Genomic DNA, 57472 nt, shown 5'->3' on the forward strand with positions numbered 1-57472 from the left:
ATTCGAACCCGGCGGCCACCGCCACGTGCGATGCCCGCCGACGCGGCACTTGCGACAGTACCCGCCAGTCAGAGCCAACCAGACCCCAGCAGTGTCCTAAAGGTACGATGCGCCCAACCACGGGCGGGGGCCTGCGTACCAGCAACGGCTTCATCCCTGCTTCATCTTCATGCTTTTCCTCGCCGAACCCATCACGCCCTTCGACTGGCAGCGCCTGCTCTGGACGGCCGACGCGCCGCCCAGCTACCTGCTCGAAGTAGCATTCCGCTGCGTGGCCACCTACGTGCTGATGCTGGCCGCCCTGCGCGTAACGGGCCGACGCGGCGTGCGCCAACTCTCCATTTTTGAGCTCAGCATCATCCTCGGCCTCGGCACGGCGGCCGGCGACACGATGCTCTACCACGACACGCCGTTTCTGCCCGTCATCCTCGTTTTTACGATGGTGAGTCTGCTTTATTGGTTTTTCAACCGCCTCACCGAGTGGTTCCCGCGCTTCAGCGACTGGCTCGAAGGCACGCCCGTACTGCTCGTCGAAGAAGGCCGCATCAATATGAAAAACCTCGACAACCTCAATCTCACCCAAAAGGAATTATTCGGCGAGCTGCGGCAGCAGCAGGTGGAGCACCTCGGCCAGGTGCGCCGCGCCTACATGGAGGCCACCGGCAACCTCAGCGCCTATTTTTACGCGCCGGAGGACGCCGCGCCCGGCCTGCCCATCTGGCCCGAATTATTAGCCAAATCGCAGCACCGCGTGGAAGCCGCTGGCCCGCACGCCTGCTGCAAGTGCGGTGAAGTGCGGGAACTGGCCCGGGGCGAGGCCGCCAGCTGCGCGGTGTGTGAGGGCAAGGAATGGGTGCCGGTGTGCGTGGCCAAAAGGGAGGCATAAGCAACGCACTTACCTTCGCGGCATGAAGCCCACCGCCCTACCGGGTACGACCCCGCCGGTTCTCGCCCTGGCCTCGTTTCCCGGGCCGCTGGCCCGCACGCCCTACTACTGCGACCGCCTGGAAAGCCACGTCGTGCGGTTTCCGCACGTGAACGCGCCGCATGGGCACGACTTCTATTTGCTGCTTTACATCACCGAAGGCGCGGGCACGCACACGGTTGATTTGGTGACGTATGAGCTGCGGTCGGGCAGCCTGTTTTTTCTGGCACCGGGGCAGGTGCACCACTGGCACCTGGCCCCCGACACGCGCGGCTTCGTGGTGTTTTTCAGCGCCGATTTCTACCTTTTCCGCTACCCCGGCAGCGGGCTCTACGACTTCCCGTTTTTCGACAGTACGCACCCGCCGGTGCTCTACCTGCCGCCCACCGAAACGGAGATTCGGCCACTTTTCGAGCGCATTTTTGCCGAATACAAGGCCCCGCAGACCAATCAGGCCGAGGTTTTTCGGTCCTACCTACACCTGTGCCTGGAACTGGCGGCCCGGCATTACGCGGCCCCGGCCACGGCCGAAGGTGGCCTCGCCCAGCAGCAAATCCGGCAGTTTGGGGCGCTGCTCAACCAGCACTACCGCACCCACCGTAGCGTGCGCGACTATGCCGCGCTACTGCACCTCACCGCCAACCACCTCAACGCGCTGTGCCGCCGCGTGCTCAACAAAACGGCCAGCGAGCTCATCCACGAGCGGGTCACGACCGAGGCCCGGCGCCTGCTGAGCCACTCGGCGCTGGGCGTGGCGCAGGTGGCCTACGAGCTGGGCTTTGAAGACGCGTCTTACTTCGTGCGCTACTTCCGCAAGTACACCGGTACCACGCCGGAGGCGTTTCGGCAGCAGCGTTGATTTGTCCTGTAAGCCCCCGCAAACGGGCTGCACAGGCGGGGAAAGCACCCGGTAATTTTGGGGTACCAAAGCGGCAGGTGCCGCACCGGCCACTGGCGCATGGGCGCGGGCCGCATTTTCCCGTATAGATTTCGCTATCCATTATGCCTGTCTCCCCCGCCCCCGTTATGGCCGAAACCACCAACACCTACGAACTCGTCGATTCGACGGCTCTGGCTTTGGCCAAGCTGCGCTGCCCGCGCTGCCACCAGGGCAAGCTGTTCAGCTATTCGGCCCTGAACGTGACCAAATTTGCCCAAATGCCCGCGCAGTGCCCCGTGTGCGGCCAGACGTTTGAGCCCGAGCCGGGTTTCTATTTCGGCTCGATGTATATCACCTTCGGCTTCAACGTGGCGATGTTCCTGGTACTGGGCGTGCTGATTTACTACCTGCTGGGCAACCCCGATACGTGGGTGTACGTGGCCATTATCACCGGGGCCACGGTGCTGCTTACGCCGCTCATCCTGCGCTACTCGCGCGCGCTGATGCTGTATTTATTCGGCGGCGCGCAGTACAACCGAAACCTGGCGCGGCGCGGGTAGACCGATGTAGAGACGCGACACTTCGCGTCTCGGCGGCCGCGCTGCTAGAAGTCGTTTGGAGTGAACTGTTCAACGCTGAGACGCGAAGTGTCGCGTCTCTACATCCCCTGAATAAGAAAAGGCCCGCCTGATAATCCAGACGGGCCTTCTCAGCTTTTAACGTTTAATCTTATTTCAGCACCTGAGCCCGCCACACGTTGTTGGCGGGGTTGGCATCGGGCAGCAGCTTGGTGGGGTTGAGCTGCACGCGGGTGAGGGGCGTGGTGGAGTTGTAGCGGAACGTCCAGGTGCCGCTGCGCTGCCACACTTCCACGGGCAGGCGCACACGGGTGGTTTTGCCGCTGGTTTCGGTCACGTCGGCGATGACGGGCATGGCGGCCTGGCCTTTGTTCTCCACGGTGATGAGGGCACCCTGGGCGGGGTCCTGGTTCACGTAGGCCACGGTGGTCACGGCCTGGTCGAGGGTCCAGTTGTTGTACACCCACTCGCGCCAGAACCAGGTCAAATCCTCGCCGCTGGCCTCGTTCATGGTGCGGAAAAAGTCCTTCGGCTGGGGGTGCTTGAAGGCCCAACGCTTGATGTAGGTGCGGAACGCGTAGTCGAACCGCTCCGGCCCCAGAATCTCGGCGCGCAGCAGAAACAGGCCGTAGCCCATCTTGCTGTAAGCCGCGTAGCCGAGGTAGTTGGAGGGCGTCACGTCGGGCACGGTGTAGGGCGGCACGGTGGCCGGGTCCAGGATGTAGCGGATGTTGCCCTGCACCAGCCGCGCGGTGTCATTCAGCCGCTTGGCGTACTCGCCGTTATTGAAAGCATTGCTCGACAAGATGTTGATAAAGGTGTTGAAACCCTCATCCATCCACGGGTACTTACGCTCGTTCGAGCCCACAATCATCGGGAACCAGTTGTGGCCGAACTCGTGGTCTGTCACGCTCCACAGGCTGGCTTTGCGGGATTTGGCCCCGCAGAATACGATGCCCGGGTACTCCATGCCGCCCACCACGCCGGCCACGTTCGTCGCCACCGGGTAGGTGTACTCGTACCACTGCCTCGAGTTGTATTCGATGCTCTTCTTCACGTATTCCGTCGAGCGGTTCCAGGCCGTATCCTGGGCCGCTTCCACCGGGTACAGCGACTGCGCCAGCGACTTACGCCCGCTGGGCAGATTCATCTTGGCCGCATCCCACACAAAGGCCGACGACGCAGCCCAGGCCACATCGCGCGCCCGCTGGCACTTGAAGTGCCAGGTCAGGCGGCCGTTTCGGCCGCCGGGCCGCGAGCCGGCCTGCGTCACCTCATCGGCCGAGCGCACCATTACCGTCTGGTCGGAGCCGGCGGCTTTGGCCAGGCGGCTTTGCTGGGCGCTGGTCAGCACTTCGGTGGGGTTCACCAGCTCGCCCGAGCCGCCCACGAGGTAGTTGGCGGGCACGTTCACGGTGTAGTCGAAGTTGCCGTATTCAAGGTAAAACTCGGCCGTGAGGTAGGGCAGCGTGTTCCACCCTTCCACGTCGTCGTACACGGCCATGCGCGGGTACCACTGCGCCACTTCGAAGATTTCGCCGTTCTTGGTTTGCAGGCGGCCCAGACGGTCGGAGCCGTATTCGGGAATGGTGAAGCCGTAGGCGATGTCGATTTTCAGCTTGTCGCCCTTCGGTTTCAATGCCTCGGGCAGCATGATTTGCATGCGCGTGTCGGTGACGCGGTAGTTGGCCTTCAGCTTCTTGCCGTGCAGCTCAATGGTCACGGTTTGCAGCGAGTCGCCGCCCCGGAAGCCGCGCGAGTTGTTGCCAAACCGCCCGCCGCCCACGGGCGTGATGGCCGCCCCGCGCGAGTCTTCGCGGTACAGGTTCTGGTCGACCTGCAGCCACACGAAGGGCAGCGCATCAGGCGAGTTGTTGGTGTAGGTGATGGCCACGGTGGCTGTCACGCGGGCCGTTTTCTCGTCGAGGCGGGCGTCTATTTTATAGTCGGCGGCGTTCTGCCAATACTGCGCGCCGGGCTGGCCGCCGGCCGTGCGCGTAGGCGTGCTCAGCTGCTCAATGAACGACGGATTGAACAGCGTGCGCGAATCGTAGGCCGGGCCGGTGTTGGGAGCTTGGGCCAGGGCCGGGCCGGCCGCCAGCAGGGCTGCGCCCAGCAGCGCGCCGGGCAGGAAGGTGATTTTCATGCGGAGTATCAGAGGAGAAGTCAGGGAATTAGAACACAAAAGAACGTCATGCAGAGCGTAGCGAAGCATCTTGCCCGCAGTAGTAATTTCAATCGACTGAATTAGCTGCGCGGTAAAGATGCTTCGCTACGCTCTGCATAACGCTCTTACTGGATTACGGCCTTCTCCCCTGGCTACGCGTTGCTCCTACCGCAGCCGCTGTTGCACCAGCTGCATCAGGCCATTCAAATCGGCCGCGTCCATCTCCGGCGCTTCGATGAAAGGCGTGAGCCCGCCATCGTCGCCCAAGGCGAAAGCGGCTGGCAGCGGGTGCCGCGCCCACTGCGCGTAGTCGCGCACGAACTCGTCGCGGTGCAGGAAATCCACCGGCACGGGCAGCGCCTTGATGAACTCGCGCCACTGCGGAAACATGCTGGTAGCCCCGTAGGTGATGGCACAGAGCGAGCACGGGTAGGTGCCGGGCGAGAGGATTTTATGGAACATATCCTTGAGCCCGGCCAGGCGGCCACCGTCGGCATTGTACACGAAAACGAGGCGCTGGGGCAAAACTGACAAGTGGAAAACAGAAAATTATACGTACTAAACGGCAAAGTAAAGCCGCCAGCCGGTTTTCGGACGGCTATTTCTCTGCCCATTGATAGGGCACGTAGTTTTCCCATTGCCACGGCGTGGCCCGGTCGCCGAGCAGCTGCTCCAGCAGGGCTTTGAAGGTTTTATCGGCGTTGGAGCTGTTGCCCATCAGCAGCAGGCCCACCTTGCGGTCGCCGAAGATGACGCTGTGGTTTTCCCAACCATCGTCGTGCCCTTCCTTGAAGTACACATGGCCGTAGGGCGACTCAAACGTGCCCCAGCCCAGCCCGTAGCCCAGCCGGATGGCGCGGTTGCTGTCCGGCGCGGCCACCGCCGCCAGCGGCCCAAACTGCGCCTTGAAGGGAATACGAACCTGCAGGCGCGTCATCTCCCGCTTGGTGACTGGCGCGAGGCCTTTGCCCTGCATCACGGCCGCCATAAACAGCGCGTAGTCGGCCGGCGTGGTTTCCATCGAGCCAGCCGCGCCGGCTTTGGTGCGCTTGCGCTTTTCCAACGGCTGGCCCTGCTCATCGTAGCCCAAAGCATAATTGGCTTCGAAGGCCGGCTGCCACACGTAGCTGGTGTGGCTCATCTGCAAGGGCCCAAACACCCGCGCTTCGCTGAGCTGCACCAGCGACTGACCGGTGATGGTTTCAACCACCAGCTGCAGCAGTTGCAGGCCTTCGCCGGAGTAGCCGTAGCGCGCGCCGGGCTCAAATTTGAATTTTAACTTCTTGTCGGGCTCTATCCAGCGCCAGTTGGGCAGGCCAGTGGTGTGCGCGAGGGCCATGCGCGCCGTGAGGCGCTGCCACCGAGCGTCGCCGGCCAGGTCGTGGTAAGCCTCGTACTCGGGCAGCGGTTGGGGCAGGTATTCGGCCATTGGCTTGTCGAGGTCGAGACGCTTTTCCTGCACCAGTTGCATCACCAGATAGGCAAACACCGCCTTGCTGAGCGAGGCCCCGTACATGGCCGTCTGGGGCTCCAGGGGCGCTTTGGTGGCCAGGTCGCGGTAGCCGTAAGTGTGCAGATAGCGCACCTGGTTATTCTCCAGCAAAACCACGGCCAGCCCCGGCACTTTGGCCGAATCCATAAGCTGCCGCACAGTTTTGTCAATGTCTGCAGGGCGCAGGGTGCGGCCGTCGAGGGTGTGGAAGACGGTCGCTTTCTGGGCTTGAATTGCCGGAGCAGCCAGCAGACTCAGCCCAAGCAGGCACAGCGTTTTTTTCATGGCTGGTTGATGGTCAGCTTGGAATAGGTGTAAGTGGTACCGGGGTTTTTACCGGTCCACATGCGTTTTTTCAGCAGCAGGGTTGAGTTGGACAGCCAGTGGATTTCGGCCGGCTCCCAGGTGGCCGGGTCAACCGATGGTTCTATCTCCCATACTTGTCGCCAATGATGATTTTCAAGGTGAAAAAATCGAATGGAATTAGAATAAGGGGGAAAGCTTATACCAGCAGAAACAGCAGCAAAGCTCTTGAGGTCAAGCGAATAAATAGGTCCGCCGTAAATCGCTATTTGCCGCCCGCTTTTATCAATCAGAATATTGCTAATCCACTCGCCTTGGCGATGCTCAACTACATGGCATTCCAGTTGAAGGCTATAACCATGGTAGTCATACATTTCCCATTCAGGACTTCCTTCATCAACAGGGTTGTCTTTAAAAATCACATTGCCCATATCCGTTGGAATCACAATGCGCCCCCGCACCTTCTTCAGCGGAAAGGTCAACTTCGGCTTGGTCACAACCGCCTGTTTCCTGGCCGCCAGATACGCCGCCTTAGTCAGCGGACTAAACGCGACGCGCGCTTTCGGCGGCGCGGCGGCCGGTAGTTTCAGCAGCAGCGTGAGCAGCAGGAGTAGTGGCTTCATTTTGCTATTTACCGGCCGAATAATTGCCGCAAAATTTCCTTGCGGTAAGGGTTGGTAGCTGGGTTTGCCGTTGCCAGATATTCCGTATTATCGTCTTCCAGGAAAAAGTAAGGGGTGTACCCTTTCACTGAAACCTGTGATACGTGAGCCGTAGAGTCCAGCATGACCCAAAGCATGGGGTAACGGCCCGCCACCGCCACCGGGCGCGAATAGGTAAAAATGGTATTGCGGTCGTGGGCCCGGAAGTCGCCAATGTCGCAGGCATGCACGGCGGTGTCGGCGGTGGCGCGGCGCAGCAGGGCCACAACATCCATCGTGTCGCTTACCTCTGCGTCGACTACGCCCTCCCTACTGGCGGCGCCATGGCAGGTAGCCATATCGTGCGTACCGCTGCCCTTATACGAGTATATAGAGAGCGGACGCCCAAGAATCGCCATCACCTGAGTGGCACTCATGCCGCACCGCACCCGCTCCACATTTGCTGCCGTGACGCCGGGCGGCACATCGCGCCTAACCCAAAAGACTGAACCAAAACTGGCTATCAGCAGCACGAAAAAAAGCACCATCATGCCACTCAGAATATAAGTGAACCATTTTGTCAGGATTCGAAGCCGCATTGCTTAGCCACAAAGTCATTATTGTCAAATCAGGTGATAATATACCGTACTCCAGCTCAGTGGCAGCTACGCGGCCTTCATGAGCGGGCTGAAAGTGACGTGCACGACCGGCAACCAACTCTCTTCAGGAGTTGCGTGAGCAAGCGCTTCCTAAAATAACTTGGGAAAAGAATGCCGCGCCAAGGTAGCACCGGGCGCATCTTTGCGTTCATGCCCAACGCCGCCGCGCCCCTGCCCTACCTCGTGTTCGATTTCGACAGCACCTTCACCCAGGTCGAAGGGCTGGATGAGTTGGCCGACATTGCCCTGGCCGGCCGCCCCGACGCGGCCGAGCGCGTGGCCCAAATCCGGGCCCTCACCGACCAGGGCATGGCCGGAGAAATTGGCTTTCAGGAGTCGCTGGCGAAGCGGCTGGCGCTGCTCGGGGCCAACGAGCGGCACCTAGCCCCGCTCATTGCCCGCCTCAAAACCAAGGTGAGCGAGAGCATTCGGCGCAACGGCGCGTTCTTCCGGCAGTTTGCCGACCGCATTTACGTGGTGAGCAGCGGCTTTCGCGAATTTATCGAGCCGGTGGTGGCCGAGTTCGGTATTTCGGCCAGCCATGTACTGGCCAACACCTTCACGTTTGATGCCGCCGGCAACATCACCGGCTGCGACCCCGGCAACGTGCTGAGCCGCGACGGCGGCAAAATTCGCCAGCTGGTGCTGCTCGATTTGGACGGGCCGGTGTACGTGCTTGGCGATGGATACACCGACTACCAGATTCGCGAAGCCGGACTGGCCCACCGCTTCTACGCTTATACCGAGAACGTTAGCCGTCCCACCGTGGTGGCCCATGCCGACGAAGTGCTGCCCACCTTCGACGAGTTTTTGTACCAACTAAGACTTCCCATGACTTTATCATACCCCAAAAACCGCATCAAAGTCCTCCTGTTGGAGAATCCCGATGCCCGCGCCGCCGAGCTTTTCCGCCAGGAAGGATACCAGGTGGAGGAAGTGAAAGGCGGCCTCGACGAGGACGAGCTCATCGAGCGCATCGAGGGCGTGAGCCTGCTCGGCATCCGCTCGAAAACGCAGGTGACGCAGCGGGTGCTTGATGCGGCTAATCGCCTGATTGGCATTGGCGCGTTTTGCATCGGCACCAACCAGATTGACCTCACGGCGGCCATGAAAAAGGGCGTGGCCGTGTTCAATGCGCCGTTTTCCAACACTCGCTCGGTGGTGGAACTCACGCTGGCCGAACTGATTGTGCTGGCCCGCCGCATTCCCGAAAAGAACCCCAAAATGCACGGCGGCGAGTGGGACAAATCGGCCAGCGGCTCGTTCGAGATTCGCGGCAAAACCCTCGGCATTGTGGGCTACGGCAACATCGGCTCGCAACTGAGCGTGGTGGCCGAGGCTGTGGGCATGAAGGTGATGTACTACGACATGGCCGAGAAGCTACAGCTCGGCAACGCCGTGAAGGCCCGCACCCTCGATGAGTTGCTGGAGCAGTCCGACGTGGTGACGCTGCACATCGACGGCCGCCCCGAGAACGAGAATTTCTTCGGTGAGAAAGAGTTTGCCCGCATGAAAAAGGGCGCGCTGTTTATCAACAACGCCCGCGGCCACGTGGTAGACGTGCCCGCCCTGGCGGCGGCCCTACGCAGCGGCCACCTCGGCGGCGCGGCCGTGGATGTGTTTCCTTACGAGCCCAAAACCAACCACGAGCGTTTCGAAAGCGAGCTGCGCGGCCTGCCCAACGTGCTGCTCACGCCGCACATCGGCGGCAGCACGGCCGAGGCCCAGCGCAACATTGCCGAGTTTGTGCCGGAGCGCATCATGCAGTACATCAACACCGGCAACACCCAGCAGTCGGTCAATTTCCCCAACATTCAGCTGCCTGCGCAGCAGGCGCACCGCCTCATCCACATCCACGCCAACGTGCCGGGCGTGCTGGCCAAAATCAACAACGTGCTGGCCCAGCACCACGTCAACATCCTGGGCCAGTACTTGAAAACCAACGAGCACATCGGCTACGTGATTACGGACATCGACCGGCAGTACGACCAGGAAGTGATTCAGGCCCTGCGCGAGGTAGAGCACACCATCAAGTTCCGCGTGCTGTACTAAAAAACTGTCATTCCGACGCAGGAGAAATCTGAAAGAAACCGTTTGAATCATTCCTCAGATTTCTCCTGCGTCGGACTGACAGCGTTAAACGAAACCGGCCCCGGCTCTCCTTGTGGAGGCCGGGGCCGGTTGTTTTCAGCCAAAGCCGAGGCTTATTGGCGGGTCACTTTGCGGGTGATGCTGCCGCCGGCCGTGGTGAGGCGCAGGACATAGACACCGGCGGGCAGTTCGGGCAGGCCGGCCAGGGCTTGGGGGGCAGCGCCCAGGGCCAGCTTGGTAGCGAACACCGGGCGGCCGGCCAGCGAGAGCAGCGTTACGGTCGTGGCCTGGGGCTCGATGCTGCCGGGCAGGGCCACCGAAAGCTGGTCGGTGAAAGGGTTGGGGTAGGCATCGGCGGTGGCGGGAGCAGTAGCGGCGGCAGCGGTGCGGCTCAGAGTTACTACCGGCGAGTAGTTGGTGGTGCCGTCCAGGTCCACCTGGCGCAGGCGGTAGTAGCGGCGGCTGGCAGCCAGGGCAGTGGCCGAGGCATCGAGGTACTCGTAGTTGTGGGTGCTGGTGCTGTTGCCGGCGGCAGCCAGCTCGGCTACGGCGGTGAAGGCGGTGCCATCGGCCGAGGCTTCAACCACGAAGGTGGCGCTGTTCAATTCCTGGGCGGTGGTCCAGCTCAGGCGGTTGCCGGCGCTGGTGGCCTGGCCGCCGAAGGCGCTGAGCACGACCGGCAGCGGGGCGGTGATGGAAGGAGCAATAGCCGAAGTATTTTGCTCGTAGCGGTACACGGTACCGTTGCCGTTGCCGATAAAGAGGTCGAGCAGGCCGTCGCCGTCGTAGTCGGTCACGGCCGGGGCAGCGTAGCCGCCGCTGTTGCTGAAGTTGGTACCCGAGTTGCCCATGTTGATAATCGTGGCGGCGGTACCGGCCGTGCTCAGGTTCTGCACAAAGGTAAAGGTGAGGGCGTTGACCGAAGTTTGGGTGTAGAGCTGCACGTTGCCGGCGTAGTTGCCCACCAGCATGTCGAGCTTGCCGTCGCCGTCGTAGTCGGTGATGAGCGGCTTGCTCACGTCGCCGGCATCCAGGGTCGTGCCATTGCCCAGCTTGATGGTAGTGGCGGCGCTGAAGCCGGCCGTGGTGGCGTTGGTGGCGGCAAGCTGCTCGTAGCGGTTCAGGTAGCCGTTGTTGCTGCCCACAATGATGTCAATCAGGCCGTCGTTGTCGATGTCGCCCACCGAAGGACGAGCGTAAGAACCGGCGTTGGGCGTGCCCGACGTCGTAACACCGTAGGGGTTGGCAAACAAGGTAGTGCCGGCGCCCATTTTAAAGGCGTTGGTGCCCGTGCTGGCGTTCTGCTCGTAAATCAGCACTTTGCCGTTTTCTTCGCCCACGATGATTTCCTGCAGGCCGTCGCCGTCGAGGTCGCTCACCGTTGGCTTGGCGTAGAGGCCCACATCCACGGTAGCACCGCCCGAAAACAAGGTAATAACCGTGCCCGTGGTGCTGAAAGGCTGGTTGGTGGCCGTCTGCTCGTAGTCAATCATGGTGCCGTCGCCCTGGCCCACCAGCAGCTCCAGCAGGCCATCCTTGTCGAGGTCGGCGGCTACGGGGGTCGAGAAATTGCCGGCAGCGGTGGCGCTGGTAGCGTTGGTGTTTAGCTGGCCATAGTTGCTGCTGGAGGAAGCCCGGTTCACGCCCAAACGGGCGGCGCTCACGGCAGTGCCGGCGGCGGTAGTCAGCCGCACCCGACCCGTGCCCGCAGCGGCCGGTACAATGAAAGTAGCGGTGGTGGCGGGAAACAGGGCGCTGGCGGTAGCACGCACAGCCTGGCCGTTCAGCAGCACCGAGGTGAAGCCCGTGAGGTTGGTGCCGGTGATGGTGACCGTGGCACCGGGGGCAGCCGTGGCCGGCGTTACGCTGCTGATGGTGGGAGCCTGCGCCATGGCGGCAGCGGGCAGCAGCAAACCCAGCGTGGCCAGGCAAAACAGACGAGCGGCGGGAGTAGCGAGCGTAAACATGATACTGATAATGAAGAGGCGTTGCTTTTGTAAGGGCCAGCTTACTTATGGCCGTTTTGATGATACAAAGCTCCTCATCGGACCCGGGCAGTATTTTTTCCTTCGTCTAAACCCGGCCGTTCCTCGGTGAATAGGGCAAGAATTACCGGCGAATGGAAACTGAACTGTAACCAAACAAAAAGTGCATTTCCAGGCTCCCAAAGCCTATTTTTATTCGGCACGCATACTTTATCGGGTGTAATCGACCAGTCATCGGCTCAAAGTGCCCATTGGTCGGCTCGCACCCACCAAATGGACGGGTGCGCCCCCAATAAGCTCGGCGCTGGCCTTACCTTCCGGCCAACGCCGGGCCCTCGCGGCTGCCTGGAAGGGCGCACCGCTGTCTAGCCATCCCTTTTTAACCATTGCTCCTATGCCCCACCGCTACTTACTAGCCTTGCTGCTGTTGCTTCCCGCTCTGGGCCGTGCCCAGGTCACACCCATTGTCAGCGGCTGGCTGGTGAATACCACCGGCGCTACCGGCTACAACAACATCCCGAGCAACGTGCAGCGCGTGCAGTACTCGGCCGCCAACGTGTACATCACCTGCACGGGCATTCCGAGCTACGCCATCGGCGGCTGGCCCAACAACCCCAACACGGCCACCAACCAGAACTTTGTATTCAAGATAACCCGTACCCCTGCGCCCAACACCGGCACGCCCACGGCCACGCCCCTGGGCCACACCGGCATCTGGAGCAACGGCGTGAGCCTCTTCAACGCCAAGGACGCCATGAGCTACAACAACGCGGGGGTGTGGAACCAGAACGCCATTGTGGTGGAAGGCCCCAGCTTCGACTCCTGCCTGGGCCACCCGGCCGGCAACGGCGAGTACCACCACCACCTCAACCCCCGTTGCCTCTACAACGACCACGACAGCAGCCGCCACGCCCCACTCATCGGCTTCGCCCTTGACGGTTACCCCATTTACGGCGCTTACGGCTACGCCAATGCCAACGGCACCGGCCCCATCAAAAGCATGCGCAGCTCGTACCGCGCCCGCAATATCACGGCCCGCACCACGCTACCCGACGGCAGCACGGCCCCCTCGGCCGGTCCGGCCATCAATGCCGCCAAGCCGCTGGGTTACTATGTGGAGGACTTCGAATACGTGGCCGGCCGCGGCGACCTTGACAGTCACAACGGCCGCTTCTGCGTGACGCCGGAGTACCCGGCCGGCACCTACGCCTACTTCGTCACCATCAACAGCCGGTACGAAGGCGCTTATCCCTACACGCCCGGCCCCACCTATTATGGCGTTGTTCCGGCCGGGGCCATCGGGCCGCAGTCGGGCCACGCTGTGGTGAATGAGCCGGTGACGACTTACGTGGTGACGGCTACGTTCCTGGCCGCCGGCCTGCAAGTAAGCGCCTATCCCAACCCGGCCAGCAGCACACTGACGATAGCCCCCGAAGGTGGCGTGGCCAACGACCTGCGCGCCACGCTGTTCAACGCGCTGGGCCAGCCCGTTACAGCTGCGGTGGTCCTGCACCCGTCGGTGCCGGCCGAACTCGATTTGACCGCTGTGGCTGCCGGGGTTTACTACCTTAAGGTGGAAGGTGCGGACGTTGGCGGCACCCAAAAAATTGTGGTGACGCACTAATGCTGTCCGGCCTTAAGTTGGGTTTTTCCGGATGATGTAAAAGCTCATTTCGTGGCGAGCCACAAAGCCCAGGTGCTCATAGAGGCCGATGGCCCGCGCATTGTCGGCTTTTACGTGCAGGAATGGGATGCCGGCGGCCGCCACGATGCGCTGGGCCTGGCGCTGAATGAGCTGAGCGGCATAGCCACGGCCCAGGTAGTTGGGGTGGGTGCACACCGCGCTGATTTCGGCATACGGGGCCGGATTCATGCGCTGTCCGGCCATTGCCACCAGCTCATTTCCTTCAAAAATGCCTTCGTAATGCCCAAACGCAATGGTATTGGGGAAGAACGGACCGGGATTGGTTAGTTTGGTGAGGGCCAGCATGGCGGGCACGTGCTCCGGCCCCAGCGGCGTGGCCAGCGGCCCCGGCAAAGTACTTACAGCCGGCCGCGCCTGCACCATCTGACCTACCTGCATCTGCTGCACCACCTGCCACGGAGCCGGAATGACTACCGGAACCGGGCTAACCACGCCCAGCACGCGCCCCGTGGGCACAAGAGCGTGGAGCACCTCAAAAGCCTGCGACGTGCAGGTTTCAAACCCCGCGAACGGCGACACGGCTTCCGCAAAATACTTCACCTGCGCGGTGCCGTGCGCCAGGGAATCATTGCCCGAAATCAGCGCGTTCCAGACCGGATTATCAAGTACGTGGACCATGGCGTTGAGCATTCGGCAGGGGTATCGAGTAAGTATATGCCGGGCAGCTGAATTCCAGCATCAAAAATACGGGCTCAGCCATTCACAAGCATACCCGGCCCAGGTTGTTATAGCCGCTCGCGCACCTGGCGCAGCACCCGCTCTACTTCGTTGCGCATGTCGCCGCTGTCCACCACGTGGTTGTTGTTCATGAAGGTGAAGGCCACCAGGCGGCCGCTTTTGGTGCGTAGGTAGCCGCACACATTCAGGTTGTTGCTCAGGGTACCGGTTTTGCCCCACACCCAGGGGCCGGCGGCGTCGTGGTAGCGCTTGCGCAGGGTGCCCTGGCCGCCGCCGGCCGCCAGCAGGCTCAGCAGGCGGCGCTCGGGTAGTTCCTGGTGCAGCCGGAGCAGCAGCGCCGTGAGGGTGCGCGGCGTGACGAGGTTGAGGCGCGAGAGGCCGGAGCCATCAACCCAGAAAATGGGGTCGGGCAGGCCGGTGAGCAGGTTTTTGCGGGCGTAGCGAATCACGCGGCCGGTGCTGAGCGAGTCGTGCCGTCCGATTTTGGTGCTGCACATTAGCAGCAACTGCTCGGCTAGGAAGTTGTCGCTCACGCGCAGCATGCGGCGGTAGAGCGAGTCGACGCGCAGCCCGTTGAGGGTCCGAATGGAGTCCAGCCCCGGCCGGGGGCGCCACACAGCCCCGGTGGTGGCGCGGCGCAGCGTGTCGCCCAGCAGCCGCAGCATCAGCCCGCTGCTGGTAACGAACGGGGTTTCATCGACCCACTTTTTGGTGGTGGGCAGCACGTAGAAGCGGTTTTCGTGCAGGGCGCGAATGACGTGGGTGTCCTTGTCCAGGCCGGGCGTGAGCAAATCGGGCGCGGCCGGCCCCACCAGCGGCGCGAAGAAGCGCGGCAGCACCCGTACCCGCGACTGCGCTGCCAGCCCCGGCCGCACGGCTGCCACCCCGCCGTTGCGCACCGGCGCGGGCGGCGTAGCATAAAAACGCACGGTGTTGCCATATATCGGGAAGGCATCGCGCTCGGGCTGGAAGTAGTAGCCGTAGTCGTCCCAGGTCCAGCTGGGGCCGAAGGGGGCCACGCAGGCAATGGCGCAGTAGGCCAGGCTTTTTTCGGGGCGATGCAGCAGGAAATTGAAGGCGCGGCGGCTGGGCACGTCGCCGTGTAGAAGCGTGGGGTCGCCGGTGCCCTGGAAAAATAGCGTGTCATTGCGGCTGAAGTAGCGCAGGCTGGGCAGCGAGTCGCCGAGCAGGTGCAGGCCGGTGTAGAAGCTGAACAGCTTCATGTTGCTGGCCGGCGTGAAATACTTGGTTTCCTGGTAGCCGTAGAACGGCTTGGCGCTGTCGGCATAGGCCAGGCTCAGGCCCACCTGGTGCTGGGCCAGCACTGGCGAGGCCGCCAGCAGCGAATCGAGCCAGGGTAGGCGCGGGCCGGGCTGCGGCGCGGCGGCCACCGGCGGCTTCTCGGGTGCCTGGGCGCAGGCCGATAATTGGGTGGTACCAATAGTAACTAGCAGCAGGAAATAGAGCGGACGTAGCATGGGCCGCAACTTACGCAGCAAACGGGGCTGGGGTGGCTTTTTTGAGGTAGAAATTATGGCTGGCGCAGCCGGCGTGACGGGCCAAAAAATCAAAACCCCTCCCGCCCTGTTGTTGTCAACTTTTCCGTCATCCGCCACAAGCAACCCTTTATTCATGTCCACCAACGCCCTGTTTGCGCCCTTCGCGCTGAAATCACTGCACCTAAAAAACCGCATTGTGATGGCCCCCATGACCCGCGCCTTCTCGCCCAACGGCGTGCCGGGGGCAGATGTGGCCGCCTACTACCGCCGCCGCGCCGAGGGCCAGGTCGGCCTTATCCTCTCCGAAGGCACCGTGGTGGAGCGCCCGGCCTCGTCGAACGACCCCAACATTCCGCATTTCTACGGAGAAGCCGCGCTGGCCGGCTGGCAGCACGTCATCGACGAAGTGCACACCGCCGGGGGCAAAATGGGCCCGCAGCTCTGGCACATGGGCGTGATGGCCGAGCACCGCTCCGGCTGGAAGCCGTCGGAAGCTTTCGAAGGTCCCTCCGGCCTGCTGAAACCCGGCGAGGCCACCGGCAAAACCATGACCGAAAACGACATCACCGACACCATTGCCGCTTTCGGCCGGGCCGCGGCCGATACCCAGCGCCTGGGCTTCGACTGCCTAGAACTGCACGGGGCCCACGGCTACCTCATCGACCAGTTTTTCTGGGCCGGCCTCAACCAGCGCACCGATGCCTACGGCGGCGACGAGCTGACCCAGCGCAGCCGCCTGGCCGTGGAGCTGGTGCAGGAAGTGCGCCGCCAGGTGGGCGAGGATTTCGTCATCAGCCTGCGCCTCTCGCAGTGGAAGCAGCAGGATTATGCCGCCAGGTTGGCCCACACGCCCCGGGAAATGGAAGCGTGGCTCCAGCCGCTGGCCGAGGCCGGCGTCGACATTTTCCACTGCTCGCAGCGCCGCTTCTGGGAGCCCGAGTTCGAAAGCGAAGGCTCGGATTTGAACTTCGCCGGCTGGGTGAAAAAGCTCACCGGCAAAACCACCATCACCGTGGGCTCGGTGGGCTTGTCGGGCGAGTTCCTGGCCGGCTTCGCGGGCGAAGCTTCCCAGCCGCAGGGCATCGAGGAGCTACTGCGCCGGCTCGACCGCAACGAGTTTGACCTCGTGGCCGTGGGCCGCCAGCTGATTGTTGACCCCGACTGGGTGAAGAAAATCGAGCAGGGCCGCCTTGATGAAATGCACGGTTTCAGCCGCGAGGCGCTGCGCACGCTGGTGTAAGAACTGGATAGCACATGCTTTGGCTTGTACCCGTCGTGGTGGCATCGTTCTGCCGCTGCACAAGCCAAAGCGTGTGCTGCAAAACTACCGCTCGATGTGCTTCACCTTGGCCTCGTCCAAATCGAGCTGGGCTTCCTGTTGGCGCAGCACTTCCTCATCGAAGGAGTCGTGGTGGCGCAGGTGCTCTAGGGTTTCGCGCTCCACTTGCAGCACGTCGAGCAATACGCGGTGGTACTGGCGCAGGGCATCCCGGCCTGATTCGTCAACTTCCAGCGAATTGAGGGTGCGGGTGGTGAGGTTGACCTCGGTTTCCATGCGCTGGTGGAGGCGGGCCACCAGCTCGTTGGCCTGCAGCTCGGCGGAATACTGGCGCTGGAGGTGTTTCACGGCGGCGGTGCGCAAGTGCAGGCGCACACCGGCCTCCTGCTCTTCGAGGGGCGTGCGGTCGTCGCGCTCCGCTATTTTGGTGAAGCGGATAATGGCCGGCAGCGTGAGTCCCTGGAGCACCAGCGTTACCAAAATGACCACGAAGGTGATGAACAGAATCAGGTTGCGCTGCGGAAATGCCTGCCCATTGGCCGCCAGCAGCGGCACCGACAGCGCCGAGGCCAGCGACACCACCCCGCGCATGCCCGCCCACCCCAGCACCAACGTGCCCTGCCAGCCCGGACTGGGTTCGCTGGCGCGGATGCTGCGGCTCAGAAAGCGCGGGATAAAAGCCGCCGGGTACATCCACAGCAGCCGAATCATAATTACCAGCCCGCTCATCAGCAGGCCATAGGTAATGGCTTGCTGCAACGAGTAGTTACCCAGTCCCTCCACCGCAATGGGCAGCTGCAAACCGATGAGAATGAACACCAGCCCGTTCAGCACGAAGCTTACGCTGGCCCACACGCTATACGCCTGCAACCGCGTGTTGGCATCGAACACCCGGTGTGAGAGGTGCGAGAGCAGCAGCCCGCCGCTCACCACCGCCAGCACGCCCGAGAAGTGGAATTCCTCGGCCAGCAGGTACATCACGTAGGGTGCCATGAAGGTGAGCGCCGTGTTGATGCTGGGCGTGGTGGGCAGGTATTTATGGATGAGAAAAAAGCCATACGCCACGCCCAGCCCCACCGCCAGCCCCATGCTGCTCGCCAGCAAAAAGCTGGTGGCCGCCTGCTGCCACACAAACGTACCCGAGAGCACCGCCAGCAGCGCAAACCGAAACACAATCAGGCTACTGGCATCGTTAATCAGGCTCTCGCCCTCCAGAATGGCCGTCACCCGCCGGGGCACCTTGATGCCGCGTAGCACCGAAGTGGCCGCCACGGCATCGGGCGGCGAGATGATGCCGCCCAGCAAAAACCCCAGCGCCAGCGTGAACCCCGGAATGACGGCCCGTGCCACGTAGGCCACGATGAGCGAGGTAAACGCCACCAGCCCAAACGCGAGCAGCCCAATGGCCCGCCGCCAGCGCCAGAAGTCGTTCCAGGAAGTATTCCAGGCCGCTTCGTAGAGCAGCGGCGGCAGGAAAATCAGAAAAATGAGGTCGGGCGCGATGGCTACGCGCGGCAGGCCGGGCACAAAGCTCAGTGCCAGCCCGCCCAGTACCAGGAAAATGGGATAGGAAATGCCCAGTTTCTGCCCCAGCATCACCAGCAGAAACACGGCGAAGAGCAGGCCGAGAATGAGGAGTAGGCTTTCGTGCAGCATGGGGCCAGGTTGGGTTCAACAACCCAAAGAAAAGCCAGGCCGCGCAAGTACGTCGGACAAATAAACCACCATGCAGCGCGCAGCGAAGCATCTCTACCGCGAGCGTAACTGATTGCGGTGCGCGATAAAGATGCTTCGCTGCGCGCTGCATGACGGGCGTGGTACATCAGCCGATGACCACACACCGCTCCGTTCACCCGGCATTGCTCCTACCGGTGCCAGAGCTGCCGGCCCGTCGTCGGGCGCTTGGGTCGGTCGAAGAGCACCACGTAGAGTACCCCGAGCAAGGGTACGAGCAGCAGGGCGAATAGCAGGCGCAGGTGCCAGTAATGCACCGGGGCCAGGCCCCAGGATTGGACGAGGTGATTGATGAAATGTGCCATTAATAAATGTACTCATTTCCAATTGGTTTTGCAATCGTTTGCGGAATCGAACCGGTCTTTTTTCTGCTGGCGGCCCCGCGTTGGCGCTTCGCCGCCGCGCAAATTTTCCGGCCTGCCAAATTCAGATGCCGTACTTTTGACTCCCGTCATGCCCGAACGCTCCAACCCCTCCCCCTCCGCGTCGGCTGCGAAATTTATTTTCGTTACCGGCGGCGTCACTTCTTCACTCGGCAAAGGAATTATTTCCGCCTCGCTGGCCAAGCTTTTGCAGGCCCGCGGGTTCCGAGTCACCATCCAGAAGTTCGACCCCTACATCAACATCGACCCCGGTACGCTCAACCCTTACGAGCACGGCGAGTGCTACGTGACCGACGATGGGGCCGAAACCGACCTCGACCTCGGCCACTACGAGCGGTTCCTGAACACGCCGACCTCGCAGGCCAACAACGTCACCACCGGCCGCATCTACGACCACGTCATCCGCCGCGAGCGCGAAGGCGCGTTCCTGGGTAAAACCGTGCAGGTGGTGCCCCACATCACCGACGAAATCAAGCGGCGTATGCTGTTGCTGGGCCAGAACGGCCAGTTCGACGTGGTTATCACCGAAATCGGCGGCTGCATCGGCGACATCGAGAGCCTGCCTTTTGTGGAGGCCGTGCGCCAGCTCCGCTGGGAGTTGCCCGAGTACGACTCGCTGGTCATTCACCTCACACTGCTGCCCTATCTGAAGGCCGCCGGCGAACTCAAAACCAAGCCCACGCAGCACTCGGTGCGCGATTTGCGCGAGGCCGGCCTGCAGCCCGACATCCTCGTCTGCCGCTCCGAGCACCCGATTCCGGCCGAAATGCGCCGCAAAATCGCGCTGTTCTGCAACGTGAAAATCAATTCGGTTATCGAAAGCCTCGATGCCGACAGCATTTACTCGGTGCCCCTGCTGATGCGCAAAGAGGGCTTGGATGAGCGGGTTATCAAGCGCCTGAAACTGACCGGTGGCACCCCGCAGCCCGACCTAGAAGCCTGGAAAGACTTCCTTGGCAAGCTGAAAAACCCGACTGAGGAAGTGACCATTGCCCTCGTGGGCAAGTACGTGGAGCTGCCCGACGCCTACAAATCCATCAACGAAGCCTTCGTGCACGCCGGTGCCCAGAATGAGTGCAAAGTGACGGTGCGCAGCATTCAATCCGACAACATCACGCCCGAAAACATTGCGGGCCTGCTGCATGGCTGCGATGGCGTGCTGGTGGCGCCCGGCTTCGGCGAGCGCGGCTTCGAGGGCAAAATTGTGGCCGTGAAGTACGTGCGGGAGCACAATATTCCGTTCTTCGGCATCTGCCTGGGCATGCAGGTGGCCGTGGTGGAATACGCCCGCAACGTCCTCGGCCTGCTCGACGCCAACTCCACCGAGATGGATTCCCTCACGCCCAACCCCGTGGTGGCCATGATGGAGGAGCAAAAGAACGTGACGCTGAAAGGTGGCACCATGCGCCTCGGCGCCTACGCCTGCGACCTGCGCCGCGGCTCCAAAGCCGCCAAGGCTTACGCCAAAAACCACATCAGCGAGCGCCACCGCCACCGCTACGAGTTCAACAACCAGTACCTAAAGCAGTTCGAAGAATCGGGTCTGCAAGCCACCGGTACCAACCCGGAAACCGGTCTGGTGGAGGTAATTGAGCTGCCCACGCATCCCTGGTTCGTGGCCGGCCAGTTCCATCCCGAGCTGAAAAGCACCGTGGAGCAGCCTCACCCGCTGTTCGTGCGGTTCGTGCGGGCCGCCATTCAGCACCGCAAGGGGTAATCAGGATGACGTCTGTCATTGCGAGTGGAGCGCAGCGGAACGCGGCAATCCGTCCTGTAAATGCGACTAGCCCTGAGATGTGACACCGCCTTGTAATGCCCGGCTCTGAGATGCGATTCAAACGACGCAACCTCACCAAACGAATCTGCTGCAGATAAAATATGGTGCGCGCCTACTACGTCTACCTGCTCACTAATGCCAACCACACCGTGCTCTACCTCGGCGTTACTAATGACCTTACGCGCAGAGTGGCCGAACACAAAGCCGGCGTGCACGAAGGTTTCACCAAGCAATACAACGTGCACAAGTTGGTGCATTTCGAAACTTACTCTGACATCAATGCCACTATTGCTCGCGAGAAACAGCTCAAGGCTGGCTCGCGAGCAAAGAAGCTGGCCTTGATTAATGCTTATAACCCCGCTTGGGAAGAACTGGCAGGATGAAGGTCTTCATTACATCTCAGGGCTGGTTGCATTTACAGGACGGATTGCCGCGTTGCGCTGCGCTCCACTCGCAATGACAGACGACATTCCTCTCATGACAGACGAGGCCCAATAACCCCGTACCTTTGCCCCTTCGCAACCTTTTTTACTAATGGATAGAAATTCAGCAACCGGCCTGTTCCTTATCTCGGCCTTGCTCCTCGTGTACCTGTTCTTCTTCAGCCCGAAGAAAACGGATGAAAAAGCCGCCGGCAAAACTCCGCCCGCAACCACTGCCGCCGCTCAGACTGGCGCCACGCCCGCCGCTCCCACGGCCCTTGCGCCGGAAGCCGCCCTCGACACCACGGCCGGTGCGGCCAAGGACGTGACCCTCGCCAACGAGAACCTGACCATCACCTTCTCGACCCGCGGCGGCCGCGTGACGGCCGTGCGGATGAACAAGTACAAGACGTTCTTCGGCCAGCCGCTCGATTTGTTCGATGCCAAAAGCGCCCGGATGGACACCAAATTCCGGACGGTGGATGGCAAAACCATTAAGTTTTCGGATTTGAATTTCCAGGCCGTGCCGTCGCAAACGGCCGGTGGTTCGACGCTGACCTTCAGCGCACCGGTAGCCGGCGGCAGCATCGTGCAGACCTACTCGCTGCCCGCTAACAGCTTCGAGCTGAAGTACGACCTGCGCCTGCTGGGCCTGGAGCGCACCGTGGCGCAGGAGCCGCTCACCTTCACTTTCGTGGACCAGGTGCGCCAGACCGAGCAGGACCTCAAGCAGAACCGCAACCACACCACCATCAACCACTACCTGGCCGCCGGCGACCAGGGCGCGCTGGCTGAAGCCAGCGAGAAGCCCGAGGAGTACAAGGCCGCCGGCCCCGTGAAATGGGCCGCCCACAAGCACGATTTCTTCGTGGCCGGCCTCATTGCCGACCAGCAGCCTTTCGCGGGCGGCGCCTTCAACGCCGACGTGAACCTGGCCGATTCCACGACCATCAAAACCCTGAGCTCGACGCTGACCATTCCGGTGGCCGAGGTGGAGCAAGGGCGCGGCCAGTACCGTTTCTTCTTCGGCCCAAACTCCTTCAACCTGCTCAAGGCCGTGACGCCGGAGTTTGACCGCAACGTGTACCTCGGCTGGGGCCTGTTCCGCTGGGTGAACCGGTTTGTGGTACTGCCGGTGTTCCACTTCTTGGAACAGTTCATTTCGTCCTACGGCGTTATTATCGCGCTGCTGGTGCTGCTTATCAAGCTGGTAACCTGGCCGCTCACTTACAAAACCTACGAGAGCCAGGCCCGCATGAAAGTGCTGAAGCCGGAGATTGACGAACTGAAAGCCAAGCACGGCGACGACGCCACCAAGGTGCAGCAGGAAACCATGAAGCTGTACCAGGAATTCGGCGTGAGCCCCCTGAGCGGCTGCGTGCCCACCCTGCTCACGCTGCCGATTCTGTTCGCCATGTTCCAGTTCTTCCCGAACGCCATCGAGCTGCGCCAGCAAAGCTTCTTGTGGGCCAAGGACTTGAGCAGCTACGACGTATTCATCAAGCTGCCCTTCTACGTGAAATGGTACGGCGACCACGTTTCGATGTTCACGCTGATGATGACGGCCTCTACCCTGCTCATGACCTGGCAGAGCAACCAGACCAACACGGCCATGCAGGGCCCGATGAAGACATACAGCTACCTGATGCCCATCATCTTCCTGTTCGTACTGAACAGCTTCGCGGCGGGCCTAACCTGGTACTACTTCGTGTCCAACGTCATCACCTTCGCCCAGCAGGCCATCACGAAGACCTTCGTGGACGACACGAAAATCCGCGCCCAACTCGACGCCAACAAAATCAAAAACAAGGACAAGAAGCCCGGCGGCATCCAGGGCCGCATCGCCGAAGCCATGAAAGCCGCGCAGGAGCGCGAGGCCCAGGCCCGCAAGAAGTCGTAGCTACTACAATCCGTTTGTCATCCTGAGCGGAGCGAAGGACCTTATTACCGATGGGATAAGGTCCTTCGCTCCGCTCAGGATGACAGACCATAAAACGGTCATCCTACAAACCAGGCATGGTTTTCGGATGACCGTTTTTTGTGAGCCTATTTTTACGCTCTCACGCTATTTCCCCAACCGCCATGCGCTACTTCTCGCTCCTGCTGCTGCTCAGTTTCTTTAGTCTCAGCTTCGTGCTGCCCGCCAGCGCCCAACATGCGCCCACCAAAAAAGTAAAGGTTAAGAAGGCCAGCAAAAAGTCCGTTGCTACCACCAAAGCCACCACGTCCACGGCCGCCGGCCCAGTTCTCACCTTCGAGCGCACCCCCTGTTACGGGCGCTGCCCGGCCTACATTATGCAGGTATATGCCGATGGCCGCGTGGCTTACGAAGGCCGTCACTCCGTGCCAATGATGGGCAAACATGAACTCAAGCTGCCTGCCAGCGCCGTGGCCGATATGCTGCGTCAGGCCAAGGAAGCGCACTTTGAAACCTTCGAGAAGGAATACCGGAGCGGCGCAACCGACCTACCGAGCACCATCGTCACCATTCGCCAGCCCGACGGTACCCTCAAAAAAGTAACGGCCGAAAACAACGCCCCGGAGAACGTGAAAAATTATTTCACCTACCTCGGCAACCAGTTTGACCAGCTGGCTCAGCTGAACGGCGTAGAGAAATAACTCCGCTAGCTAGCGTTTTCCTTTTGTCTGCGGCTTAAAAACTGCCCGAAATGCTTTGAGCGCCGCCGGGTGGTAAATCGTGGCGTGCGTTTCCTCCGGCATTGCCTCGTAGTGCCAGTTGCCCAGGCGCGTCGCCTGGGACTGGGCCAGCGCCACTAGGTGGCGGGTGGCGACCGTGTCGCCGTGGATGCTGGTGGCCAGGTACACGGTTGCTGCCGGACGGCTTTTTTGCAATAAGGTGCTGGATTGCGCGGCCAACTGGCCGTTGTTCCACCACAGGCTGGGGTCGAAGGCGAGGTAGGTGTTGAAGAGTTTGGGCTCCAGCAAAAGCGTTTCGACCACGAACAGCCCGGCCAGCGACTCGCCCACGATGGCCGTTTCCGACGTAGTTCGATAGCGCTGCTTCACCTGCGGCATCAACTCCTCGCGGATAAACTGCCGGTACGCGGCCGAGCCGCCGACTTTGGGCGCAATCTTTTTATCCTCGGCATTGGTAGTGGGGCCGGTGAGGTCGCGCCGCCGCTGGGTGTTTTCGATGCCCACCAGGATAAATGGCCGCATGGTGCCATTGCCCGTGAGCACCTGCACGAGGCCCGCCACATGCAGAAAATCCTCGGCAATGCCGCCATCGGGCATGTACAGCACCGGCAGCCGGACCGTGGCCGAGTCGGTGTAAGCCGCCGGCAAATACACGTTGATGCGCCGCGTTTCGCCCAGCGCCTTGGATTCGAGCGTGAAGGTTTGGCCGATGGCCAACGGCGTTGCAGCAGTTGGAGTTGTCGTTTGCGCGTGCGCCGGACCCATTGCGGCAGCCGTTAGGAATGCCGCCAATATCATTCGGGAGTACCGCATCATCTGGTTTGTCTTGGTGAAAAGCTATTCCTTACGCACGCGCTCAAGCAGCAGCTGGTTCATGGGGTTTGGGGTGAGGCCGCGCACGTTGTTCTGCGTAAGACGCACTACCTCATCGTAGTACAGGCTAATAACAGGCGATTCTTCCACCACAATCCGGTCCATGGCCTGGTACAGCTTGGTGCGCTTGACCACGTCCTGGGTACGGCGGGCTTCATCGTAGAGCTTATCGTAGGCCGCGCTTTTGAAGTGGGTTTTGTCGGGTCCGGCGGGACTGAAATTAGGGCTGTAGAACAGCGCCAGGTAATTTTCGGCGTCGGGATAATCGCCCAGCCAGCTTTTGGCAAAGAAGGCCACGCGGCCGTTGTCCACCAAGTCCTGCTGCGCAGCAGATTGGTTGATGTCAATCTGCACCTGCACGCCCACATCGGCCCACTGTTTCTGCAAGTACTCGCCTATCTCCTTGCGTTCCAGCACGGTGCTGAGACGCAGCTTCAGCGGGCGCTGCGGCCCGTAGCCGGCGGCGCGCAGCAGCTGGCGCGCCTTCTGCGGCTGGTAGGTGTAGCCGGGCACCTCTTTTTCGGAAAACGAAGGCAGCGCCGTGGGCACGAAGCCCGAGGTGCCGGCGTGGCCCACCCGGTTTAGCAGGTAGGTCAGCATTTCGGGCTTGTTGAGGGCGTAGTTCAGGGCCTGGCGCACACGTTTGTCGCGCAAGGCCCGGCCCTGCACGGCCTGTTCGCCAATCAGATTGGCCGAATCGAGCTGAATGCCCAGATACTCGGTGTTCAGGTACGGCGCTTTCTGCACCGTGAACTTGCCCTTAAAGTCCTCCCGAATAGTGCCGTCGGGGTGCATAATGAGGTCGCGCGAGCCGGCCCGGATGCCCGACAGGAAATCCAGCTTGCCCTGCATAAAGGTCAGAAACTCGGTTTTGCGGTCGGGCAGGAAGCTCACCGCCACGGCGTCCAGGTACGGCAGTTTGTGGCCCTGCCGGTCGGCGCGCCAGTAGTCGGGGTTGCGCTCATACAGCAACACGTTGCCTTCATCCCACAGTTTGAACCGGAACGGCCCCGTGCCCACTGGATGCTCGCGGAAATCTTTACCATACTTTTCCACGGCCTCGTGCGGCACCACGTAGGCATATGGCATGGTGAGGATGCCCAGAAAGGGAATGAACGGCTCCTTTAAATGAATGCGCAGCGTGGAGTCATTCGCCGCCACAAAAGCCGTGTCGCTGATGCTGCCATCAGGCTTCTCCAGCACCTTGCCCCGGAAAATCCAGCCGCCCGAGCTGGCCGTGGCCGGGTCGAGAATGCGCTTGAAGGAATAGACGAAATCCTGGGCCTTCACCTCCCGGCCCTTACCACCACCGGCAAAAACGTCGCTGTTGTGAAACCGAACGCCCGGCCGTAGCACGAATGTGTACGTTTTACCATCGGGCGAAATCGTGTAGCGCCGGGCCAGTGACGGCACCGGCTGCAAGGTCGAATCAAGTTCCACCAGTCCATTGTAGAGCTGCGACACCGCCCAGGTATTGGCTTGGTTGCGGGCAAAAGCCGGGTCGAGCGATGACAGCGCTTCGGGTTGGTTGTAGCGGAATACGCGGCGCTCGTCGGCTGCCGGGCGGGCCGCGTCGTGGCAGCCGGCCAGCGCCAGCGCACCCAGCCAGAATCCAAAAGGTTTAGCCAATAAGCTAGCCCAACGAGCCAAAAAAGGGGCCATGCGAACAGGGAAAGAATGTATCTTTGTGCAATGCTACGGCAAAAGTTATTAGTTTTTAGTTGGCCGTTGTTTGTTATCAGGTAGTAGCCAGAAGGCCGTAAAAAGCCCACTCACTGATGATGAAGCACTGAACGACTAACAACTGACAACGAACAACTGACAACTAGAGAGACTCATGGGAAAAATCATCGCGGTAGCCAATCAGAAAGGCGGGGTGGGCAAAACCACTACCTCCATTAACCTCGCGGCATCCCTGGCCGCCCTGGACTACCGGACCCTGCTCGTCGACGCCGACCCCCAGGCCAACGCTACTTCGGGCGTGGGCTACGACCCCAAGGACATCCAGAACAGCATCTACGAGTGCATGGTGGACGGCATCAACGCCCAGGACATCATCGTGCCCACCAATATTCTGCCCCACCTCGACCTCATGCCCTCTCACATCGACCTGGTGGGCGCCGAGGTGGAGATGATAAACCTGCCCAACCGCGAGGAGAAAATGAAGGAGGCCCTGCGCCCCCTCGCCGCCGAGTACGATTTCATCATCATTGACTGCTCGCCCTCGCTCGGCCTCATCACGGTCAACGCCCTTACGGCCGCGCACTCGGTCATCATCCCGGTACAGTGCGAGTATTTCGCATTGGAAGGTTTGGGTAAGCTCCTGAATACCATCAAAATCATTCAGAGCCGTCTCAACACCGAGCTCGAAATCGAAGGCATCCTGCTCACGATGTACGACGTGCGCCTGCGCCTCTCCAACCAGGTGGTGGAAGAAGTCCGCATGCACTTCCAGCAGCTGGCCTTCGACACCATCATCCCCCGCAACGTGAAGCTGAGCGAGTCGCCCAGCTTCGGCATCCCCGTCATTCTGCACGACGCCGAGAGCAAAGGCTCCATCAGCTACCTCAATCTGGCCCGCGAAATCGTGGAGAAAAACAGCGTGGAAGCCACCGAAGAAACGGCGGAAGACGAGCGGATTTAGGGCTGTATCTTGCTGGGGTTATGATTTTTGAAACAATCGATAACCTGCCTTTTGATAGCCTGATTTCTCGCGAAGCTCACCGAGTAGATGAGTGGAATCACTTAAAGCAGCAGTTACCTTTAGGTACGGTGCTTACGGGAGAAATTTTCGCCCGAACCGTTTTTGGTGTTTTCTTCAATTCAGGACACGGGTTTCCCGTATTAATGAGAATCCCTGACTTTGGAATAATCAAACCGGGCGGCATGATATTTCCTGATGACTATCCTGATTTGAAAAGCACAATTAGTGGCCAATTCTGCGGTTTTGATGACCGTAATCGACAACTGATTGTGTGTCGGTTGGGCATAGAAGTATTCCATGCTGATGACAATGGCTTCTTACGCTGAACACCTGCCACCAGATTTCAGAGTAAGCTACAGCCTCTTCAGTGTCGAAGAAGGCGGGCGTAAGACGCCCCATTTTCAACATATTCGCTGGGATTTCTCTTACGAAGACGAAAGCATAGCTAAGCGTAATCAGCTCTTCATGATTTGGCCGGAGTTTATCACGGCATCCGGCCAAATGTTGCCCGAAGGAGAGCCCATGCCCCAACACGGGCTAGCTGATATGTTTATCATTAATCCAGCTTATCGCGCCTTTCACTGCCTGCACATCAAACGCGGCGTACGGGGCTACTTGCACGAAGGCAGGAGAATTGGGGTCTGTGAAGTCGTTGAGGTACTTGCGCTTCACCAAAATCCAATGTCGTAAATCTTTGTGCAACTCCAGGATATTGGAGACTGATTTTAACCGCAACCGCCCGCGCCAAACTTATCGGCTTGCCCTTCGCCCAACAATCCGTAATTTTGACATCCGTTGCCGCAGGCCTTTTATGGGCGCGGCCGATGAACTATGCCGCTAGAGAAGAACGAAGAGAAATTGCAAGCTGCCCTGGCCGCCGCCGCCGCAGTGAAACGCAAAGGTGGGCTGGGCCGGGGCCTCAACGCCCTGATTGAAGGCAGCTACGAGAAAAAGGGCGACCGGCCCGGCTCCGGCGACCGGCTCGTGTCGCACCCCGTCAACTCGGTGGGCTTCATCGCCGTCGAGCACATCGAGGCCAACCCTTACCAACCCCGCACTCATTTCGACAAGGAGGCGCTGCAGGAACTGGCCGATAGCATTAAAATTCAGGGCATTATCCAGCCCGTGACCCTGCGCCAGCTCGGCACCAACTCCTACCAGCTGATTTCGGGCGAGCGCCGTTTGCAGGCTTCCAAACTGGCGGGTCTGGAGACGATTCCGGCCTACATCCGCAAGGCCGATGACCAGCAGATGCTGGAAATGGCCCTGATTGAGAACATTCAGCGCGAAAACCTGAATGCCATCGAAATTGCCCTCAGCTACCAGCGCCTGCTGAGCGAGTGCAACCTGCGCCAGGAAGAGCTGGGCGACCGCGTGGGCAAGAACCGCACGACCGTGACCAACTACCTGCGCCTGCTGAAGCTGCCGCCCGATGTGCAGATTGGCCTGCGCGACGCCGAAATCAGCATGGGCCATGCCCGCGCCCTCATCGGCCTCGACGACCCCAAGCTGCAGGTGGAACTGTTCCGCAAAACCGTGGCCGAAGAACTCTCCGTGCGCCGCGTGGAAGAATTGGTGCGCAACGGTTTTGGCCGCAACGGCGCCGAGGCCAAGCCCAAAGCCGAGGGCGATGCTACCCCGGCCCCATCGGCCGTGCCGGTGGCCGAAATCCGCCGCGCCGAGCGCCACCTCACCGACCGGTTTGGCTCGCGTGTGCAGGTGCGCCCTACGTCTAAGGGCAACGGCGAAATCAAAATTGCCTTCGATTCGGTGGAGGACATGCAGCGCATCCTGCACATTCTGCAGCCGTCGTAAGCCCGTTGTCCCGCCGGATGCGCAGCCCGGGCCAATAGAACGCGACGACCGTTTCTCGCCCGTCATTGCCCCATGCGCTAAACGCCGGCGTTTCTCGTTAACAGGCTTGCCATGAAAAATCTGTATTCCTACCTCGCGGGGCTGGCCCTGCTGGCCGGCGGGCTGCTGAGCAGTTATCACGCTCAGGCGCAGGTGTTTGGGCCGCCTTCCACCATCACTCCTGCCACGCCCACGACCATTATACCCGATACCACCGAGCGCCGGGAGGTAGTGGTGTCGCCAGCAGCCAAAAAGCAAAAAGCCGCCGCCGACTCGGCCAAGCGCACCGAGCACATGTTCCGGGCCTTTGGCTTCAAGGGCATCCGCCTCACGCGGCCCGGAAAGGCGGCCATGCTGGCGCTGGTGTTGCCCGGCGCGGGCCAGATTTACAACCACCGCTACTGGAAATTGCCCCTCGTGTACGGCGCGCTGGGCGGGGTAATTTATGGCGAATACTATTACCAGAAGCATTACAGCGATTTCGCTTACGCCTATAATGAGGTGACGGCCGGCCGCAAGAAGCTGCTCGACCCGGACTTTAAAAGCGGTGCTAACCTGGTGCGCAGCGTAGACGGCCTCAACAGCGGCGTAATATTTTACCGCGGCTACCGCGACATTTTCTACCTCTATATCGGACTCGCCTACGGCCTGCAAATCGTGGATGCGCTGGTGGATGCCCACCTGCAGGATTTTGACGTGAGCGACGACCTAAGCCTGCACTGGGAGCCCCGAATGATGACCGCACCCGGCCAGACAAATTTCCTGCCCACGACACCGGGCGTTATGTTTGCGCTGCGCGTGAAATAAGCCCTTGGCGGCAGTTTCGCCTTTCTAACTGCTACTTACTGAACTCCGACTACCCTGAAAATGAGAATTCTCCTTATCGGCTACGGCAAAATGGGCCAGACCATTGGCGCACTGGCCGCCCAACGCGGGCACGAAATCGCGGGCATCGTGGACCTGCACGCCAGCCAGTCCATCATTGCCGATTTTACCCCGGAAACCGTTGATGTCGCCATCGAATTCACCCATCCCGATTCGGCTTTTGCCAACGTGATGACCTGCCTGGGCCAGGGCATTCCCGTGGTGTGCGGTTCTACGGGCTGGCTGCATCATTTTGAGGAAGCCCGCGCCTTAACCACCGAGCTGGGCGGCAGCCTCTTCTATGCCTCCAACTACAGCGTGGGCGTGAACCTGTTCTTCCACTTCAACGAGTACATCGCGGCCAAAATGGCCCAGTTCGGGGGCTACGACGTGGCAATGCGCGAAATCCACCACACCCAGAAAATCGACCAGCCCAGCGGTACCGCCCTCACGGCCGCCGAAGGCATCCTGCGCCACTTCCCCGCCAAAACCACCTGGCGCAACGCCCCCGCCGAGATGCCGGCCGAGCTGGCCATCATCAGCGAGCGCACCGGCGACGCGGTGGGCACGCACATCGTTACTTATACTTCTGATGTAGACACCCTGGAGCTGAAGCACGAGGCCCACAGCCGCGAGGGCTTTGCCCTTGGAGCCCTGCTGGCGGCCGAGTGGCTGCCCGGCCGCCCAGGCGTTTTCGGAATGAAAGAGCTGCTGGATTTGTAGTCCTTCCAGCTTTGGCGAGTGGCCATACGCCGGCCTCGCGTTCTGCTGCGTTTCTTTGCCTGATTTTCATTGCCAAGCCCAAGCTTGCTCCCCCATGTCATTGCTCAAAACCGACCCCACTGCCCCGCCCCAGCCGCCCAAAACGAAAACCCGCGAATGGGCCGATTCGCTGATTTTTGCCATCGTGGCCGCCACGCTCATCCGCTGGGCCACATTTGAGGCGTACACCATTCCCTCGCCTAGCATGGAGTCGTCGCTACTGGTGGGTGACTACTTGTTTGTGAGCAAGTTGCACTACGGCCCCATCACGCCCCAAACGCCTTTGCAGGTGCCCCTCACGCACCAAACCCTCTGGGGTACGGGCCTAAAAAGCTACTCTGACCTCATTCAGCTGCCTACCTACCGGCTGCCGGGCTTCTCCGAAATCAAGCGCAATGATGTGGTGGTATTCCACGTGCCCCACGAAACCCAATACCCGGCCGACCTGCGCACCAACTACATCAAGCGCTGCGTAGCCATCGCCGGCGATACCCTCGAAATTAAAGACGGCCAGGTGTTCCTCAACGGGAAACCCGGTGTGACGCCTCCCGGCCTGCAAACCACTTATTTCATGCAGGTTGATAACCCCAATGATGAGGTGCTGGCCGCCCTACGTAGCCAGGGCGTGGTTGATTACGAAGCCCCCGGGGGCCTGCCCCAGGCCGTGCCCGGCCCCACGCAGGGTACTTATGGCTACACCATCAGCTGCACCCAGGCGGCCGCCGACTACTTCAAAAAGCAGCCCTACGTGAAGGCCATGACGGTGCTCCAGCCGCAGGTGCAGCTCTTCCCGGACGTGGCCGATTTCCACGGTTCGGCGGCCATGAGCGCCACTCCGCGCAACTGGAACCTCGACAACTACGGCCCGCTGCCCATCCCCAAGAAGGGCCAGACCATTGCCCTCTCCCCCGCCAACGCCGCCATCTACTACAAAATCGTGGCCCGCTACGAGCACAACGAAGGCATTACCTGGCAGGACGGCATGATTTACCAAAACGGCAAACAGCTCACCAGCTACACCGTGAAGCAGAATTACTATATGATGATGGGCGACAACCGCCACAATTCAGAAGACTCGCGCTTCTGGGGCTTCGTGCCCGAAGACCATGTGGTGGGCAAAGCCGTCCTCATCTGGCTCTCTACGGACCCCAACGCCGACTTCTGGCACAAAATCCGCTGGAGCCGCCTGTTTAATATTATCCATTAATATAACTGGCCTTAATAGACACAAAAAAGCCCGCTCGATAGCGGGCTTTTTTTGTTGAGCACTCAGTCTCTTACCACTTCACCGGCGTCAGCCCGTGCTCTACCAGCCAGGCATTGGCTTTGCTGAACGGCTTGCTGCCGAAAAACCCTTTATCAGCCGCGTAGGGCGATGGATGCACTGATTTTATAACCAAGTGCTTGCGTTCGTCAATCAGCTCCGATTTCTTGCCCGCGTAAGCGCCCCAGAGGATGAACACGACGTGTTTCTTCTCATTGGAAACCTTGCGGATAACTTCGTCGGTAAACTCCTCCCAGCCTTTTTTCTGGTGCGAGGCGGGCTCGCTGGCGCGCACGGTGAGCGTGGCGTTCAGGAGTAGCACGCCTTGTTCGGCCCAGCGGTCGAGGTTGCCGTTGGTGGGGGGCGGCGTGCCGGGAATATCGGCCTGCAGTTCCTTGAAAATATTGACGAGCGAGGGGGGCGTGCGCTGCCCGTCCTGCACCGAAAACGACAGGCCGTGCGCCTGGTTTTTGCCGTGGTACGGGTCCTGGCCCAGAATCACGACTTTGACTTTGTCGAACGGCGTGGCCTCAAAGGCGTGGAAAATCTGGGAGCCCGCCGGGTAAACCGTGGCGGTGGCATATTCACCCTTCACAAACGCAATGAGGCGCTGAAAATACGGTTTTTCGAACTCGTCGGCCAACACGGGCCGCCAGCTTTCGGCTATCTTTACCATTGAAGTTTTTAAGAAAATAAACGGGGTTTGTGAGGCGTTCTGGAGCCAAATTTGCGTAAAACCAATTTTGGCGGGCGGCTGTTACGCCCGCAGCTACCTCTTAGCTCCGCCGACTATGCCCACCACCACTACGCAAGGCGTCACCGTTTCGGTTACGACCAATTACCTGCCCGACTACTCCAGCCCCGGCCAGGAGCATTTCGTATTCGCCTATAAAATCGACATTCGCAACAACAGCGAGTTCACCGTGAAGCTGTTGCGACGACACTGGCACATTCACGACGCCAACGGCGTAGTGCGCGAAGTGGAAGGCGAAGGCGTGGTAGGCCGCCAGCCGGTGCTGGAGCCCGGCGAGGCTCACCAGTACGTGAGCGGCTGCAACCTGAAATCGGGAGTGGGCAAAATGTGCGGCACCTACCTCATGGAGCGTCTGGCCAACGGCCAGGAATTCACGGTCGAAATCCCGGAATTCACGCTTATGGTGCCATACCGCTTGAATTAACAAGCCTCCTTCTATATCCTAAAAAGCGGACGGCGGTGCGACCTTTGCGGCTCGCATTGTTCGTCCGCTTCTTGTTTCAGCTTCTCGCTTACCTCCGCTTCTGGCTTCGTTCGGGCAATGCCCACGGGCTGCACTCGCCGTTTGTGTTCGGCCTCTACACTTCGGCCGTGCGGCACACGGGCTTCTACCGAGCCTACGCGGCTGTGGAGGCGCGGCGCAAGCAACTACTCAACAGCCCGGCCAGCATCAGCGTGACGGATTTGGGGGCGGGTTCGCACACCGGTGCGGGCCGGCAGCGCCGCGTGGCCGACATTGCCCGCACGGCGGCCAAGCCACCGCACCTGGCGCAGCTCCTGTTCCGGCTGGTTAATTACTTCCGGCCGGCCACCATTCTGGAGCTGGGCACTTCCCTGGGACTTACCACGGCCTACCTGGCTGCGGCCGACTCGCGCCACCACGTCACAACCTTCGAGGGCTGCCCCAATGTGGCCGGCATGGCCCGCGAAACTTTTGCGGCCCTCAGTATCAGCAATGTGCGCATCGTGGAGGGCAACATTGACGACACCCTTGCTCCTACCCTGGCGGCCCTACCCGAGCCGGTCGATTTTGCCTTTTTCGACGGCAACCACCGCTACGAGCCGACGCTACGCTATTTCGAGCAGTGCCTGGCCCACCGCACCGATGAATCGGTGTTTGTTTTTGATGATATCCACTGGTCCGAGGAAATGGAACGGGCCTGGGAAGCCATCAAAATCCACCCCGATGTGACGGTGACGGTGGATTTGTTCTACATCGGGCTAGTCTTTTTTCGGAAGAACCAGCCCAAGCAGCATTTTTGGCTGCGGTCGTAGTTCCGGCAGTCGTTACCAATTGGCAATGGTTTTCTGAACCATTGCCGGCCGCTCGGCAGGCGCGGCGCCCCGCATGGCCAGGATGAATTCGGCAAAACGCATGGCATCAACCTGCACGAAGCCCAGTGAGATATTCAATTCCTGAAAGCCCATGCCCTTGCTCAGGCTGGCCAAATTTTGCTTGAATTTGCCTTTGCGGCGGGAAGGCTCAAAGGTCTCATCGACCACCAGGCAAATGAATGGCTGTCCATTCGTCTCGACCAGGTAAAGGTCCCGGATAATTTCCCAGTTGATGAATTCGTGGTGCGTGGTGCGGTCAAACACCCCAAATTCATTTACGATTATCTGCGGGCGACGGTCGAGCAGCTGGAACATGCTAACCGGAATACCGAGACCGAAAAACACAATACTGGGCCAGGCCACCAACCGCGGAGCATCGGCCTGGCCCAGCATAAAGCAGCCCAGCCCGACAAATGCGGCGCAGCCCAGCAGCAATTTCAGGGCTTTCCAACGGGATTTATACAGCCGAAATTCGGTCATGGCCCGACACGTATAGTACTAAGCTTGCAGGCCTTGCGGGTCGATGCCAGGCATTGGGCGCAGGGCATCGCGCACCCGCGTTAGCTTCACCAGCAGCGCTTCGAGCTGGTCGAGCGGCAGCATGTTGGCACCGTCGGACAGGGCCGTGGCGGGCGTGGGGTGGGTTTCGATGAACAGTCCATCGGCTCCCACGGCAATGGCGGCTTTGGCAATGGTTTCGATGAGGGCGGGCTGGCCGCCGGTAACGCCGCTGGCCTGGTTGGGCTGTTGCAGCGAGTGCGTCACGTCCATCACCACAGGCACTTCGAAGCGGCGCATGGTGGGCAGGTTGCGGAAATCGACCACCAGCTCGGAGTAGCCGAAGGAGTTGCCGCGCTCGGTGAGAATAACGTTGGGATTGCCGGCCTGGCGCACCTTGTCCACAGCCCATTTCATGGCCTCCCCGCTCAGGAACTGGCCTTTTTTGATGTTGACGACTTTGCCGGTTTGGGCGGCGGCTACCAGCAAATCGGTCTGCCGACACAGGAAGGCTGGGATTTGCAGCACGTCCACGTACTCCGCCGCCAGTGCGGCTTCGGTCGATTCATGGATGTCCGTCACCGTGGGCACGCCAATTTCACGCCCCACTTTTTGCAGAATGCGCAGCGCCGTTTCGTCGCCGATACCGGTGAACGAGTCCAGCCGCGAGCGGTTGGCCTTGCGATACGAACCCTTGAAGATGTAGGGAATCTGCAGCTTATCCGTCATGTGCTTGATGCGCTCGGCGATGCGCAGGGCCATGTCCTCGCCTTCGATGACGCAGGGGCCGGCCATGAGGAAAAACTGGCCGGAATTGGTGTGGCGGAAGTGCGGGATGGTGTTGGCGAGGGCTTGAAGCATGGGATAGTAGTTAGAAGGGAATGATAAGTATCAGGAACAGGGCTGGTAAGGGCAACAAGCCGGAAACGAGAGTAGCGCCTACTTCTTATTCTGCAAACAAACGCATCAGCCGTGGAGATTTACGGATGAAATATTGAAACACAACCAGTACAATACTGGCTATTGCCAGGGCAGCGTAGGCCGTTATCGTATCGTCGGTGTACAGATGATTTGCGTCCGGCACGTGGTTTCCCGCTGGCTGGACCTGATTTCTTCTCGTCGCCCACAAATAGCCAAAGAACAACGCAGCCAGCGCCTGAGCCACCATAACTGTATTGGCCAAAAATCCGGCAAGCCTTTGCGAAACCTTAAGCATCCAGCCCCACTTTTCTCTTCAAACAAATGAACAGTTCCCGCCCCTGCCGGGGCTTGAGCGAATTGGTAGCGGTTTCGAAATGCCGAAATTCAAAGTACGGCGCGAAATAGGCTTGGTATTCCTCGCGGCTGCCGCCAAATGGCGGCTCCTGCATGGGACCGAAGTCGGTATCGAACAACAGCCCCATAAGCGTGCCGCCGGGCCGCAGCAGGTGGGCGCATTGCCGGGCATAAGCCGGGCGCAGCGCGGGATTGAGGGCGCAGAAAAACGTCTGTTCCACAATTAAATCGTAGGCGAGGTCGTTGGGCAGGGCAAAGAAGTCGGCCAGCAGCAGGTGTTCCCGGGGAAAATCGGGGACGCGGGTGGCCAGGGCATCCAGCGCTTCCGGGGCAATATCGGCCACGAACACCTGCCGGAAACCCAGCTGGTGGAGGTACTCGGCCTCGTAGGCGCGGCCGGCCCCGGGGATGAGGATGCGCGGCTGCGCGGCCACGTCGAGCTGGTCGAAATAGGCGCGCAACGGCGGGGTGATGGTGTGGGCATCCCACCCGTCGCGGCCGGTGGCGTAACGTGCTCGCCAGTAGGCCGCATCGAAGTTCGCAGAAACCGTTTCCATAAGGCCGAAGTATAGAATAAACTTGCCAGGGCAATAAAGTCCCCTATTTTTACGCCCAAAGGTACGCGGCGCACTGCGGCACGGACCTTGATTTTTTTCCGCTTCTCTCGCTTAACTATTCCCGCATGGACCCTAACGAAACCCCCGAACCCCGCTCCAATAACAGCCGCGTCCTCCTCTGGGTAGCCCTCGTGCTGGTCCTCCTGGGTATCAATGGCGTTCTGTTTTACCTCAACCAGCAGAAAGGCCAGCAAAACGAAGTGCTGACCACCGAAGTAAAGGCCAAAGACAGCAAGCTCCAGGAGCAAATCAAGCAATACGAAGCTTTAAAGGCTGATTTTGAGCGCCAAAGCCAGGAGCTGCAAGCTCTGGGCCTGAGCAATGACTCGCTCGAAGCCAAAATCGCCGGCGTGAATGCTGACCTGCTCAAGCTGCGCTCCTTCAAGGCCGGCAGCTTCTCCATCGCCCAGCAAAACCTGTTCAAGCAGCGCGCCCAGAACCTGGAAAGCCAACTGCGTAAGAAAGACGACGACATTGCCCAGCTGAAAAAGGACAACGAGTCGCTCTACACCGAAACCACCACGCTGAAGGAGAAACAGAACAAGCTGTCTGATACCATCAGCACGGTGGTGCGCAGCAACAAAGAGCTGTCGGAGAAAGTATCGGTGGCCTCGCGCCTGCAGGCCGATAACATTCACGTGGCCATCATCACCTCCAAAAACAAGGAGAAGGACGACGACAAGGAGGAATTCAAGGCCAAGCGCGTGGAGAAAATCAAAATCACCGCCAACCTGGCCCGCAACGACGTGTCGCCCAAGGAAACCAAAGCCATCTACCTGCGCATCCTGGAGCCCGATGGCGCGGCCCTCTACAACCTGAGCACCGGCGGCGGCACCTTCACCGTGGACGGCCAGGAGGCTTTCTACACCCAGAAACAAGACGTAGTGTACGACAACACCAAGCAGAAGCTGGAATTCGTGTACGCCAAAGGAGCCGAGTACAAGAAGGGCCTGCACACGGTAGAACTCTACGAAAGCGGCCAGCTAATGGGCAAAACGACCTTCACATTGAAATAGCCTGAACGTTTAGTTAGCAGTGTACAAAAAAAGCCGCTCCAACGAGCGGCTTTTTTTGTACACTGCTAACTAAAGTAGCTTCCCTACTCCACCGCCAGGCGCTGAGCCGGGCCAGCCCCGCGTAGCAAGTAGAGGCCGGCGGGCAGCCCTTCCAGGTCGAGTGTAGCCTCGGGGCTGACCGGGGCGGGGTAGCAGCGCACGGCCTGGCCCAGCGCATCGGTGAGGGTGAGGGGCGCGGGGGCGGTGCCGGCAGGCAGGCGCAGGGTGGCCGCGCCGTGGGTGGGATTGGGGAAGAGCTGCGTGGGGGCCAGCGTGCGGCCGGGGGTGGTGGCCGTCAGGGTGGGGTCGGTGAGGGCGGCGAGGAAGCCGAGATAAGTGGAGTTCGGGTTGGAGAAGGTGAGAGTGCCAAAGCCCGCTATGGGGCTGCGGACACCTCCAACCATGTAAACGCTGGTACCGCTCATGGCCAGTGCGTTGGCTCCATCGTCGTAAAGACCACCCGCCCTATAAGCCCAAGAGAAGTCGCCCGTGCTGCCTGCGTCGTCGATTTTAGCCAAGAACACGTCGGAAGTGCCGTTAGCGCCCGCACAAGCCAGGGCGGTGGAAGCAAAATTTGCTGTAGGGCTATTAAAACTCCCAGCCACGTACACGCTGTTGCTGCTCACAACTAGCGCCCTAGCTTGGTCTGTGGAACTGCCACCAGCCCCTCGCGCCCATACAAAGCCGCCCGTGGTGCCCGCATCTGTGAGCTTAGCCACAAACACATCGGACGAGCCCGCATTGTCTGAATTGGTTAAGGTGGCAGCACCGAATCCCGCCGTGGAACCGGCGAAAGAACCGGCCACGTACACACTGGGGCCGCTCACCGCCAGCGCGTAGGCAAAATCATCGCCCGGGCCGCCGGCCCGTTGCACCCACGCGAAATTGCTTGTGCTGCCGGTATCGATGAGCTTGGCCACGAACACGTCGTACGCGCCCACACTGACCAGCGTAGTAGCACCGAAACTTGCTGTGGAGCCGGTGTAACCGGCCATGTATACATTGGTGCCGCTCACGGCCAGCGCCGCAGCACCGTCGAAACCTGGGCCGCCGGCCTGTTGCGCCCACACAAAGCTGGCCGTGCTGCCCGTATCCGTCAACCTAGCCACGAACGCATCGGCAAAACCCGTACTGGTATTGGTCAGGGTAATGGAGTCGAAACCCATCGTGGGGCCTGTAAAACTCCCCGCCACGTATACGCTGGTGCCGCTCACTGCCAGTGCCCTCGCTTGGTCGTTGCCAGCAATGCCGCCAGCCTGTTGCGCCCACGCAAAGCTGCTTGTGGTGCCCGCATCGGTAAGCTTGGCCACAAACACATCGGATGAACCTGTATTACCGGAATTGGCCAATGTGGCCGCACCAAATACCGCTGTGGAACCGGTAAAAGACCCGGCTATGTACACATTGATACCGCTTACCGTCAGCGCGTAAGCTAAATCATCGCCCGTGCCACCAGCTCTTTGTGCCCACACGAACTGGTTGGTGTTGGGGTTAAACTTGGCTACAAAAACGTCATAGCCTCCGAGGCTGGTGAGCGAGGTATTGCCCAGCACTACCGTATTCATAAAAGTCCCGGCCAGAAATACATTACCAGCCGCATCAACGGCAGTAGCCGATACTGTCGAGTAAGTGTTTGTGGCCGCCGTAGCCGTGGCCACCGCCCGCGCCGACTGCCAGGCCGGAGCCTGAGCCGTCACCGGCAGGCGCAAGGCCAAGAGGAAAAGGACCAGTAGTATGCGAACCAGCGCCGCAGGAAGACAGAAAGAGTAAAATTTAGGCATTGAGGAAAGGAAGTAGCGCAACACGCTGATTATGGGATAATACAAAAATAGGGTGTGGGAAAAAGTCCCCACACCCTATTTTTCAATGAGCAGTAGTCCTAGCCCCTAGCCCGCCGCGCTCGTCTTTTCGAACTCGTCCAGCTTGGCGATAGTGGCCGAGATATTCTCCGCGAACATGGTGATGACTGCGCCTTGCGGGGCCGTTTTCAGGACGTGGTCGATGGCGTCGGACTCCTTTTCGATGTAGGTGATTTTCAGGTCGGGCTTATCAAGGCGCAGGCCGCGCTCCATGATTTCCTTGAGGAACTCGGCCGACTTGCCGCGCAGGTCGCGGTCCTGACGCAGGATGACTTCGTCGAAAATGCGGCCCGCGATGCGGGCGAAGCCCAGCGTGTCCTCGTCGCGGCGGTCGCCGAGGCCCGACACGATGCCGATTTTGCGAGTGGCCGGCGTGGCCTCCATGAACTCAGCAAACTTGGTAATGCCCGCCGTGTTGTGGGCGTAGTCCACCACCACGGCGAATTTGGGGAATTTGTAAACGTTCATGCGGCCCGGCGTTTTCGTGGCCGAGGGCACGAAGGTGCGGAAGGCGGTTTTGATGTCGTCGCTCTCAAAGCCAGCCAGGTAGCCGGCCAGCCCCGCCGCCAGGCAGTTCTCGATGTTGAAGCCCGCGCGGCCCTCAAACGTCACCGGAAACTCGGCAGCCCGGTCGATGCGCAGCTTGTAGCTGTTGCGGTAAATGGTGACGTAGCCTTCCTCGTACACCGCCGCCACGCCGCCGGCCTCCACATGCTCCAGAATGCGCGGGTTCTTTTCATCCATGCTGAACAGCGCCACGCGGCAGTCTACGGTGCGGGCCATGGCATACACCAAGTCGTCGTCGGCATTGAGGACGGCCCAGCCATTTTTGCGCACCGTGCGGGGCAGCACGCCTTTCACGGCCGCCATTTCCTCCACCGTGTAGATGTCGCGCATGCCGAGGTGGTCGGCCGCCACGTTGGTCACCACCGCAATGTCACAGTTATGAAAGCCCAGGCCCGAGCGCAGCATGCCGCCGCGCGCGGTTTCGAGCACGGCGTAGTTCACGGTCGGGTCTTTCAGCACGAACTCGGCGCTTTGGCCGCCGGTGCAGTCGCCCTTTTGCAGCTGCACGCCTTGTATGTAGATGCCGTCGGTGGTGGTAAAGCCCACTTTGTAGCCCTTGCTGGCCACTAGGTGCGCAATAAGGCGCGTGGTGGTCGTCTTGCCGTTGGTGCCCGTCACGGCGATAATCGGAATGCGGGCCGTGCTACCACGCGGGAAGAGCATGTCCACCACGGGCGCGGCCACGTTGCGCGGCAGGCCCTCGGCGGGCGAAATGTGCATCCGGAAGCCCGGCGCGGCATTCACCTCAATCACGGCACCTCGGCTTTCATTCAGCGGCACGGCAATATCCATGGCCATCAGGTCAATTCCGCAGATATCAAGGCCCACGATGCCGGCCACGCGCTCAGCCAGCAGCACATTGTAGGGGTGCATCTGGTCGGTCACGTCGGTGGCAGTGCCGCCGGTGCTGATGTTGGCCGTGCTTTTCAGGTAGATTTCCTCGCCGGCCGGCAGCACCGATTTCAGGCTGAGCTTGCGGGCTTTGAGAATGTCCAGCGTGTGCTTGTCGGCCTTGATGCTGGTGAGCACCTTTTCGTGGCCGATGCCCCGGCGCGGGTCCTTATTCACCTCATCAATCAGCTTCTGAATGCTGCTTTTACCGTCGCCCGTCACAGCGGCTGGGGTGCGCTTAGCGGCGGCAATGAGCTTGCCATTCACCACCAGCAGGCGGAAATCGAAGCCCTCGATAAACTGCTCCACAATCACGGCCCGCGAGTACACCTGCGCGGCTTTCAGGCCCTCGGCAGCATCCTTCCAGTTCATGATGCGAATGGTGGCGCCCTTGCCGTGGTTGCCGTCGAGCGGCTTGGTCACGATGGGGAAGCCCAGCTCGTCAATGGCATCGCGCAGGCCCGCTTCCGAATACACGGTGGTGCCGCGCGGCACGGGCACGCCCGCGTCATTGAGCATGGCCTTGGTGCGGTTCTTATTGCCGGCCACTTCCACGCCCGCGTGCGAGGTCAGGCTGGTGGTAGTGGCCCAGATGCGGCGCTGGTTCACGCCGTAGCCCAGCTGGATAATGCTGCTATTCTTGAGCTGGATGTAAGGAATATTACGCGAAGCAGCCTCGGCCACAATGCTATACGTACTCGGCCCGAAGAATTCGTCTTCCCGAATTTCGTGCAGCTCGGTGATGATGGGCTTCAAGTCCACCTTTTCCTTTTTGCACACGGCTTCCACGATTTCCACGGCCGCTTCGGCGGCGCGGCGGCCGGCCCGCTCCTCCTGGTAGGCGAATACCACGTACTCCACCCCTTCTTCGTGCGCCGGGTAGCTTTTGCCCCAATACACCGGCATGGCGGCCTGCCGCTGCAATTCCAGCGCCACGTGCTGGATAACGTAGCCCAGCGGCTCGCCGTCGTTCAACGCTTCCAGGGTCAGGGGCTGGTGCTTGGCGGCCTGCTTGCCGCTCATGCCGCCCGGCTGCACGGTTTCAATATTCGGAAACAGCTTCATCAACCGCCCGGCAAAGCCCGGCACGGCATTCGACCACTGGCCGGCAAACTCCTGCAAATCAACTTTGGCAACAATGAGTTTGTGGTGTTTTACAGACCAATAGCTCGGCCCGCGCATGGTGCGGAGGTCAACAATCTTCATAAGGGGATGGGTGGTAAAAGACGAGGTTCAGGCGCAAGTACGGCCAATGGCCCAGCTTGGCTACGAAATGTAGGCATAATGCGCTCAAAACCCGCCGCGCGGCCCGCTGCACACGAAAAAAGCCCCATCGGCCGGGTGGCAAATGGGGCTTTTCGCAACAATAATCAGAGGTGACGGGCGGATTCGAACCGCCGTAGGAGGTTTTGCAGACCTCTACCTAGCCACTCGGTCACGTCACCAGTAGTGGTCTTTTGGGAGCGCAAAGGTAGGCAGCCAGTTTGGCCCGGGCAAGGTTTTGGCACAAAAAAAGCCCCGGCACGAATGCCGGGGCTCCTTTCTGCAACTAGGCTAGGCGGTTAGGCTTTGGCTTCGTCGTCTTTTTTGTCGGCAGCGTCGTCACCGGCAACCAGGCCTTTGGCCTTGTCCACCAGGTCGCCGGCTACTTCCGAAGCTTTGTGGAAAGCCTCCGAGTGCGTCACGGCATCAACAGCGTCCGAAGCGGCGTGCTTCACCGTGTCGATAGCAGCAGCGGCAGCACCCGTGATGCTGGCCAGCAGGCCACCTTCTTCAGCAGCGGGAGCAGCTTCGGCGGCGGGAGCAGCCTCAGCTTTCGGAGCGGCTTCGGCCTTGGGAGCCTTGGCAGCGGCGGCGAGCTTCTGCTCACCAGCCTTACGCTCGTTGCCCATCATCTGGTCGCGCAGGGCGCTCAGCGCGTCGAGGTCACCAAGGGTCGACTTCTCTTCCGTTTTCTTCAAGTCGCTGATTTTGCCTTCGCCCTGGGGTTCGCCAGCTTTAGCGTTGGTTTTCTTCTTGAACTTGTTGTTGCGGCTGTCGTCTTCAGCGGCGGCTTCCTTGTTGAATACAGCCGTGTGCGAGAGCACGATGCGGCGGTCATCCTTCGAGAACTCCGTTACGCGGAAGTCGAGCGACTCACCGTTTTCAGCGGTCGTGCCATCTTCTTTCACCAGCGACTTGGGGTAAGCGAAGCCCTCGATGCCGTAAGGCAATTCGAGAACAGCGCCACGCTCCGACTTCTCGGTGATGGTAGCCTTGTGAACCGAGCCGGGGGTGAACACCGTCTGGAAGGTATCCCAGGGGTTTTCTTCCAGTTGCTTGTGACCCAGGGCCAGGCGACGAGCGCCGAGGTCCAGTTCCAGAACAACTACGTCCAGCTTGTCGCCCACCTTCACCATTTCCGATGGGTGCTTGATTTTCTTGGTCCAGCTCAGGTCGGAAACGTGCACGAGGCCGTCCACACCTTCTTCCAGTTCAACGAACAGGCCGAAGTTGGTCAGGTTGCGCACGAGGCCGCTGTGCTTGGTGCCCACGGCGTACTTGTCGGCGAAATCGCCACGGGTCCACGGGTCTTCGGTCAGTTGCTTGATGCCGAGGCTCATCTTGCGGTCTTCGCGGTCGAGCGTCAGAATCTGCGCTTCTACCGTGTCGCCCTGCTTGATGAAGTCCTGCGGGTTGCGCAGGTGCTGGCTCCAGCTCATTTCCGAAACGTGGATGAGGCCTTCCACACCGGGTACCACTTCCATGAAAGCGCCGTAGTCGGCCACGTTCACGATGCGGCCCGATACTTTGGAGCCCGGCTGCAGGTCGGCCGGCAGCGAATCCCACGGGTGGGGCGTCAGCTGCTTCAAGCCCAGCGAAATACGCTTCTTGGCTTCGTCGAAGTCCAGTACCACGATGTTCAGCTTCTGGTCCAGGGTCAGCACTTCGCTCGGGTGAGCGATGCGGCCCCACGAGATGTCCGTGATGTGCAGCAGACCGTCGACACCGCCGAGGTCGATGAACACGCCGAAGTTGGTCATGTTCTTGATGTTGCCTTCCAGAATCTGACCTTTCTCCAGGTTGTTCAGGATAGCCTCACGCTGCTTCTCGAGGTCTTTCTCGATGAGTACTTTGTGCGAAACCACCACGTTGTCGAAAGCGGAGTTGATTTTCACAACTTTCACTTCCATGCGACGGCCAACATAAATGTCGAAGTCGCGGATGGGCTTCACGTCGATTTGCGAGCCGGGCAGGAAGGCTTCTACGCCGTCGAGCTCCATGATGAGGCCGCCTTTGGTACGACGCTTCACTACACCTTCGAGGATGGTATCCAGCTCGAGGGCATCGTAAATAGCCTTCCAGGCCTGCTTGATTTTAGCTTTCTTACGGCTCAGGATGAGCTGGCCGTTGATGTCTTCCTGGTCTTCGATGAACACCTCCACCTCGTCACCGATTTTCAGGTCGGGCAGGTCGCGGAATTCGGTAATGGACACCAGACCATCTGATTTGAAGCCGATGTTCAGGATTACGTCGCGGTCGGTGATGCCAACTACGGTACCCTTCACTACTTCTTCTTCCTGTACGGTTGTCAGCGTGTCGCCGTACATTTTCTCCATCTCAGCGCGCTGGTCCGAAGAATAGTTACCGCCGAAGCCAGTGGCTCCAACGTTGTCCCAATCAAAATCATCAATCAATTCTGCCATAATAGCTTTTGGGTACCTCTTAGATAAACGAGAAGGCCGGTGCCCGGGCCAATTCGCGGTTCTTATTGAACACCTTGCCGTTGTGCAGCAAGGCCCGCCACCCTGGCGGGGCCGCAAAGGTACGGGTTTTCAGGCGGTTTTGCTAGTTGAATTTGGTTACGCTACTCGCGCGGCCACACTCGTTCGAGCGGAAGGCCCAACTGCCATTCTACATAGTCCTGTGGTGGGGTATCAATGTCAATAATGTGTTCGGCTCGAAATGGAACCTCGGCCCCAAAGCATAGATAAACGTTGTCTTCGAATTCAGAGCAGGCCGGCTGATTATCAAGCACGCCGATAAATTCATCGCCAATCTTTTCGCTTACCAACACCCACATTCTTTCACCGCTGATTTCCAATTCACCATTCTCGTTTTCTACTTCAATATCGAATATCAGACGAACGGCCTGCCCCCGCTCTACATTTTGACGTTCGGCCAGTGGTGGAATCCAGAAATCTTCCGGGCTTTTCAGATGGGATGCTTCAGCCGAGCGCAGTTCCCAGAAGTCAGTCTTGATGGTTGGGAATCTCATTCTTTGATTTGAGTAGGTCGTTTCTTGACAAAGGACGCCTATGTGTCAATTCGTACGTATCGAGAGCCACAATCTTAACACCACGCCGCCAAACCCCGCACAATGCCACGCCCGTAAGGAGAATGTATCAATTCATCCAAAACTCCTTTACCTCATGGCTTACATCAAAGCAGGCAACGACACGGCTGGCAATCCAATCAATATTTTCTATGAAGACTGGGGCCAGGGTGCGCCGGTAGTGCTTATCCACGGCTGGCCGCTCGACCATACCATGTGGGAGCATCAGGCGGTGGCGCTGGCCAAGGCCGGCAAGCGCGTGATTGCCTACGACCGGCGCGGGTTCGGCCGCTCGTCGCGCCCGTGGGGCGGCTATGATTACGACACGCTGGCTTCGGACCTGAATGCACTGCTGACCGAATTGAACCTGACCGGCGTGACGCTGGTGGGCTTCTCGATGGGCGGTGGCGAAATTGCCCGCTACATCGGCAACTACGGACAGGCGCGGGTAGCCCGCGTGGCCTTCGTAAGCGCCGTGACGCCCTACATGCTGCAAACCGGCGACAACCCCGACGGCGTGCCGCAAAAGGTGTTCGACCAGATGCACGACGGCATTAAGAAAGACCGGTTTGCCTTCTTGGAAGGCTTTGCCAAAGATTTCTACGGCCAGAGCCTCATCAGCCACCCGGTGAGCCAGGCGGTGCTGAACTGGAACCAGACCGTGACCACGCTGGCCGCCCCCAACGCGACGGACGACTGCGTGACCTCGTTCTCAGGCACCGACTTCCGTGACGACTTGAAAAAAATAACCGTGCCCACGCTGGTGATTCACGGCGACAAGGACCAGACCGTGCCGTTCCCGGTGAGCGGCGATCGCACGGCCAAAATGGTGGCTGGCGCGGAGTTAAAGGTGTACGAAGGTGCACCGCACGGCCTTTTCTTCACTGAGAAGGACAAACTAACGGCTGACCTGCTAGCCTTTATTGGTTAGTATAAGGCTTTCAAAAGCGCGAAAAAGGCCCCGACGCAATTGTATCGGGGCCTTTTTTTGTGCTTCTGTTGTCGTTCAATGACGAGACGCAAATATTGCGTCTCTACGCTGCGCGGCCCATCTGACGGAGGAAGCCGACGTGCGAGGCAATGGCAGTGCGGGTGCGGGCGTAGTTGTTGTACGTTACATCGAACTCGCTGCATACCTGCTGCACAATTTTGCTGATGGCGGGGTAGTGCACGTGCGATATTTTCGGGAACAGGTGATGCTCAATCTGGAAGTTGAGGCCGCCTACCAGCCAGCTAACCAATTTGTTATCGGTAGCAAAGTTGGCGGTGGTGCGTACCTGATGGATGGCCCACTCGTCTTCGAGCTTATGGGTGACGGAGCAAGGCACGGGGAAAGCGGCGTCCTCTACGGTGTGGGCCAGTTGGAACACCATGCTCAACACGAGGCCGGCTACGGCGGTGCTCAGCATAAAGCCGGCGAACCACGGCAGGAAGCCGACCATGTAGATGGGCAGGGCTACGTAGAGCAAGAGGTTCAGCACTTTAAAGCCCCAGAAACTGACGTGCTCGCCGGTGTTCATTGGCTTGAGACCGATGGCGCCAATTTGGCGGGAGAAGTATTTCTGGTAGTCCATGGCAAAAATCCAGGACGTGTAGAGCATGCAGTAAAGCGCCCAGAAGTAGAAGTGCTGGTAGCGGTGCAGCGGGTGCTTGGGCTGGTCAGGCGTCATGCGCATCCAGGGCTGGATGTTGATGTCGTCGTCGTGGCCCTCAATGTTGGTATAGGTATGGTGGATAAGGTTGTGCTTGGAGTTCCACATATAGGGACTGCCACCAAGCACGCCCAGCGTGTAGGCCGCCAGCTTGTTGACCCAGGCGAAGCGCGAGAAGCTGCCGTGGGCACCGTCGTGCATCACGTTGAAGCCAATGGCGGCGATGACGCAGCCCAGCAGCGCGCATTCGAGCAGAGCCCAGCCCCAGGCCGGCGTGAAAAACACCAGATGCACGTAGAGGGCAGCCATCAGGCTCACCAATATCACCCCCTTGAAAATGAGGCTAAAGTCACCTGTCATTCGCTGCCCCGATTCCTCGAAATAGTGATTTATACGGGTTTTGAGCTCGGTATGAAACGAGCGAGTTGCAGCGAACTTGGGGAGGGCCATGGGCAAGATAAGGGGGGAATGAATGTCAAAGGTACCCCTTCCTAACCCTATACGGCTGAACTTAATTCAGGTACGCGTGCCAGTTCTGGTCGATGGTGCCCGCCGAGAGGCGGAGGAAGCCCGCGAGGGTAGGCTTTTTGGGCTGTTGACGAATGACCAAACCCGCTTCATTGGGCGTGTGGTGGCCTTTTGCGTGGTTGCAGCGGGCACAGGCCGTGAGCAGGTTGGTCCACGAAGATTCTCCGCCGCGCGAGCGGGGCACAACGTGGTCGAGCGTGAGATTCTTGGTCGAGCCGCAGTATTGGCACTCGAAATGGTCACGCTTAAAGATATTGTGGCGGCTCAGGGCAATGCCTTTGTAGGGCACGCGCACATAGCGCTGCAAGCGGATGATGCTCGGCTTGGGGTAGGCTTGCGAAATCGTTCGGAGGGTGCCGTCGGACTTAGCTACCATCTCAGCTTTGTCGAGAAACAGGAGCACAAACGCCTTCTGCACGCTGCACAGGGTGATGGCGGTATAGTCGCCATTCAGCACTAACACTTTTTGGTCCATACACGCATTTGGGCTCGGATAACCCGCCGAAAGCTAGCGGTTTCTGAGCAGATAAACAAGCGTGATGGGGTTAAGTTCAGCCCGCCGGTCATTGCGAGTGAAGCGCAGCGGAACGCGGCAATCCGTCCTACTAGAATGCGACAAACCTCGTGATGTGACAAAGCCTTTTTCACCAACAGAAAGCCCCGGCACTGCGCAGGGCCGGGGCTTTCTGGTATAAGAAAATGTCTGGTTTTGACAGGACGGATTGCCGCGTTCCGCTGCGCTTCACTCGCAATGACCGGCGGCCTCCTCCCCTTCTACTCTGGCAACAGGCGCTTTATCAGGCGTAGTTTGTGGCTGTAGCGCTGCCGGTCGCGGTTGTAGATGCCGTTGTGGTCGAGCGGGTCGAGGCGGACTTCGCCGTGGGCGTGCAGAATCTGGCCCTCGTCCATGACCATGCCCACGTGCACGATGCGGCCTTCGGCATTGTCGAAGAAGGCGAGGTCGCCGAATTTGGCCTGGGCCACGAAATGGACGGGGCGGCCGTGGTCAATCTGCTGGCGGGCATCGCGCGGGAGCTGGATGCCGACCAGGCCGTAGAGCTGCTGGCACAGGCCGGAGCAGTCGAGGCCGAAGATGCTTTTGCCGCCCCACACGTAGGGCGCTTTCAGGTGCAGCAGACCCACTTTGCGCAGCAGCAGGGCTTGGCGGGCCGCGTCGGGCGGGGCAGTGGGATTGGTGGCAGTGCCGTTGTAGAAGTAGTCGCGCTCGCCGATGCGCACATTCATGCCATCAAAGAATGGCAGGCGGCAGCCGAGGGTGAGCGGTATTTTGGTGGTGGCATCGCTCACGGCCTGCACCACGTCGAGGGCGCGTGGGTGGTCCTGGGCGCGCCAGGCGGCGTAATACTCGGGCGTAACGGGTGTGTGCTGCTTGAAATCAATCCAGCCCACGTAGTCGTCGGCAGCGAGTTGGACCTGCAGCCAGCTTTCCTGCTTCACCAGAATGTGGTAGCACTCGCCGAAAAGCAGTTGGGTAACGAGTTCGGCCCGGTCGTTGGGCTCGGCGCGGACGGGGACGGCGCTCAGCGCGCAGATGCCGGGATTCAAAATAATGTGAGAATGTGGGTGATGTGGAAATGTGAAATTAATTTCTGTTCACGCTTTCACAGACTGCAAAGATGCTACTGCTGCCTCAAATGAATCTCTTCAATTATCACATTTCCACATTCTTCATATTTATCACATTCTCTCCATGTCGCGCTTCTGGGCTTTTTCCTTGAGGTCGTTGCGCTTGTCGTAGAGCTTTTTGCCCTGGGCGAGGGCGATTTCGATTTTGGCGAAGCCACGGTCAGTCACGAACAAGCGCAGGGGAATGATGGTGAGGCCCTGGTCCACGCTTTTGCCGGCCAACTGCTTGATCTCGCGCTTGTTGAGCAGGAGCTTGCGGGCGCGCATGGCGTCGTGGTTATTGTAAGTACCCAGGGAATAAGGCGCGATGCGGATGCTGTGAATCCAGAGGTCGCCGCGCTGGTCGAAGGTGCAATAGCCGTCGGTGAGGTTGACGTTGCCTTCGCGGATGCTTTTTATTTCGGTGCCCTGCAGCATCACGCCCGCGTCGTACTTGGCCAGGAAGGTGTATTCGTGGCTGGCGCGGCGGTTTTTGATGTTGATGATGACAGGTTTAGCTTCTTTGGACATGTTGGTAATAAATTGTAGCACCTTACGTAAGCGGGTGCTTTGTTCTGGCGGCACGAGCTAAAGCAGGTGCTACACCGCGAACGGGGCGCGAAGCTACGCCTACGTGAGCTTCAGGCGCGGGTTGGGGCTGGTGAGCTGGTCGGCAAATTCGCCGGCTTCGTATTGGAAATGCGCGGTCATAGCCACCATGGCGGCGTTATCGGTGCAAAACTGAAATTCCGGAATGAACACCTGCCAGCCCTGGGCTACGGCTTCGACCTCCAGCGCGGTGCGCAGGCCGGAGTTGGCGGCCACGCCGCCGGCCAGCGCCACTTGGGTAAGGCCGGTATCGGCGGCGGCGCGGCGGAGCTGGCGCAGCAGCGTGGCCACAATGGTGTGCTGGATGCTGGCGCAGAGGTCGGGCAGGTTTTCCTGCACGAAATCGGGGTTGGCGGCCGCTTCCTTTTTCAGGAAATACATCACCGAGGTTTTCAGGCCGCTGAAAGAGAAATCGTAGCCTGGCATGGCCCCCACCGGGAAGGCAAAGCGTTGCGGATTGCCCTGGCGGGCCAGCTTATCCAGGTGCGGGCCGCCGGGGTACGGCAGGCCGAGGAGTTTGGCGGTTTTGTCGAAGGCTTCGCCGGCGGCGTCGTCGATGGTCTGGCCGATGACGTCCATTTCCAGGGCCGACTTCACCACCACCAGCTGCGTATGGCCGCCACTCACGGTGAGGCAGAGAAAGGGAAATTCGGGCTTGGGGTCGCGCAGGAAATGGGCCAGAATGTGGGCGCGCATGTGGTTCACGGCCAGCAGCGGCTTGTCGAGGGCCAGGGCTAACGTTTTGGCGAACATGCCGCCTACTAATAAGGAGCCGAGCAGGCCCGGGCCCTGGGTCACGGCCACGGCGTCGAGGTCGGCTTTGGTGAGGCCGGCTTCGCGGAGGGCGGCCGTGACGACGGGCAGCAGGTGCTGCTGGTGGGCGCGCGAGGCCAGCTCGGGCACCACGCCGCCGTATTGCTCGTGGACTTTCTGGGTGGCCACAACGTTGCTCAGCAGCTGGCCGCCGGCCAGGACGGCCGCGCCGGTGTCGTCGCACGACGACTCGATGGCGAGGATGATGGGATGGTCAGGCATGAATAAAGTTCGGAGTAGCTGATGACGAAAACGGGCGCGACGCGGCAAAAAACCAACCGCCCCGGTGCAGCTGGTCGGGGTAGCGCGCCCGCAAAGTTCGGCCGAAGGAGTTGAACCCCGACCGGGCATTGGCCGTTCCCTTGGCGTGATAGTTGTCTTTTAGCCGACCTTCGGTTGTCTTCAACGACTAAAAAACCGCAACTTTGCGGATTAATCCGCGATTCTCGCATTCACATCTCTCTGGTCCGGTGCGTCGTTTCTTCGCCATTCTGCTAAAAATACTGCTGGGCCTCGTGCTGCTGGTGGTATTGGCCGTGGTGGGGGCGTTGGTGGCGCTGCGCATTCCGAGCGTGCAAACCCGCATTGCGCACGAGGCGGCCGACGTGCTGACGAAGAAGCTGGGCCAGCAGGTCACCATCGGCTCAGTAGATATCCGGCCGTTTTCGCGGGTGCTGCTCGATGCGGTGAGCGTGAAGGACCGGCGCGGTGGCGAGTTGTTCAGCATTGGGCGGGCCGACGCGGACATTGCGCTGTTTTCGGTGTTTGACCCGCGCCACCTGCACATTGCCACGCTCACGCTGAATGAGCCGCGGTTTGAGCTGAAGAACCTGCCCGGCCAGCCCGATTCGACCACCTTCAGCCAGTTCATGGCTTCGGTGAAACGGCTGATTGGGCCATCGAAGGACACCACCAAGTCGGCTCCGTTCGATTTTCAGATAGCCGCCGTGGCGCTGCGCAATGGCCATTTCGCCATTGAAAAAGGCGACGTGCCCCACGCCAAAACCTACGGCCAGAGCATCGACTACGACCATCTTTTGGTCGATAGCATCTACGCCGATATCTCCAAAATCCGGCTCGAAGACACGCTGCGCATGCGCATCAGCCAGTTGCACGCCGTAGAAACGCCCTCGCGAACGCCGCTCCGCGAAATCACGGCGGACATGACTTACGGGCCGCACTTTTGGGAGTTTAAGGATTTGAGCCTGCGCGTGGGCCGCAGCCAAATCAAGGATTATGTGCGGTTTGAGTTCCGGGTGTTCAGCAATTTCACTGACTATAACGACTCGATGAAGACCATTGCGCGGCTGCGCAATTCGAAAGTCTATTCGGATGACATTGCCAAGTTTGCCCCGCAACTGAGCGAAATGCACGAGTCGGTGGCCATTTCGGGCGATGCCTCGGGCTACGTGCGCGACTTCAAGGTGAACGACCTGGACGTGCGCTACGGTAGCGGCACCCACATTGTGGCCAAGCGCGCCCACGCCGACGGCCTGCCCAACTACAAGGAGAGCTTCATCGACCTGCGCCTGCTGCCGTCGGTGGTGGTGGCCGGCGACCTGAAACACTGGCTACCGGCGGCGGCCAATAAGTTTGTGCAGAAGCTGGGCACCGTGAAGCTGCAGGGCCAGATGCTGGGTTTTTATGATGACTTCGTAGCCAACGCCTCCTTCGACACAGCGCTGGGCTTTGTGGCCACGGACGTAAACCTCAAGACCAAAACCGACCTCACGCATGCTACTTACGAGGGCACGGTGCGGTCCAACGCCTTCCAGCTCGGCAAGTTTCTGGACGACGAAAGCATTATCAGGGACGTGACGCTGAACGGCCACGTGGCGGGCACGGGCTTTTTGCCGGCCTTTGCGCAGGGCAAGGCCAAGCTCACGGTGCCGGCCATCTGGCTCAATGGCTACCGCTACCACAACATCGCGTTTGATGGCGACTTCCGGCCGCTGCATTTCAACGGCCACGCGAGCGTGAACGACCCGGCCGTGCGCCTGGTAGCCGACGGCCACATCGACCTGGAGCGCAAGCACGAAAATGTGGATGTCAAGACCAAAATTGACTACGCCAACCTGCGCACGCTGGGCTTGCTGAGCCAGCCGCTGACCGTGAGCACCACGGCCGACGTGCATTTCAAGGGCGTGCAGCTCGATTCGCTCATCGGCTATGCTTACCTGCGCCACTCACGCTTCACCTTGGAAGGCCGCAAGCTCAACCTCGACACACTGGACGTGGTGAGCACCCGCAACCGCCTCAACCAGCGTCGGGTAACGCTGCGCTCCGAAGCGCTGAACGCCAGCCTGGCCGGCACCTTCAACACCTCCGATGTGGTGCGCGACGTGCAGACGCTCATCACCGAGTACCGGCTCAACTTTGAGAGCAACCCCACGGCCACGGCCGAATACTACCGCCGCAAGCGCCAGCGCACGCTACCGGTGTACCAGGTTGATTTGCTGCTGAATCTGAAAAAGGCCAACCCGGTGCTGACGCTGTTTGTGCCCGATTTGCGGGTGGCCGACGGCAGCCGCATCGACGGCTCGTTCCGGAACGGGGCCACGTCGATTTTCCAGCTTGGCGGCCACCTCGACAGCCTACGCTACGGCCCGGTGCGTACGGTGAACGACAACTTCGACTTCCTCACCTCGAAGCTGCCTTACAAGCCCGATATCCTGGCCCAGGCCAGCATCACGAGCGACCGGCAGGTACTGCCGGGGCTGGGTCGCACCGAAAAGTTCATTGTAGAAGGCGTGTGGGACCAGCAGCGCATCAACTTCTCGACCTCGCTGGCCCAGACGGGTACCACCAATAAGGCCACCATCAACGGCTCGCTGGGCTTTTTGGCCCGGGCGGTGGAAGTGATTTTTCGAAAGTCCGATGTGCACCTGCTGGATAAGGACTGGACCATTGCGGAGAATAACTCGGTCAAGATTTCGAACTACGGCAAGGAATTCGACATCAAAAACCTGACGTTCAGCAACGGGGAGCAGTTTGTGGGCGCGCAGGGATTTATCTCGCCCGATGCCAGCCAGCCGCCGTTGCAGCTGCAAATCAAGGATTTCGAGCTGGCCACGCTCAAAAGCCTGACCGGCCAGAACCTCTCGGGCCGCGTAAATGCCCAGGGCACCGTGAGCGGCGTGTACGGCCCGCTGGCCATCAGCAGCACGCTGGGCGTGGACTCGCTGAAGTATGACGGCACGCTGATTGGCCAGGTGGCCGGGCGCGGCGACTGGGACAATGCCGCCGGCAAGCTGCGCGTGAATATGGACGTGGCCCGCGCCGGCCAGTCGGTGCTGACGGTGCTGGGCGACATCGCCCCGAAAGACCAGACCAACCAGTTCAACCTCACCGGTACGCTCAACGATGCGCCCATTGTGCTGGCGCAACCGTTTCTGGGGTCATTGTTCAAGAACCTGGGCGGCACCGGGCGGGGCGAGCTGCGCCTCACGGGCCTGTTTGACGCGCCCAACCTACTCGGCTACGTGGACGTGACCAATGGCCGCCTCACCTTCGGCTACCTGGGCACGACCTACACGTTTGCAGACCGCATCAGCTTCACCAACAAATCGATAGAGTTTCGCAACATCAAGCTGCGCGACGTGCTGGGCAACACCGGCACCGTAGACGGCATCGTGACGCACCACGGCTTCAAGGACATGAGCCTCGACATTGCGGCCAACTTCCGCAAGATGCAGGTGCTCAACACCACGCGCAAGGACAACGAGTTGTATTTCGGTACGGCCTACGCCACCGGCACCGCCCGCGTAACCGGTCCCACCGACGACCTAGACGTGACCGTGCGGGCCAGCAGCGAGGCCGGCACCCGCGTGAGCCTGCCTCTCGATAACGCCGCCAAAGCGGAGAAGGCCGGCTACATTAAGTTCGTGAACAACAACCCAGTGGGTGATACCGTCATCACGAAAAAGGCTGTGGCAATAGCCGCGCAGGACAAAGTGGATTTGTCGGGCATCAAGCTCAACATGAACCTGACCATCACGCCGGAGGCTTACGTGGAGATTTTGCTCGACGAAAGCACGGGCGATGTGATTCGCGGCTCGGCGGCTGGGCAGTTGCGCATGGCCATCGATACGCGCGGCGAATTCAATATGTACGGGCAGGTGGAGATTGTGCGGGGCGCTTACAACTTCACGCTGCAAGGGCTGATTAATAAGGAGTTTGTAGTACGCCCTGGCGGCATCATTTCCTGGAACGGCGACCCGCTGGCCGGCGAGATGAACGTGACGGCGACTTACACGCAGCGCACCTCGCTGGCCCCGGTGCTGGGCTCGGGCTCGTCGGGCAGCGTGGCCGTGGTGCCCGTGACGGCCGTGATGAACCTGACCGGGCCGCTGCTGCTGCCGGCCATCAAGCTCAACCTGGAATTCAACGACACGCCGGGCACGCTGCAAGGCGATTTGGCCGCCTTCACCACCTCGCTGCGCAACGATGAACAGGAGCTCAACCGCCAAGTTTTCAGCCTGCTGGTATTTAAGCAACTTTCGCCACCGGGCTCGTTTGGCAACACCATTTCCATTCGGGGGCAGGACAATACCGCCTTCAAAAGCCTGGGCCAGGTGCTGAGTACCCAGCTTGGCCTGCTCACCTCGCAAATCGACCAGAACCTGGAAATCGATTTTAATATCAACGGCATCACTGCCGAGCAGCTGCAGGCCCTGCAAGTGCGCCTCAGCTATTCGTTCCTGAACGGGCGTTTGCGTGTGACGCGGGAAGGCGGCTTCACCAGCAACTCCAACCTCGTGAATAGCACCACCGGCTCTACTGTGCCCGTAGGCTCTGGCAACACCGCCGGCCAGGCCTCCCTGCTCGGCGACCTCAGCCTAGAATACTACCTGCGGGCCGATGGCAAGTTCCGGGCAAAGCTGCGCTACGAAACCACCCCGCGCGACCTGGAAACCATCAACCAGCCCCGGGCGGGTCTGTCGCTGCTACACACCGAGCAGTTCAACACTTTTGGCGAGCTGTTCACGCGCAAAAATCCCAAGAAGAAGGAGCGCAACACCCAGAAGGCCCGCGAAGGCAAGGAGGTGATGACCGTGGACGACGACCCGCGCACGAATCTATAGAACGTTCTTTTTCCTTGTCCCTTCCGTTACCTTTGCCGGATATGGCTGCCCCAACCACTTCCCATTCGCGCAAGAAAAAGCTCGGCTCCTACCCTACTTTGCTCGTGGTGTTCAGCATTACGCTGGCCTTGGTGGTGATTGGTTTGTTTGGCCTGCTGCTGGTGCATGCCCAAAAGCTGAGCGACGTGGTGCGCGAAAACCTGGAGGTGCAGGTGTACCTCGACCGCGACCTGCCCGAAACGGAGCTGCTGCGCCTGCAGCAAGACCTGGGCCAGCAGCCCTTCGTGGCCGAGCGCAACGGCAAGCCCCAAATCCGCTTTGTAAGCAAGGAAGAAGGCGCCCGCCAGCTGCTGCAAAGCACCGGCGAGGATTTCCGCCAGTTCCTCGGCGACAACCCGCTGCGCGATGCTTACGTGCTCAAAATCAAGCCCGAATTCACTGACACCACACACTTGGGCCAGCTCAACCGCAGCATTTCGGCCCAGCGCGGCGTGTTTGAGGTGCAGTACCCGCAGGATTTGTTCGCCAGCATCAACAACAACCTGACGCGGGTGAGCCTCGTGCTGTTGGGTTTCGCAGCAGTGCTGGTGCTGGTGGTGGTCATCCTGATTAATAATACGATTAAGCTGGCGCTGTTCTCGCAGCGGTTTCTCATCCGGTCCATGCAACTGGTGGGCGCGACGCGGCTCTTTATCCAGCAGCCGTTTTTGCGGCGGGCTACGTGGCAGGGCCTGGCCAGTGGCCTACTGGCCGCCCTGATTCTGGTGGCGCTGCTGCAATACGCCTACCTCGAAGTAGAGCCGCTGCGCCTGTTGCGCGACGACCTGCGCCTCGGCCTGCTACTGCTCGGCGTCATCGTGCTGGGCGTGGTTATCGGCTTTTTCAGCTCGGCCCGCGCCGTGCATAAGTACCTCAAAATGTCGCTCGACGACTTGTATTAACATCTTCAGAACGTTGTGTTTCGACTCCGCTCAGCATGACTTTCTAACCGACAACGAATAACTGACAACCCTATATGCAACCCACCAAACCCGCCTTCCGCTTCGCCTTTGGTCCCCGCAACTACCGCCTGATGTGGGCGGGCCTGGCCCTGCTGGCCGCTGGCTTCATCACCATGATGTTTGGAGATAAGGCCAACTACGGCGAAGATTTCGTGGGCATCACGCTCGGGCCGTTGCTGCTCATCGCCGGGTTTATTGTGGAATTTACGGCCATCATGGTGCGCGATAAATCGGTGGTAGCAGTGGGTGACGCTCCCGCAGTTACGCCGGCTTTCACCACGGAGGCCCCCGTTGTGGCTGCCCCTACTGCCGCCCCGGCTTATAAGCGCCCTTATTAGCGGTTCACGATTGATAGCTAAGGGCAATATCCTTAATCATCAATCATTAACCACTAATAACTAACCGTTAACCACTACCAATGACCTATTGGCACGCGCTGCTCCTCGCCATTGTGGAGGGCATTACCGAGTTTTTGCCCGTTTCCAGCACCGGGCACATGATTATTGCTTCGGCCCTGCTGGGCATTCCGCCCACGCCGTTCTTCAAGCTTTATCTGGTGGTTATTCAGTTGGGCGCCATTCTGTCGGTGTTTGTGGTGTACTACAAGCGCTTTTTCCAGAGTATTGACTTCTATTTGAAACTATTAGTGGCTTTCCTGCCCATTGTGCTGGTGGGGCTGCTGTTCAAAAAACACATCGACGCGCTGCTCGAATCGGTGACCACCGTGGCCGTGATGCTCGTCATTGGCGGCGTGGTGCTGCTGTTCATCGACCGCTGGTTTCCGCAGGAAGACCCGCAGGAAGGTGGCCACCCCGT

The 57472-nt window shown here is 60.2% G+C and carries 51 protein-coding genes and 1 tRNA gene (1 of these 52 running past the window's edge); 25 read left to right on the forward strand and 27 right to left on the reverse strand.

All coding sequences use genetic code 11. The features are described from left to right. The first annotated feature begins 169 nt into the window (after positions 1–169). The 3 genes from ACYVM5_RS01185 to ACYVM5_RS01195 all read left to right on the forward strand — a co-directional run bounded on the left by ACYVM5_RS01185 (position 170) and on the right by ACYVM5_RS01195 (position 2365). Positions 170–886, forward strand: a complete 717-nt coding sequence (locus tag ACYVM5_RS01185) for a DUF421 domain-containing protein (RefSeq protein ID WP_460616353.1) — start codon at positions 170–172, stop codon at positions 884–886. A gap of 22 nt (positions 887–908) precedes the next feature. Continuing rightward, on the forward strand, positions 909–1784 hold the full coding sequence (locus tag ACYVM5_RS01190; RefSeq protein WP_460616354.1) for a helix-turn-helix domain-containing protein: 876 nt from the start codon (positions 909–911) through the stop codon (positions 1782–1784). 143 nt (positions 1785–1927) lie between these two features. Next, positions 1928–2365 carry a DUF983 domain-containing protein gene (locus tag ACYVM5_RS01195; RefSeq protein WP_460616355.1) on the forward strand — a complete coding sequence of 146 codons (438 nt, stop codon included), beginning with the start codon at positions 1928–1930 and terminating at the stop codon, positions 2363–2365. Between the two features lie 169 nt (positions 2366–2534). Here ACYVM5_RS01195 and ACYVM5_RS01200 read toward each other — a convergent pair whose 3' ends face one another. From ACYVM5_RS01200 to ACYVM5_RS01220, 5 genes are all read right to left on the reverse strand, one after another. Next, complete coding sequence (locus ACYVM5_RS01200; RefSeq protein WP_460616356.1) at positions 2535–4529, reverse strand: M1 family metallopeptidase; 1995 nt, start codon at positions 4527–4529, stop codon at positions 2535–2537. A 186-nt stretch (positions 4530–4715) separates the two neighbouring features. Then, positions 4716–5084 carry a hypothetical protein gene (locus ACYVM5_RS01205; RefSeq protein ID WP_460616357.1) on the reverse strand — a complete coding sequence of 123 codons (369 nt, stop codon included), beginning with the start codon at positions 5082–5084 and terminating at the stop codon, positions 4716–4718. A 64-nt stretch (positions 5085–5148) separates the two neighbouring features. Then, the gene (locus ACYVM5_RS01210) at positions 5149–6327 is read right to left on the reverse strand and encodes a serine hydrolase domain-containing protein (RefSeq protein ID WP_460616358.1); all 1179 of its coding nucleotides are present in this window, start codon (positions 6325–6327) and stop codon (positions 5149–5151) included. After that, positions 6324–6968, reverse strand: a complete 645-nt coding sequence (locus ACYVM5_RS01215; protein ID WP_460616359.1) for a hypothetical protein — start codon at positions 6966–6968, stop codon at positions 6324–6326. The genes ACYVM5_RS01210 and ACYVM5_RS01215 overlap by 4 nt, the downstream gene beginning before the upstream one ends. Positions 6969–6976: 8 nt before the next feature. Then, positions 6977–7585, reverse strand: a complete 609-nt coding sequence (locus tag ACYVM5_RS01220; RefSeq protein ID WP_460616360.1) for a hypothetical protein — start codon at positions 7583–7585, stop codon at positions 6977–6979. A 210-nt stretch (positions 7586–7795) separates the two neighbouring features. Between ACYVM5_RS01220 and serA the strand changes: the two genes are divergently transcribed. Continuing rightward, the gene (gene serA / locus ACYVM5_RS01225; protein WP_460617430.1) at positions 7796–9697 is read left to right on the forward strand and encodes a phosphoglycerate dehydrogenase; all 1902 of its coding nucleotides are present in this window, start codon (positions 7796–7798) and stop codon (positions 9695–9697) included. 152 nt (positions 9698–9849) lie between these two features. On the opposite strand, the gene ACYVM5_RS01230 is transcribed toward serA, so the two are convergent. After that, positions 9850–11703, reverse strand: a complete 1854-nt coding sequence (locus ACYVM5_RS01230) for an FG-GAP-like repeat-containing protein (RefSeq protein WP_460616361.1) — start codon at positions 11701–11703, stop codon at positions 9850–9852. Positions 11704–12115: 412 nt separating this feature from the next. Here ACYVM5_RS01230 and ACYVM5_RS01235 point away from each other — a divergent pair, with 412 nt between their 5' ends. Then, positions 12116–13345 (forward strand): YHYH protein, encoded by a 1230-nt coding sequence (locus ACYVM5_RS01235; protein ID WP_460616362.1) that lies wholly within the window; start codon positions 12116–12118, stop codon positions 13343–13345. A 12-nt stretch (positions 13346–13357) separates the two neighbouring features. Here ACYVM5_RS01235 and ACYVM5_RS01240 read toward each other — a convergent pair whose 3' ends face one another. Both ACYVM5_RS01240 and ACYVM5_RS01245 read right to left on the reverse strand, forming a co-directional pair. Then, positions 13358–14044, reverse strand: coding sequence for a GNAT family N-acetyltransferase (locus ACYVM5_RS01240; protein WP_460616363.1), 687 nt, complete (start codon positions 14042–14044; stop codon positions 13358–13360). Positions 14045–14151: 107 nt separating this feature from the next. Then, entirely contained in the window at positions 14152–15582 is a 1431-nt protein-coding gene (locus ACYVM5_RS01245) for a D-alanyl-D-alanine carboxypeptidase (RefSeq protein WP_460616364.1), read from the reverse strand. Between the two features lie 154 nt (positions 15583–15736). Here ACYVM5_RS01245 and ACYVM5_RS01250 point away from each other — a divergent pair, with 154 nt between their 5' ends. Then, a complete protein-coding gene (locus tag ACYVM5_RS01250; protein WP_460616365.1) occupies positions 15737–16843 on the forward strand; it encodes an NADH:flavin oxidoreductase in 1107 nt (368 codons plus the stop codon). Between the two features lie 84 nt (positions 16844–16927). Here ACYVM5_RS01250 and ACYVM5_RS01255 read toward each other — a convergent pair whose 3' ends face one another. Both ACYVM5_RS01255 and ACYVM5_RS01260 read right to left on the reverse strand, forming a co-directional pair. After that, entirely contained in the window at positions 16928–18538 is a 1611-nt protein-coding gene (locus tag ACYVM5_RS01255; protein WP_460616366.1) for a cation:proton antiporter, read from the reverse strand. A gap of 209 nt (positions 18539–18747) precedes the next feature. After that, positions 18748–18921 carry a hypothetical protein gene (locus ACYVM5_RS01260; protein ID WP_198067945.1) on the reverse strand — a complete coding sequence of 58 codons (174 nt, stop codon included), beginning with the start codon at positions 18919–18921 and terminating at the stop codon, positions 18748–18750. Between the two features lie 148 nt (positions 18922–19069). Here ACYVM5_RS01260 and ACYVM5_RS01265 point away from each other — a divergent pair, with 148 nt between their 5' ends. From ACYVM5_RS01265 to ACYVM5_RS01280, 4 genes are all read left to right on the forward strand, one after another. Continuing rightward, complete coding sequence (locus ACYVM5_RS01265) at positions 19070–20716, forward strand: CTP synthase (RefSeq protein WP_460616367.1); 1647 nt, start codon at positions 19070–19072, stop codon at positions 20714–20716. 161 nt (positions 20717–20877) lie between these two features. After that, positions 20878–21159 (forward strand): GIY-YIG nuclease family protein, encoded by a 282-nt coding sequence (locus ACYVM5_RS01270; RefSeq protein WP_460616368.1) that lies wholly within the window; start codon positions 20878–20880, stop codon positions 21157–21159. A gap of 151 nt (positions 21160–21310) precedes the next feature. Further along, positions 21311–23098 carry a membrane protein insertase YidC gene (yidC, locus tag ACYVM5_RS01275; protein WP_460616369.1) on the forward strand — a complete coding sequence of 596 codons (1788 nt, stop codon included), beginning with the start codon at positions 21311–21313 and terminating at the stop codon, positions 23096–23098. A gap of 182 nt (positions 23099–23280) precedes the next feature. Beyond that, complete coding sequence (locus ACYVM5_RS01280; protein WP_460616370.1) at positions 23281–23817, forward strand: DUF6438 domain-containing protein; 537 nt, start codon at positions 23281–23283, stop codon at positions 23815–23817. A gap of 9 nt (positions 23818–23826) precedes the next feature. Here the strand turns inward: ACYVM5_RS01280 and ACYVM5_RS01285 are convergent, their stop codons facing one another. Together ACYVM5_RS01285 and ACYVM5_RS01290 are read right to left on the reverse strand one after the other, a co-directional pair. Next, positions 23827–24573 (reverse strand): alpha/beta hydrolase, encoded by a 747-nt coding sequence (locus tag ACYVM5_RS01285; protein WP_460616371.1) that lies wholly within the window; start codon positions 24571–24573, stop codon positions 23827–23829. Positions 24574–24693: 120 nt separating this feature from the next. Continuing rightward, complete coding sequence (locus ACYVM5_RS01290) at positions 24694–26358, reverse strand: ABC transporter substrate-binding protein (protein ID WP_460616372.1); 1665 nt, start codon at positions 26356–26358, stop codon at positions 24694–24696. 208 nt (positions 26359–26566) lie between these two features. Here ACYVM5_RS01290 and ACYVM5_RS01295 point away from each other — a divergent pair, with 208 nt between their 5' ends. The 7 genes from ACYVM5_RS01295 (at position 26567) to lepB (ending at position 32120) form a co-directional block, all read left to right on the forward strand. Next, positions 26567–27373, forward strand: coding sequence for a ParA family protein (locus tag ACYVM5_RS01295; protein WP_198067939.1), 807 nt, complete (start codon positions 26567–26569; stop codon positions 27371–27373). Positions 27374–27393: 20 nt separating this feature from the next. After that, positions 27394–27759: a hypothetical protein gene (locus ACYVM5_RS01300; RefSeq protein ID WP_460616373.1), complete on the forward strand. Its 366-nt coding sequence runs from the start codon at positions 27394–27396 to the stop codon at positions 27757–27759. Further along, positions 27743–28123, forward strand: a complete 381-nt coding sequence (locus ACYVM5_RS01305) for a hypothetical protein (protein WP_460616374.1) — start codon at positions 27743–27745, stop codon at positions 28121–28123. Before ACYVM5_RS01300 ends, ACYVM5_RS01305 begins: the two co-directional genes overlap by 17 nt. A 141-nt stretch (positions 28124–28264) precedes the next feature. After that, positions 28265–29248 (forward strand): ParB/RepB/Spo0J family partition protein, encoded by a 984-nt coding sequence (locus ACYVM5_RS01310; RefSeq protein WP_460616375.1) that lies wholly within the window; start codon positions 28265–28267, stop codon positions 29246–29248. A 111-nt stretch (positions 29249–29359) separates the two neighbouring features. Further along, the gene (locus ACYVM5_RS01315; RefSeq protein WP_460616376.1) at positions 29360–30094 is read left to right on the forward strand and encodes a DUF5683 domain-containing protein; all 735 of its coding nucleotides are present in this window, start codon (positions 29360–29362) and stop codon (positions 30092–30094) included. Positions 30095–30154: 60 nt separating this feature from the next. Continuing rightward, positions 30155–30874, forward strand: a complete 720-nt coding sequence (gene dapB, locus ACYVM5_RS01320; protein ID WP_460616377.1) for a 4-hydroxy-tetrahydrodipicolinate reductase — start codon at positions 30155–30157, stop codon at positions 30872–30874. Positions 30875–30968: 94 nt separating this feature from the next. Further along, positions 30969–32120: a S26 family signal peptidase gene (lepB, locus tag ACYVM5_RS01325; RefSeq protein ID WP_460616378.1), complete on the forward strand. Its 1152-nt coding sequence runs from the start codon at positions 30969–30971 to the stop codon at positions 32118–32120. 70 nt (positions 32121–32190) lie between these two features. Here the strand turns inward: lepB and ACYVM5_RS01330 are convergent, their stop codons facing one another. Then, entirely contained in the window at positions 32191–32853 is a 663-nt protein-coding gene (locus tag ACYVM5_RS01330) for a uracil-DNA glycosylase (RefSeq protein WP_460616379.1), read from the reverse strand. A 115-nt stretch (positions 32854–32968) separates the two neighbouring features. On the opposite strand from ACYVM5_RS01330, the gene apaG reads away from it, so the two are divergent. Both apaG and ACYVM5_RS01340 read left to right on the forward strand, forming a co-directional pair. Beyond that, positions 32969–33355: a Co2+/Mg2+ efflux protein ApaG gene (gene apaG / locus ACYVM5_RS01335; RefSeq protein WP_198067932.1), complete on the forward strand. Its 387-nt coding sequence runs from the start codon at positions 32969–32971 to the stop codon at positions 33353–33355. A 71-nt stretch (positions 33356–33426) separates the two neighbouring features. Then, positions 33427–34206: an O-methyltransferase gene (locus ACYVM5_RS01340; protein ID WP_460616380.1), complete on the forward strand. Its 780-nt coding sequence runs from the start codon at positions 33427–33429 to the stop codon at positions 34204–34206. A 12-nt stretch (positions 34207–34218) separates the two neighbouring features. On the opposite strand, the gene ACYVM5_RS01345 is transcribed toward ACYVM5_RS01340, so the two are convergent. From ACYVM5_RS01345 to ACYVM5_RS01360, 4 genes are all read right to left on the reverse strand, one after another. Further along, positions 34219–34746 carry an STM3941 family protein gene (locus ACYVM5_RS01345; RefSeq protein ID WP_460616381.1) on the reverse strand — a complete coding sequence of 176 codons (528 nt, stop codon included), beginning with the start codon at positions 34744–34746 and terminating at the stop codon, positions 34219–34221. 18 nt (positions 34747–34764) lie between these two features. Next, the gene (kdsA, locus tag ACYVM5_RS01350; RefSeq protein WP_460616382.1) at positions 34765–35625 is read right to left on the reverse strand and encodes a 3-deoxy-8-phosphooctulonate synthase; all 861 of its coding nucleotides are present in this window, start codon (positions 35623–35625) and stop codon (positions 34765–34767) included. A gap of 85 nt (positions 35626–35710) precedes the next feature. Continuing rightward, on the reverse strand, positions 35711–35947 hold the full coding sequence (locus ACYVM5_RS01355) for a hypothetical protein (protein ID WP_460616383.1): 237 nt from the start codon (positions 35945–35947) through the stop codon (positions 35711–35713). Between the two features lie 25 nt (positions 35948–35972). Further along, the gene (locus ACYVM5_RS01360; protein WP_460616384.1) at positions 35973–36596 is read right to left on the reverse strand and encodes a class I SAM-dependent methyltransferase; all 624 of its coding nucleotides are present in this window, start codon (positions 36594–36596) and stop codon (positions 35973–35975) included. A gap of 125 nt (positions 36597–36721) precedes the next feature. Here ACYVM5_RS01360 and ACYVM5_RS01365 point away from each other — a divergent pair, with 125 nt between their 5' ends. After that, positions 36722–37672 carry a hypothetical protein gene (locus ACYVM5_RS01365; RefSeq protein WP_460616385.1) on the forward strand — a complete coding sequence of 317 codons (951 nt, stop codon included), beginning with the start codon at positions 36722–36724 and terminating at the stop codon, positions 37670–37672. Between the two features lie 83 nt (positions 37673–37755). On the opposite strand, the gene ACYVM5_RS01370 is transcribed toward ACYVM5_RS01365, so the two are convergent. The 5 genes from ACYVM5_RS01370 to ACYVM5_RS01390 all read right to left on the reverse strand — a co-directional run bounded on the left by ACYVM5_RS01370 (position 37756) and on the right by ACYVM5_RS01390 (position 45286). Continuing rightward, complete coding sequence (locus ACYVM5_RS01370; protein ID WP_460616386.1) at positions 37756–39426, reverse strand: T9SS type A sorting domain-containing protein; 1671 nt, start codon at positions 39424–39426, stop codon at positions 37756–37758. Positions 39427–39597: 171 nt separating this feature from the next. Beyond that, positions 39598–42234 (reverse strand): cyanophycin synthetase, encoded by a 2637-nt coding sequence (cphA, locus tag ACYVM5_RS01375; RefSeq protein ID WP_460616387.1) that lies wholly within the window; start codon positions 42232–42234, stop codon positions 39598–39600. A 168-nt stretch (positions 42235–42402) separates the two neighbouring features. After that, positions 42403–42473, reverse strand: a tRNA-Cys gene (locus tag ACYVM5_RS01380). 117 nt (positions 42474–42590) lie between these two features. Next, a complete protein-coding gene (gene rpsA / locus ACYVM5_RS01385) occupies positions 42591–44714 on the reverse strand; it encodes a 30S ribosomal protein S1 (RefSeq protein WP_460616388.1) in 2124 nt (707 codons plus the stop codon). Positions 44715–44875: 161 nt separating this feature from the next. After that, complete coding sequence (locus ACYVM5_RS01390) at positions 44876–45286, reverse strand: hypothetical protein (protein WP_460616389.1); 411 nt, start codon at positions 45284–45286, stop codon at positions 44876–44878. 154 nt (positions 45287–45440) lie between these two features. Between ACYVM5_RS01390 and ACYVM5_RS01395 the strand changes: the two genes are divergently transcribed. Then, positions 45441–46274, forward strand: coding sequence for an alpha/beta fold hydrolase (locus ACYVM5_RS01395; RefSeq protein ID WP_460616390.1), 834 nt, complete (start codon positions 45441–45443; stop codon positions 46272–46274). Between the two features lie 103 nt (positions 46275–46377). Here ACYVM5_RS01395 and ACYVM5_RS01400 read toward each other — a convergent pair whose 3' ends face one another. From ACYVM5_RS01400 to tsaD, 5 genes are all read right to left on the reverse strand, one after another. After that, entirely contained in the window at positions 46378–47445 is a 1068-nt protein-coding gene (locus tag ACYVM5_RS01400) for a fatty acid desaturase family protein (RefSeq protein WP_460616391.1), read from the reverse strand. Positions 47446–47506: 61 nt separating this feature from the next. Further along, positions 47507–47998 carry an HNH endonuclease gene (locus ACYVM5_RS01405; protein WP_460616392.1) on the reverse strand — a complete coding sequence of 164 codons (492 nt, stop codon included), beginning with the start codon at positions 47996–47998 and terminating at the stop codon, positions 47507–47509. A 299-nt stretch (positions 47999–48297) separates the two neighbouring features. Beyond that, a complete protein-coding gene (locus ACYVM5_RS01410) occupies positions 48298–49089 on the reverse strand; it encodes a C40 family peptidase (RefSeq protein WP_211531917.1) in 792 nt (263 codons plus the stop codon). Between the two features lie 132 nt (positions 49090–49221). Beyond that, positions 49222–49680 (reverse strand): SsrA-binding protein, encoded by a 459-nt coding sequence (smpB, locus tag ACYVM5_RS01415; protein WP_460616393.1) that lies wholly within the window; start codon positions 49678–49680, stop codon positions 49222–49224. Between the two features lie 99 nt (positions 49681–49779). After that, a complete protein-coding gene (tsaD, locus tag ACYVM5_RS01420) occupies positions 49780–50793 on the reverse strand; it encodes a tRNA (adenosine(37)-N6)-threonylcarbamoyltransferase complex transferase subunit TsaD (protein ID WP_460616394.1) in 1014 nt (337 codons plus the stop codon). 248 nt (positions 50794–51041) lie between these two features. Between tsaD and ACYVM5_RS01425 the strand changes: the two genes are divergently transcribed. The 4 genes from ACYVM5_RS01425 to ACYVM5_RS01440 all read left to right on the forward strand — a co-directional run. Next, on the forward strand, positions 51042–55655 hold the full coding sequence (locus ACYVM5_RS01425; protein ID WP_460616396.1) for a translocation/assembly module TamB domain-containing protein: 4614 nt from the start codon (positions 51042–51044) through the stop codon (positions 55653–55655). Positions 55656–55696: 41 nt separating this feature from the next. Continuing rightward, positions 55697–56596 carry a cell division protein FtsX gene (locus tag ACYVM5_RS01430; RefSeq protein WP_460616397.1) on the forward strand — a complete coding sequence of 300 codons (900 nt, stop codon included), beginning with the start codon at positions 55697–55699 and terminating at the stop codon, positions 56594–56596. Between the two features lie 74 nt (positions 56597–56670). Continuing rightward, complete coding sequence (locus ACYVM5_RS01435; RefSeq protein ID WP_460616398.1) at positions 56671–56994, forward strand: DUF3098 domain-containing protein; 324 nt, start codon at positions 56671–56673, stop codon at positions 56992–56994. An 80-nt stretch (positions 56995–57074) separates the two neighbouring features. After that, positions 57075–57472 carry the start of an undecaprenyl-diphosphate phosphatase gene (locus ACYVM5_RS01440; protein ID WP_460616399.1) on the forward strand. It continues 433 nt past the right edge of the window, so the window shows 398 of its 831 coding nt (coding positions 1–398); it begins with the start codon at positions 57075–57077; its stop codon lies beyond the right edge, outside the window.

It is taken from the genome of Hymenobacter ruber (genome assembly GCF_054783255.1).

Coding starts and splice junctions, on each gene's coding strand:
- ACYVM5_RS01185 (WP_460616353.1), top strand. CDS start 170: ATGCTTTTCCTCGCCGAACCCATCACGCCCTTCGACTGGCAGCGCCTG.
- ACYVM5_RS01190 (WP_460616354.1), top strand. CDS start 909: ATGAAGCCCACCGCCCTACCGGGTACGACCCCGCCGGTTCTCGCCCTG.
- ACYVM5_RS01195 (WP_460616355.1), top strand. CDS start 1,928: ATGCCTGTCTCCCCCGCCCCCGTTATGGCCGAAACCACCAACACCTAC.
- ACYVM5_RS01200 (WP_460616356.1), bottom strand. CDS start 4,529: ATGAAAATCACCTTCCTGCCCGGCGCGCTGCTGGGCGCAGCCCTGCTG.
- ACYVM5_RS01210 (WP_460616358.1), bottom strand. CDS start 6,327: ATGAAAAAAACGCTGTGCCTGCTTGGGCTGAGTCTGCTGGCTGCTCCG.
- ACYVM5_RS01215 (WP_460616359.1), bottom strand. CDS start 6,968: ATGAAGCCACTACTCCTGCTGCTCACGCTGCTGCTGAAACTACCGGCC.
- ACYVM5_RS01220 (WP_460616360.1), bottom strand. CDS start 7,585: ATGCGGCTTCGAATCCTGACAAAATGGTTCACTTATATTCTGAGTGGC.
- serA (WP_460617430.1), top strand. CDS start 7,796: ATGCCCAACGCCGCCGCGCCCCTGCCCTACCTCGTGTTCGATTTCGAC.
- ACYVM5_RS01230 (WP_460616361.1), bottom strand. CDS start 11,703: ATGTTTACGCTCGCTACTCCCGCCGCTCGTCTGTTTTGCCTGGCCACG.
- ACYVM5_RS01235 (WP_460616362.1), top strand. CDS start 12,116: ATGCCCCACCGCTACTTACTAGCCTTGCTGCTGTTGCTTCCCGCTCTG.
- ACYVM5_RS01240 (WP_460616363.1), bottom strand. CDS start 14,044: ATGGTCCACGTACTTGATAATCCGGTCTGGAACGCGCTGATTTCGGGC.
- ACYVM5_RS01245 (WP_460616364.1), bottom strand. CDS start 15,582: ATGCTACGTCCGCTCTATTTCCTGCTGCTAGTTACTATTGGTACCACC.
- ACYVM5_RS01250 (WP_460616365.1), top strand. CDS start 15,737: ATGTCCACCAACGCCCTGTTTGCGCCCTTCGCGCTGAAATCACTGCAC.
- ACYVM5_RS01255 (WP_460616366.1), bottom strand. CDS start 18,538: ATGCTGCACGAAAGCCTACTCCTCATTCTCGGCCTGCTCTTCGCCGTG.
- ACYVM5_RS01260 (WP_198067945.1), bottom strand. CDS start 18,921: ATGGCACATTTCATCAATCACCTCGTCCAATCCTGGGGCCTGGCCCCG.
- ACYVM5_RS01265 (WP_460616367.1), top strand. CDS start 19,070: ATGCCCGAACGCTCCAACCCCTCCCCCTCCGCGTCGGCTGCGAAATTT.
- ACYVM5_RS01270 (WP_460616368.1), top strand. CDS start 20,878: ATGGTGCGCGCCTACTACGTCTACCTGCTCACTAATGCCAACCACACC.
- yidC (WP_460616369.1), top strand. CDS start 21,311: ATGGATAGAAATTCAGCAACCGGCCTGTTCCTTATCTCGGCCTTGCTC.
- ACYVM5_RS01280 (WP_460616370.1), top strand. CDS start 23,281: ATGCGCTACTTCTCGCTCCTGCTGCTGCTCAGTTTCTTTAGTCTCAGC.
- ACYVM5_RS01295 (WP_198067939.1), top strand. CDS start 26,567: ATGGGAAAAATCATCGCGGTAGCCAATCAGAAAGGCGGGGTGGGCAAA.
- ACYVM5_RS01300 (WP_460616373.1), top strand. CDS start 27,394: ATGATTTTTGAAACAATCGATAACCTGCCTTTTGATAGCCTGATTTCT.
- ACYVM5_RS01305 (WP_460616374.1), top strand. CDS start 27,743: ATGGCTTCTTACGCTGAACACCTGCCACCAGATTTCAGAGTAAGCTAC.
- ACYVM5_RS01310 (WP_460616375.1), top strand. CDS start 28,265: ATGCCGCTAGAGAAGAACGAAGAGAAATTGCAAGCTGCCCTGGCCGCC.
- ACYVM5_RS01315 (WP_460616376.1), top strand. CDS start 29,360: ATGAAAAATCTGTATTCCTACCTCGCGGGGCTGGCCCTGCTGGCCGGC.
- dapB (WP_460616377.1), top strand. CDS start 30,155: ATGAGAATTCTCCTTATCGGCTACGGCAAAATGGGCCAGACCATTGGC.
- lepB (WP_460616378.1), top strand. CDS start 30,969: ATGTCATTGCTCAAAACCGACCCCACTGCCCCGCCCCAGCCGCCCAAA.
- ACYVM5_RS01330 (WP_460616379.1), bottom strand. CDS start 32,853: ATGGTAAAGATAGCCGAAAGCTGGCGGCCCGTGTTGGCCGACGAGTTC.
- apaG (WP_198067932.1), top strand. CDS start 32,969: ATGCCCACCACCACTACGCAAGGCGTCACCGTTTCGGTTACGACCAAT.
- ACYVM5_RS01345 (WP_460616381.1), bottom strand. CDS start 34,746: ATGACCGAATTTCGGCTGTATAAATCCCGTTGGAAAGCCCTGAAATTG.
- kdsA (WP_460616382.1), bottom strand. CDS start 35,625: ATGCTTCAAGCCCTCGCCAACACCATCCCGCACTTCCGCCACACCAAT.
- ACYVM5_RS01360 (WP_460616384.1), bottom strand. CDS start 36,596: ATGGAAACGGTTTCTGCGAACTTCGATGCGGCCTACTGGCGAGCACGT.
- ACYVM5_RS01365 (WP_460616385.1), top strand. CDS start 36,722: ATGGACCCTAACGAAACCCCCGAACCCCGCTCCAATAACAGCCGCGTC.
- cphA (WP_460616387.1), bottom strand. CDS start 42,234: ATGAAGATTGTTGACCTCCGCACCATGCGCGGGCCGAGCTATTGGTCT.
- rpsA (WP_460616388.1), bottom strand. CDS start 44,714: ATGGCAGAATTGATTGATGATTTTGATTGGGACAACGTTGGAGCCACT.
- ACYVM5_RS01390 (WP_460616389.1), bottom strand. CDS start 45,286: ATGAGATTCCCAACCATCAAGACTGACTTCTGGGAACTGCGCTCGGCT.
- ACYVM5_RS01395 (WP_460616390.1), top strand. CDS start 45,441: ATGGCTTACATCAAAGCAGGCAACGACACGGCTGGCAATCCAATCAAT.
- ACYVM5_RS01400 (WP_460616391.1), bottom strand. CDS start 47,445: ATGGCCCTCCCCAAGTTCGCTGCAACTCGCTCGTTTCATACCGAGCTC.
- ACYVM5_RS01405 (WP_460616392.1), bottom strand. CDS start 47,998: ATGGACCAAAAAGTGTTAGTGCTGAATGGCGACTATACCGCCATCACC.
- smpB (WP_460616393.1), bottom strand. CDS start 49,680: ATGTCCAAAGAAGCTAAACCTGTCATCATCAACATCAAAAACCGCCGC.
- tsaD (WP_460616394.1), bottom strand. CDS start 50,793: ATGCCTGACCATCCCATCATCCTCGCCATCGAGTCGTCGTGCGACGAC.
- ACYVM5_RS01430 (WP_460616397.1), top strand. CDS start 55,697: ATGGCTGCCCCAACCACTTCCCATTCGCGCAAGAAAAAGCTCGGCTCC.
- ACYVM5_RS01435 (WP_460616398.1), top strand. CDS start 56,671: ATGCAACCCACCAAACCCGCCTTCCGCTTCGCCTTTGGTCCCCGCAAC.